This window comes from Hyunsoonleella aquatilis, from assembly GCF_014270105.1.
In the GTDB taxonomy this organism is placed as follows: Bacteria; Bacteroidota; Bacteroidia; order Flavobacteriales; family Flavobacteriaceae; genus Jejuia; species Jejuia aquatilis.
Window position 1 is genome coordinate 689,542 of sequence record NZ_JACNMF010000002.1, and the last position, 57,671, is coordinate 747,212.

General features: G+C 37.9%; 58 protein-coding genes (2 of these 58 only partly in view). 13 read left to right on the plus strand and 45 right to left on the minus strand.

All coding sequences use genetic code 11. The features are described from left to right. Positions 1 to 27, minus strand: the 5' portion of a protein-coding gene (locus H7U19_RS16980) for a hypothetical protein (protein WP_281386160.1). The gene continues 96 nt to the left of window position 1, outside the view; 27 of the gene's 123 nt are visible here — the first part of the coding sequence; it begins with the start codon at positions 25 to 27; its stop codon lies beyond the left edge, outside the window. A gap of 244 nt (positions 28 to 271) precedes the next feature. On the opposite strand from H7U19_RS16980, the gene H7U19_RS08460 reads away from it, so the two are divergent. Continuing rightward, positions 272 to 2,236: an acetoacetate--CoA ligase gene (locus H7U19_RS08460; RefSeq protein ID WP_186561295.1), complete on the plus strand. Its 1,965-nt coding sequence runs from the start codon at positions 272 to 274 to the stop codon at positions 2,234 to 2,236. Here H7U19_RS08460 and H7U19_RS08465 read toward each other — a convergent pair. The 4 genes from H7U19_RS08465 to trhO all read right to left on the minus strand — a co-directional run bounded on the left by H7U19_RS08465 (position 2,233) and on the right by trhO (position 7,619). Beyond that, positions 2,233 to 4,584: a penicillin-binding protein 1A gene (locus H7U19_RS08465; protein ID WP_186561297.1), complete on the minus strand. Its 2,352-nt coding sequence runs from the start codon at positions 4,582 to 4,584 to the stop codon at positions 2,233 to 2,235. The genes H7U19_RS08460 and H7U19_RS08465 overlap by 4 nt on opposite strands. Before the next feature lie 42 nt (positions 4,585 to 4,626). After that, complete coding sequence (locus H7U19_RS08470) at positions 4,627 to 5,127, minus strand: gliding motility lipoprotein GldH (protein WP_186561299.1); 501 nt, start codon at positions 5,125 to 5,127, stop codon at positions 4,627 to 4,629. After that, on the minus strand, positions 5,105 to 6,349 hold the full coding sequence (locus H7U19_RS08475) for a PSP1 domain-containing protein (protein WP_186561301.1): 1,245 nt from the start codon (positions 6,347 to 6,349) through the stop codon (positions 5,105 to 5,107). The genes H7U19_RS08470 and H7U19_RS08475 overlap by 23 nt, the downstream gene beginning before the upstream one ends. 187 nt (positions 6,350 to 6,536) lie before the next feature. Beyond that, the gene (gene trhO / locus H7U19_RS08480; protein ID WP_186561303.1) at positions 6,537 to 7,619 is read right to left on the minus strand and encodes an oxygen-dependent tRNA uridine(34) hydroxylase TrhO; all 1,083 of its coding nucleotides are present in this window, start codon (positions 7,617 to 7,619) and stop codon (positions 6,537 to 6,539) included. Between the two features lie 612 nt (positions 7,620 to 8,231). On the opposite strand from trhO, the gene recA reads away from it, so the two are divergent. The 4 genes from recA (at position 8,232) to H7U19_RS08500 (ending at position 11,998) form a co-directional block, all read left to right on the plus strand. After that, on the plus strand, positions 8,232 to 9,233 hold the full coding sequence (gene recA, locus H7U19_RS08485; RefSeq protein WP_186561305.1) for a recombinase RecA: 1,002 nt from the start codon (positions 8,232 to 8,234) through the stop codon (positions 9,231 to 9,233). A gap of 107 nt (positions 9,234 to 9,340) precedes the next feature. Further along, complete coding sequence (locus H7U19_RS08490) at positions 9,341 to 9,757, plus strand: hypothetical protein (RefSeq protein ID WP_186561307.1); 417 nt, start codon at positions 9,341 to 9,343, stop codon at positions 9,755 to 9,757. Positions 9,758 to 9,860: 103 nt separating this feature from the next. Beyond that, positions 9,861 to 10,403, plus strand: coding sequence for an RNA polymerase sigma factor (locus tag H7U19_RS08495; RefSeq protein ID WP_186561309.1), 543 nt, complete (start codon positions 9,861 to 9,863; stop codon positions 10,401 to 10,403). Further along, on the plus strand, positions 10,403 to 11,998 hold the full coding sequence (locus H7U19_RS08500; protein WP_186561311.1) for a hypothetical protein: 1,596 nt from the start codon (positions 10,403 to 10,405) through the stop codon (positions 11,996 to 11,998). Before H7U19_RS08495 ends, H7U19_RS08500 begins: the two co-directional genes overlap by 1 nt. A gap of 323 nt (positions 11,999 to 12,321) precedes the next feature. On the opposite strand, the gene H7U19_RS08505 is transcribed toward H7U19_RS08500, so the two are convergent. Together H7U19_RS08505 and H7U19_RS08510 are read right to left on the minus strand one after the other, a co-directional pair. Further along, positions 12,322 to 13,236 carry a hypothetical protein gene (locus tag H7U19_RS08505; RefSeq protein WP_186561313.1) on the minus strand — a complete coding sequence of 305 codons (915 nt, stop codon included), beginning with the start codon at positions 13,234 to 13,236 and terminating at the stop codon, positions 12,322 to 12,324. Between the two features lie 331 nt (positions 13,237 to 13,567). After that, the gene (locus H7U19_RS08510) at positions 13,568 to 14,308 is read right to left on the minus strand and encodes a lysophospholipid acyltransferase family protein (protein WP_186561315.1); all 741 of its coding nucleotides are present in this window, start codon (positions 14,306 to 14,308) and stop codon (positions 13,568 to 13,570) included. Positions 14,309 to 14,413: 105 nt separating this feature from the next. Between H7U19_RS08510 and trpS the strand changes: the two genes are divergently transcribed. Beyond that, entirely contained in the window at positions 14,414 to 15,382 is a 969-nt protein-coding gene (gene trpS / locus H7U19_RS08515) for a tryptophan--tRNA ligase (RefSeq protein WP_186561317.1), read from the plus strand. Here the strand turns inward: trpS and dprA are convergent. Then, the gene (dprA, locus tag H7U19_RS08520) at positions 15,379 to 16,482 is read right to left on the minus strand and encodes a DNA-processing protein DprA (RefSeq protein WP_186561326.1); all 1,104 of its coding nucleotides are present in this window, start codon (positions 16,480 to 16,482) and stop codon (positions 15,379 to 15,381) included. The genes trpS and dprA overlap by 4 nt on opposite strands. Before the next feature lie 97 nt (positions 16,483 to 16,579). Between dprA and H7U19_RS08525 the strand changes: the two genes are divergently transcribed. The 3 genes from H7U19_RS08525 (at position 16,580) to H7U19_RS08535 (ending at position 18,353) form a co-directional block, all read left to right on the plus strand. Beyond that, positions 16,580 to 17,515, plus strand: a complete 936-nt coding sequence (locus tag H7U19_RS08525; protein WP_186561328.1) for an HU domain-containing protein — start codon at positions 16,580 to 16,582, stop codon at positions 17,513 to 17,515. Between the two features lie 66 nt (positions 17,516 to 17,581). Continuing rightward, positions 17,582 to 18,091: an acyl-CoA thioesterase gene (locus H7U19_RS08530; RefSeq protein WP_186561330.1), complete on the plus strand. Its 510-nt coding sequence runs from the start codon at positions 17,582 to 17,584 to the stop codon at positions 18,089 to 18,091. A gap of 49 nt (positions 18,092 to 18,140) precedes the next feature. After that, on the plus strand, positions 18,141 to 18,353 hold the full coding sequence (locus H7U19_RS08535) for a DUF6515 family protein (RefSeq protein ID WP_186561558.1): 213 nt from the start codon (positions 18,141 to 18,143) through the stop codon (positions 18,351 to 18,353). 99 nt (positions 18,354 to 18,452) lie between these two features. Here H7U19_RS08535 and H7U19_RS08540 read toward each other — a convergent pair whose 3' ends face one another. The 24 genes from H7U19_RS08540 to H7U19_RS08655 form a co-directional block, all read right to left on the minus strand. Then, positions 18,453 to 19,685 carry a murein hydrolase activator EnvC family protein gene (locus H7U19_RS08540; protein ID WP_186561544.1) on the minus strand — a complete coding sequence of 411 codons (1,233 nt, stop codon included), beginning with the start codon at positions 19,683 to 19,685 and terminating at the stop codon, positions 18,453 to 18,455. Further along, positions 19,685 to 20,455 carry a lipoprotein insertase outer membrane protein LolB1 gene (gene lolB1 / locus H7U19_RS08545; RefSeq protein WP_186561332.1) on the minus strand — a complete coding sequence of 257 codons (771 nt, stop codon included), beginning with the start codon at positions 20,453 to 20,455 and terminating at the stop codon, positions 19,685 to 19,687. The genes H7U19_RS08540 and lolB1 overlap by 1 nt, the downstream gene beginning before the upstream one ends. Before the next feature lie 14 nt (positions 20,456 to 20,469). Beyond that, positions 20,470 to 21,840, minus strand: a complete 1,371-nt coding sequence (locus H7U19_RS08550; RefSeq protein ID WP_186561335.1) for a tetratricopeptide repeat protein — start codon at positions 21,838 to 21,840, stop codon at positions 20,470 to 20,472. Continuing rightward, entirely contained in the window at positions 21,833 to 22,147 is a 315-nt protein-coding gene (locus H7U19_RS08555) for an antibiotic biosynthesis monooxygenase family protein (protein ID WP_186561337.1), read from the minus strand. Before H7U19_RS08555 ends, H7U19_RS08550 begins: the two co-directional genes overlap by 8 nt. Before the next feature lie 20 nt (positions 22,148 to 22,167). Beyond that, the gene (locus tag H7U19_RS08560; protein ID WP_186561339.1) at positions 22,168 to 23,187 is read right to left on the minus strand and encodes a sugar phosphate nucleotidyltransferase; all 1,020 of its coding nucleotides are present in this window, start codon (positions 23,185 to 23,187) and stop codon (positions 22,168 to 22,170) included. Between the two features lie 67 nt (positions 23,188 to 23,254). Then, on the minus strand, positions 23,255 to 23,575 hold the full coding sequence (locus H7U19_RS08565) for a GIY-YIG nuclease family protein (RefSeq protein ID WP_281386165.1): 321 nt from the start codon (positions 23,573 to 23,575) through the stop codon (positions 23,255 to 23,257). A 39-nt stretch (positions 23,576 to 23,614) separates the two neighbouring features. Beyond that, the gene (dut, locus tag H7U19_RS08570) at positions 23,615 to 24,049 is read right to left on the minus strand and encodes a dUTP diphosphatase (protein WP_186561340.1); all 435 of its coding nucleotides are present in this window, start codon (positions 24,047 to 24,049) and stop codon (positions 23,615 to 23,617) included. Next, complete coding sequence (locus tag H7U19_RS08575; protein ID WP_186561348.1) at positions 24,050 to 25,504, minus strand: oligosaccharide flippase family protein; 1,455 nt, start codon at positions 25,502 to 25,504, stop codon at positions 24,050 to 24,052. Positions 25,505 to 25,587: 83 nt separating this feature from the next. Further along, positions 25,588 to 26,022: a hypothetical protein gene (locus H7U19_RS08580; protein WP_186561350.1), complete on the minus strand. Its 435-nt coding sequence runs from the start codon at positions 26,020 to 26,022 to the stop codon at positions 25,588 to 25,590. Between the two features lie 136 nt (positions 26,023 to 26,158). After that, positions 26,159 to 27,019: an ATP synthase F1 subunit gamma gene (gene atpG, locus H7U19_RS08585; RefSeq protein WP_186561352.1), complete on the minus strand. Its 861-nt coding sequence runs from the start codon at positions 27,017 to 27,019 to the stop codon at positions 26,159 to 26,161. Positions 27,020 to 27,109: 90 nt separating this feature from the next. Then, positions 27,110 to 28,687 (minus strand): F0F1 ATP synthase subunit alpha, encoded by a 1,578-nt coding sequence (atpA, locus tag H7U19_RS08590; protein ID WP_186561354.1) that lies wholly within the window; start codon positions 28,685 to 28,687, stop codon positions 27,110 to 27,112. Between the two features lie 6 nt (positions 28,688 to 28,693). After that, a complete protein-coding gene (gene atpH, locus H7U19_RS08595) occupies positions 28,694 to 29,230 on the minus strand; it encodes an ATP synthase F1 subunit delta (RefSeq protein WP_186561355.1) in 537 nt (178 codons plus the stop codon). Positions 29,231 to 29,237: 7 nt separating this feature from the next. Beyond that, the gene (locus H7U19_RS08600) at positions 29,238 to 29,738 is read right to left on the minus strand and encodes a F0F1 ATP synthase subunit B (RefSeq protein WP_186561357.1); all 501 of its coding nucleotides are present in this window, start codon (positions 29,736 to 29,738) and stop codon (positions 29,238 to 29,240) included. Between the two features lie 81 nt (positions 29,739 to 29,819). Further along, positions 29,820 to 30,011 (minus strand): ATP synthase F0 subunit C, encoded by a 192-nt coding sequence (atpE, locus tag H7U19_RS08605; protein ID WP_102756010.1) that lies wholly within the window; start codon positions 30,009 to 30,011, stop codon positions 29,820 to 29,822. A 50-nt stretch (positions 30,012 to 30,061) separates the two neighbouring features. Beyond that, entirely contained in the window at positions 30,062 to 31,144 is a 1,083-nt protein-coding gene (atpB, locus tag H7U19_RS08610) for a F0F1 ATP synthase subunit A (RefSeq protein WP_186561359.1), read from the minus strand. A gap of 104 nt (positions 31,145 to 31,248) precedes the next feature. Beyond that, positions 31,249 to 31,650 carry a hypothetical protein gene (locus H7U19_RS08615; protein WP_246454705.1) on the minus strand — a complete coding sequence of 134 codons (402 nt, stop codon included), beginning with the start codon at positions 31,648 to 31,650 and terminating at the stop codon, positions 31,249 to 31,251. Next, positions 31,640 to 31,876: an AtpZ/AtpI family protein gene (locus tag H7U19_RS08620; protein WP_343069087.1), complete on the minus strand. Its 237-nt coding sequence runs from the start codon at positions 31,874 to 31,876 to the stop codon at positions 31,640 to 31,642. The genes H7U19_RS08615 and H7U19_RS08620 overlap by 11 nt, the downstream gene beginning before the upstream one ends. Beyond that, the gene (locus H7U19_RS08625) at positions 31,836 to 32,258 is read right to left on the minus strand and encodes a bactofilin family protein (protein WP_186561361.1); all 423 of its coding nucleotides are present in this window, start codon (positions 32,256 to 32,258) and stop codon (positions 31,836 to 31,838) included. Before H7U19_RS08625 ends, H7U19_RS08620 begins: the two co-directional genes overlap by 41 nt. Positions 32,259 to 32,270: 12 nt before the next feature. Next, positions 32,271 to 34,841: a type IX secretion system periplasmic lipoprotein PorW/SprE gene (gene porW, locus H7U19_RS08630; protein ID WP_186561363.1), complete on the minus strand. Its 2,571-nt coding sequence runs from the start codon at positions 34,839 to 34,841 to the stop codon at positions 32,271 to 32,273. 293 nt (positions 34,842 to 35,134) lie between these two features. After that, on the minus strand, positions 35,135 to 35,644 hold the full coding sequence (locus H7U19_RS08635) for a hypothetical protein (RefSeq protein WP_186561365.1): 510 nt from the start codon (positions 35,642 to 35,644) through the stop codon (positions 35,135 to 35,137). 48 nt (positions 35,645 to 35,692) lie between these two features. Next, complete coding sequence (locus H7U19_RS08640) at positions 35,693 to 36,388, minus strand: ABC transporter ATP-binding protein (protein ID WP_186561367.1); 696 nt, start codon at positions 36,386 to 36,388, stop codon at positions 35,693 to 35,695. A 5-nt stretch (positions 36,389 to 36,393) separates the two neighbouring features. Continuing rightward, entirely contained in the window at positions 36,394 to 37,872 is a 1,479-nt protein-coding gene (locus H7U19_RS08645; protein WP_186561369.1) for a DUF5687 family protein, read from the minus strand. 9 nt (positions 37,873 to 37,881) lie between these two features. Further along, entirely contained in the window at positions 37,882 to 38,283 is a 402-nt protein-coding gene (locus H7U19_RS08650) for a DUF2059 domain-containing protein (protein ID WP_186561371.1), read from the minus strand. Positions 38,284 to 38,410: 127 nt separating this feature from the next. Continuing rightward, on the minus strand, positions 38,411 to 38,749 hold the full coding sequence (locus tag H7U19_RS08655) for a PadR family transcriptional regulator (protein WP_186561373.1): 339 nt from the start codon (positions 38,747 to 38,749) through the stop codon (positions 38,411 to 38,413). 114 nt (positions 38,750 to 38,863) lie between these two features. Here H7U19_RS08655 and H7U19_RS08660 point away from each other — a divergent pair, with 114 nt between their 5' ends. Further along, positions 38,864 to 39,922 carry a ferredoxin--NADP reductase gene (locus H7U19_RS08660; RefSeq protein ID WP_186561375.1) on the plus strand — a complete coding sequence of 353 codons (1,059 nt, stop codon included), beginning with the start codon at positions 38,864 to 38,866 and terminating at the stop codon, positions 39,920 to 39,922. 45 nt (positions 39,923 to 39,967) lie between these two features. Here H7U19_RS08660 and H7U19_RS08665 read toward each other — a convergent pair whose 3' ends face one another. Continuing rightward, the gene (locus H7U19_RS08665) at positions 39,968 to 40,990 is read right to left on the minus strand and encodes a glycosyltransferase family 9 protein (protein ID WP_246454714.1); all 1,023 of its coding nucleotides are present in this window, start codon (positions 40,988 to 40,990) and stop codon (positions 39,968 to 39,970) included. Positions 40,991 to 41,025: 35 nt separating this feature from the next. After that, positions 41,026 to 41,631 carry a DUF4254 domain-containing protein gene (locus H7U19_RS08670; protein ID WP_186561377.1) on the minus strand — a complete coding sequence of 202 codons (606 nt, stop codon included), beginning with the start codon at positions 41,629 to 41,631 and terminating at the stop codon, positions 41,026 to 41,028. 155 nt (positions 41,632 to 41,786) lie between these two features. On the opposite strand from H7U19_RS08670, the gene upp reads away from it, so the two are divergent. Then, positions 41,787 to 42,446 carry a uracil phosphoribosyltransferase gene (upp, locus tag H7U19_RS08675; protein WP_186561379.1) on the plus strand — a complete coding sequence of 220 codons (660 nt, stop codon included), beginning with the start codon at positions 41,787 to 41,789 and terminating at the stop codon, positions 42,444 to 42,446. Here the strand turns inward: upp and H7U19_RS08680 are convergent. Then, a complete protein-coding gene (locus H7U19_RS08680; RefSeq protein WP_186561381.1) occupies positions 42,435 to 43,358 on the minus strand; it encodes a DUF6427 family protein in 924 nt (307 codons plus the stop codon). The genes upp and H7U19_RS08680 overlap by 12 nt on opposite strands. A 39-nt stretch (positions 43,359 to 43,397) precedes the next feature. Here H7U19_RS08680 and H7U19_RS08685 point away from each other — a divergent pair, with 39 nt between their 5' ends. Further along, positions 43,398 to 43,625 (plus strand): DUF6341 family protein, encoded by a 228-nt coding sequence (locus H7U19_RS08685; RefSeq protein ID WP_186561382.1) that lies wholly within the window; start codon positions 43,398 to 43,400, stop codon positions 43,623 to 43,625. Here H7U19_RS08685 and purD read toward each other — a convergent pair. Next, complete coding sequence (purD, locus tag H7U19_RS08690; protein ID WP_186561384.1) at positions 43,620 to 44,891, minus strand: phosphoribosylamine--glycine ligase; 1,272 nt, start codon at positions 44,889 to 44,891, stop codon at positions 43,620 to 43,622. The two genes, H7U19_RS08685 and purD, sit on opposite strands and share 6 nt — an antisense overlap. 155 nt (positions 44,892 to 45,046) lie before the next feature. Between purD and H7U19_RS08695 the strand changes: the two genes are divergently transcribed. Continuing rightward, positions 45,047 to 46,357, plus strand: a complete 1,311-nt coding sequence (locus H7U19_RS08695) for a phenylacetate--CoA ligase family protein (protein WP_186561386.1) — start codon at positions 45,047 to 45,049, stop codon at positions 46,355 to 46,357. On the opposite strand, the gene H7U19_RS08700 is transcribed toward H7U19_RS08695, so the two are convergent. The 9 genes from H7U19_RS08700 to H7U19_RS08740 form a co-directional block, all read right to left on the minus strand. Beyond that, positions 46,338 to 47,123 carry a glycosyltransferase family 2 protein gene (locus H7U19_RS08700; RefSeq protein ID WP_186561388.1) on the minus strand — a complete coding sequence of 262 codons (786 nt, stop codon included), beginning with the start codon at positions 47,121 to 47,123 and terminating at the stop codon, positions 46,338 to 46,340. The two genes, H7U19_RS08695 and H7U19_RS08700, sit on opposite strands and share 20 nt — an antisense overlap. Before the next feature lies 1 nt (position 47,124). Then, positions 47,125 to 48,537: an exopolysaccharide biosynthesis polyprenyl glycosylphosphotransferase gene (locus tag H7U19_RS08705; RefSeq protein WP_186561397.1), complete on the minus strand. Its 1,413-nt coding sequence runs from the start codon at positions 48,535 to 48,537 to the stop codon at positions 47,125 to 47,127. Between the two features lie 3 nt (positions 48,538 to 48,540). After that, complete coding sequence (locus H7U19_RS08710; RefSeq protein ID WP_186561399.1) at positions 48,541 to 49,527, minus strand: UDP-glucuronic acid decarboxylase family protein; 987 nt, start codon at positions 49,525 to 49,527, stop codon at positions 48,541 to 48,543. A gap of 29 nt (positions 49,528 to 49,556) precedes the next feature. Continuing rightward, positions 49,557 to 50,714 (minus strand): glycosyltransferase family 4 protein, encoded by a 1,158-nt coding sequence (locus H7U19_RS08715; RefSeq protein ID WP_343069088.1) that lies wholly within the window; start codon positions 50,712 to 50,714, stop codon positions 49,557 to 49,559. A gap of 73 nt (positions 50,715 to 50,787) precedes the next feature. Continuing rightward, on the minus strand, positions 50,788 to 51,984 hold the full coding sequence (locus H7U19_RS08720; protein WP_186561400.1) for a glycosyltransferase family 4 protein: 1,197 nt from the start codon (positions 51,982 to 51,984) through the stop codon (positions 50,788 to 50,790). Further along, positions 51,981 to 53,279: an alginate lyase family protein gene (locus H7U19_RS08725; protein ID WP_186561402.1), complete on the minus strand. Its 1,299-nt coding sequence runs from the start codon at positions 53,277 to 53,279 to the stop codon at positions 51,981 to 51,983. Before H7U19_RS08725 ends, H7U19_RS08720 begins: the two co-directional genes overlap by 4 nt. Positions 53,280 to 53,538: 259 nt before the next feature. Continuing rightward, positions 53,539 to 54,363: an O-antigen ligase family protein gene (locus H7U19_RS08730; protein WP_186561404.1), complete on the minus strand. Its 825-nt coding sequence runs from the start codon at positions 54,361 to 54,363 to the stop codon at positions 53,539 to 53,541. Between the two features lie 445 nt (positions 54,364 to 54,808). Further along, positions 54,809 to 56,929 (minus strand): bi-domain-containing oxidoreductase, encoded by a 2,121-nt coding sequence (locus H7U19_RS08735; protein WP_186561406.1) that lies wholly within the window; start codon positions 56,927 to 56,929, stop codon positions 54,809 to 54,811. A gap of 117 nt (positions 56,930 to 57,046) precedes the next feature. Next, on the minus strand, positions 57,047 to 57,671 hold the 3' portion of the coding sequence (locus H7U19_RS08740; RefSeq protein ID WP_186561408.1) for a glycosyltransferase family protein. The gene runs 491 nt beyond the window's last position; 625 of the gene's 1,116 nt are visible here — the last part of the coding sequence; its start codon lies beyond the right edge, outside the window — the gene reads right to left on this strand; the stop codon is at positions 57,047 to 57,049.

A 57,671-nucleotide genomic window follows, 5' to 3' on the forward strand; every position in this document is an offset into this window, starting at 1 on the left:
AGGTTGTTCAGGTAGATTTGTTGCCATATCTAAAAATTTTTAAGATTATGATAGATTTGGGGGAAATCTATTTTCAATTCGGTTGATTTGGGATTGCTAATATCTACTTTTTTTTCAAAATATCCGTTTAAAAACATAATAAATCGATGAAGTGTAAAATTTTTTAACATTTTACCTCAATCACGTCACTTTTGTAAAAAAGAAAATGATATAGTTTGTCATTTTGGCTTCCTATATAATCTTTATCTTTGAGAAAGAAAGCTATCCTTATATGAACGCAAAAAAACTTTGGGAAGGTTCCCAGCAGTTTAAACAAAACAGCCATTTAAGTCATTATTGCAATTGGCTGAAAAAAAACTACGAGCTGACTTTCGAGGACTATCACAGCCTTTGGCAATGGTCCGTGGCCAATATCGAAGATTTTTGGGAAAGCCTTTGGCATTATTTCGATATTAAATATCATTCACCTTATTCCAACGTACTACCCTCCAACGACATGCCCGGCTGCAAATGGTTTGAAGGAGCTACTTTAAATTATGCGGAACATATTTTTAGGCATTCCCATCCTGAAAAAACAGCCATTTATTTTAGCAATGAAGCTGGACGACGTGAGGAAATTACTTGGGCGACATTGGAAACCAAAGTGGCTTCTATGATATCCTATTTAAAATCCCTTGGGGTTAAAAAAGATGACCGTGTAGTGGCATTTATTCCAAATGTTCCAGAAGCTACTATCGTTTTTTTGGCGGTTAATGCTCTTGGGGCCATTTGGTCTTGTACCTCTCCTGATTTTGGAACTGAAAGCGTGGTCAATCGTTTTGAACAGATTCAGCCCAAAGTTCTAATTGCCGTTGATGGGTATTTTTACAATGGAAAACCCTATGATAAAACCAATACTGTTAAAGATATTGCTTCGGCGCTCCCTACTTTGGAAAAGGTGATTATTCTACCCTACCTCAACGCAAGTGCTTTGGAAAATTTTTCGGATGAATTCGTGGATATCCATTCTATTTTTGAAATAGATGGAGGTACATTAGAATTCGTACCGGTAGATTTCAATCATCCCATTTGGGTATTATACTCTTCAGGAACTACCGGATTGCCAAAAGCCATTGTGCAATCGCATGGTGGGATTTTATTGGAGCATTTGAAATACATGGCCTTTCATAATGATGTGAAAGAAGACGAGCGATATTTCTGGTTCACCACCACGGGGTGGATGATGTGGAACTTTTTGCAATCGCCTCTACTTATGGGTGCTTCTATTGTACTTTACGATGGCTCGCCAACATATCCAAACTTTGACTCCCTTTGGAGATTTTCCGACCAAATTGGCATTCACCATTTTGGAACGAGCGCACCGTTTTTGGTAGCCAATATGAAAAAGCAAATGGACATCAAATCCAATCATGATTTATCCTCCATCCGCTCAATAAGCTCGACTGGCGCACCTTTGCCTGCCGAAGCCTTTCAGTATGTTTACGATTTTATAAAGAAAGATGTGTGGCTATGCTCGATGGCCGGTGGTACTGATGTATGTACTGCTTTTGTGGGTGGCACGCCCTTTAACGGGGTTTATAAAGGTGAGATTCAATGTCGCGCTTTAGGCGTTTCTCTGTATGCTTTGGATCATAAAGGTGAGCCCATTGAGGATGGTTTAGGCGAAATGGTGATTGATAAACCCATGCCCTCAATGCCGATTTACTTTTGGAACGACACGGACGATGCCAGGTATAAATCAAGTTATTTTGAAGATTATCCTGGCAAATGGCGTCATGGTGATTTTATAAAAATCAATTCGAAAACGAAAGGCTTGGTGATTTATGGTCGTTCTGATGCTACATTAAACCGACATGGGATTAGAATTGGCACTAGTGAAATTTACAGTGCCGTCAATAAAATAGAAGGTATTGCCGATTCCTTAATTATCAATTTAGAATTGGAAGAAGGCAAACATTATATGCCCTTGTTTGTAAAACTAAAACCGGGCATTGAATTAAACGACGATATCAAATCCAACATCAATCAGCAACTAAAAACGGATTATTCCCCTAGGCACGTACCCGATGAAATTATTGAGGTAGCTGATATCCCATATACCTTAAGTGGCAAAAAAATGGAAGCCCCGATTAAAAAAATTCTTCTGAAAATGCCTTTGGAAACCTCCATCAATATGGATGCCATGCGGAACCCGGAGTCGATTCAATTTTTTATTGAATTTGCAGAAGGTATTTAAAACGCCAAGTCGTCTGGAAGTTCGTCTTCCTGGGCATCATCGTCATCAATTACTGTTTTACCAGTAGCCTTGGAACAATCCACTATGATCGATAAATCTTTGGGTTCTTCAAATTCTTCTTTGGATACATTTAAGGTCTCATCGGCATAACAACTTTTCATATAGAGCGCCCAAATAGGTAATGCCATTACACCACCTTGTCCATACGTAATGCTTCTAAAATGTACTGCTCTATCATCACCGCCTACCCAAACGCCAGTAACCAAATTAGGGACCATTCCCATAAACCAACCATCACTTTGGTTTTGTGTGGTACCCGTTTTTCCAGCAATGGGATTAGTGAATTCATAAGGATAACCCGTTACCACTTTTTTGTATTCAGCTTTGTTCTTTTTATAGCTATGGCGCAAACTACCTCCAGAGCCATATTGAGTTACCCCCTCCATCAATTTAGTTGCCACATAAGCAGTTTCCTCACTCAATACATCCCGGGTTTCAGGAGTAAACTGGTACAATAATGTTCCATTTTTGTCCTCAATACTTGTTACCATGACAGGCTTGGTGTATACGCCTTTGTTAGCAAAAGTTGCATAGGCTCCAACCATTTCATAGACGCTTAAATCGGGAGTTCCCAATGCAATAGCAGGCGTAGGCAACATATCCGATTCAATGCCCAAATTCTTAGCTAAATCCACAACAGTTTGCGGGCCTACTTTGTCAATTAAACGCGCTGTTACCGTATTTATAGAGTTTGCCAAGGCATTTTTTAATGTTCGATTACCTCCGTAATTGTTGGTCGCATTTTTCGGACACCATTCTTCTGGATTTCCGAATTTATTTGCCTCAATACAGAAAGGCGTGTCGGGGAATTCATCACAAGGCGAAAAGTGCAACTGGTCAATAGCAGTGGTGTATACAAAGGGTTTAAAGGTGGAGCCTATTTGACGTTTACCCTGCTTCACCATATCATATTGAAAATGCCTATAGTCCATACCACCTACCCAGGCTTTTACATGTCCAGTATGCGGATCCATGGACATCATTCCTGTTCGTAAGAATGACTTGTAATAGCGCATAGAATCCATGGGTTTCATGATAGTATCAATTTCGGAAGGTTTACCATCTTTCCAAACAAAAACCGACATCGGAACAGGTTTATCAAAGGAGGCGATAATTTCCTTATTAGATTTTTTCAGGTCATATTTCATATGTCTCCAACGTTCCGATTGGCGCATGGAATTCTCCATTAGGGTATCAATCGCACCTCGCGTCAATTCCAGAAATGGCGCTGTAGGATTTCGCTTTGGCGTATTCTGATTAAAAAACTCAGCTTGAAGTCTTGGCATATGTTGTTGTACGGCGTCCTCAGCATATTGTTGCATTCGGGAATCGATGGTGGTATAAATCGTTAAACCGTCATTATATAAACTCCATTTGCTACCATCAGGTTTTGGATTCTTTTTAATCCAGTCTTTCATAAAGCCAGACAAATAGCCTCTAAAGTAAGTAGCGATGCCATCACGGTGGGATTGTGGCGTGTATTTAATATCCAGCTCCGTGGCTTGCAATGAATCCTTGAGCTTATCATCGATGTATTCGTATTTATACATTTGAGCCAATACAACATTCCGTCGATTTTTCACCCCAACAGGATTACGGCGTGGGTTGTATAAGGAAGAATTCTTAAACATCCCTACCAACATAGCGCATTCCTTTAAATCCAGTTCTTTTGGTTCTTTGTCAAAATAAATCGCGGCTGCACTTCTTATGCCATCTGCGTTGTTTCCGAAATCATAGATATTAAAATATTGGGCAATGATTTCTTCTTTGGTATACTGGCGTTCCAGTCGCGTAGCGATAATCCATTCCCTAAGTTTTTGAGATAACTTCTCAACAATGTTGGCCTTCTCCCTTCTATGGAATAATTGCTTTGCCAATTGCTGTGAAATGGTACTAGCACCACCTTTTTTACCCATAAAAACTGCAGCTCTTAAAGTTCCTCTGGCATCAATACCTGCATGTTCATGAAACCTGGCATCCTCTGTAGCTATCAAGGCATCCACCAAATTCTGGGGCAACTCTTCATAACCAACCGGGGTACGGTTATCGTTAAAATAGAATTTCCCTAAGGTTTTACCATCTGAAGATATAATTTCTGTGGCCAAGTTAGTTTTTGGGTTTTCTAAAACGGTATGGTCGGGCATTTCACCAAAGGCTCCCCACGAGGCCAATAAAAATAATAGTATCACCAGAAGAACACCTCCCAGAAATACTATCCAAAACCATCGAATGTATTTTGAAAAACCCGATGGGGTAGCGGATTCCTTTTTTAATTTAGTTTTTGCCATATTGAAAGTGCCTAAAGTATTTAAAGTTATAAGTACTTAAAGTTAGCGATTCCGGGTTGGTTTTTCTATCCGAAAACCAACATCCGTTATGCCTTCAAGGTTTACAATTCCGTTGACCCTACCGTGCTCTCGCATGGCGTGCTGGATGTTTACGCTGTATTCGCCTGCTTCATTAAACACCACATTTTCCTTGTACCACAATTTGTTTTCTTTTGTATCGGTAGTTCCTGTTCCCAAAAATTTTCCTGACGGTTCTGCCATACGATACTCTAGGGTATCCTTGATGGTTTTTCCATGGGGAAAGGTCATCTCAACGATTAAAAACAGATTGTTGTACTTATAAGCATTGGTATTTCTAAGGTTAACGAATAAGTTGTATGGGTTTATTGTATCTGGTGGGTTAATTTTAAAATTTACTATCGAATCCTTGTGCCATCCGTTGGGTACAGAGTTATAGGCATCAAACACACGGTTTTCATCGCAGGAGACGACACAGAACACCAATAAAAATACCAAGAGACTATTTTTGGCTATTCTTAGCATTTTGAGGTTTTCTTTTATTATTGCGTCTTCTTTTGTTGTTCTGCTTCTGTTGGTTTTGATTCTGATTTCCAGAAGCATTTTTATTCCCTTGCTTGCCCTTCCTCCTATTATTTCTACGTTTGTTGCGGCGTTTTGGACTATCAAAGCGCGTTAAACTATCTTGTCCCACAACGTTTTCAAAGGTAGCTTTAGTATCTTCGTCCAAATCTAAAGCATATTCCTCAAGACTTGTTACCGGTTTGTTTTGCTTATTCAAATCGATAATTTCATTGGCCTGCTCAGCAGTAATTTTGTGCCAATTCATCCATTCGCCTTCATAGGCATACCACATATGTCCTTTGAAAATATCAGTTTTTTGGCATACCGCGGTACCTTTTTCCGTTTGAAGTTTGATTTCGGTTTTTGGAAAATCCTTTAGGGCATCCAAATAAGTATCCAGTTCATAATTTAAACAGCACTTCAGCTTACCGCATTGTCCCGCCAATTTTTGTGGATTTAAGGACAATTGTTGATAACGCGCAGCGGAAGTACTTACCGAACGGAAATCTGTCAACCAGGTAGAACAGCACAGTTCCCGCCCACAGGAACCAATGCCTCCCAAACGCGAAGCTTCTTGACGAAAGCCCACTTGACGCATTTCGATACGGGTTCTAAATTCGCGTGCAAAAACTTTGATGAGTTCCCTAAAATCAACACGTTCTTCAGCAGTATAATAAAATGTAGCTTTACTCGCATCCCCTTGGAATTCGATATCGGAAATTTTCATTTGCAACCGCAAATCGATAGCAAACTGGCGCGCTTTCACCTTCATAGGTTCTTCCCTATCGCGAGCCTTTTGCCAAATATCGATATCCTTTTGCGTGGCCTTTCGATAAATTTTCAAAATATCTTCGCCTTCAGGTGCAATATTTTTGCGTTTCATCTGCACACGCACCAATTCCCCCGTAAGGGTAACCATGCCTATATCATGTCCGGCCTTGGTTTGTGTTGCCACAATATCGCCAATGCTTAAAGTAAGATTCTCAGTATTTTTGTAGTAGTTTTTCCGTCCGTTTTTATAACGCACCTCAACCCAGTCAAAAGGGGTTTCGCCATTAGGAAGGGACATGTTGGCCAACCAATCGAATACGGTGAGTTTATTACAACTGTCCGTTCCACAAGTACCATTATTTTTGCAACCTTTCGGAGTGCCGTCTTTCGTCGAGCAACTAGCGCAAGCCATATTTTATATATTGAATTCGCCAATAATCTAAAATTATTGCGAATGGAAGTTCATACCTGATTTTGTTTACCGCCATCCCTGTGAACGACAGTTTAAAGGATTTTTGAATACAAGTTTCAAAAAATTCTTTTAATGTGTAAATATATGATTATTCCGAAGACTTAAAAAATATGGATGCCAAGCGATTTTAACTTTTAGGAACTTCCTTTTTCTTCAAAACCTCAAAAATATTCCTTAAGTCTTTTTTGTATGGCAAATGATCGGCTCTCCCTTTTTTAAAGATATCGTTGCTATTGCCTTGGCCTTTTCGTAGTGCTTTTTGCTCTTCATAAGGTAAGGCATTGATTTCCTTGCAGGCCTCCGAACAACAATTATCCATTTCTTCCTTACATTTATCGCACTGGATAAACAGCAGGTGGCAGGCATCATTGGCGCAATTGGTGTGTATATCGAATGGCTCACCGCATTGGTGGCACTGCGCTATCACGTCATCACTTATTTTTTCGGCTCGGCGTTCATCAAAAACGAAATTTTTTCCAATGAATTTATTTTCGAGGTTTTGTTCTTTTATCTGGCGGGTATACTCTATAATCCCCCCTTCCAACTGGAATACATTTTTAAAACCTTTGTGCTTAAAGTAGGCACTGGCCTTTTCGCATCGAATACCTCCAGTGCAGTACATTACCAGGTTTTTATCGGTTTTATGTTCTTTTAAATCATCCTCAATAATATCCAAGGATTCCCGAAAGGTATCCACATCCGGCGTAACGGCATTTTTAAAATGGCCTATTTCGCTCTCGTAATGGTTGCGCATATCCACGAGGACGGTGTTTTCGTCCTCAATCAATTTGTTGAACCTATCCGCATCCACATGGATCCCTTTGTCAGTAACATCAAAGGTGTTATCATTTAAACCATCCGCAACAATTTTATGGCGCACCTTCACCTTCAATTTTAAAAAAGACATATTATCCTGCTCCACGGCAATATTCAGACGGATATCCTTCAAAAAATCAATGGTATCCAAATGTGCTTTAAACGCGTCAAAACGATCTGCCGGAAGCGACAGTTGCCCATTGATGCCCTCAGAGGCTACGTATATTCGGCCAAGAACATCCAGTTTGTTCCAAGCGATAAATAATTGATCCCTAAATTCCTGCGGATTTGAAATGTGCGCGTATTGATAGAACGATAACGTCAATCGGTCCTTTCCGGCCTTTTCGATTAGCGCTGCTCTTTCTTTCGCACTTAAAGTATTGTACAGTTGCATGCTATACCAAGTTTAAGTTAAAGAAAATATTTTGATGCGCAAATTTACAATTTATAAGTAATTAAAACCCCTATTTATCAATAATTTGGGCGCTACCACAAGGGTCGGGCTTTTCGTTACAAGTCCTCGCGCCCTTTAAGGGGCGCTGTGGGCTTTCCTCTGCAATCCCTAGCGCACTTATCCGCCAAAGTCCGTTCAAAAAACTAGCATTAAACCATCCGTAAAATATAAGGCATAAAAAAAGCACTTTTATTGGGATTAAAGTGCTTTTCTTGACTAACTGAATTTCAAAATTCCTGCCTTTCAACAGAAGAATTAAAAAAGTTAACCGCAAAGGGCTTCACAATTCTCATAGCAATTATAATAATTGAAACACCAAATGCCTATGTATGTTGATGTGGGATTCAGGTTTTTTCTTTTTCACAGCAAAAATTTTACCCACTTTATAAGTAGATGCTGAAAATTTAAAAAGGTTGCGTCTGGCATTAAAATATCGTGCCAAGCCTCAAAAAATTGAGCTGATTTGTGCCTAGAATCCCTGTTGAAAACTATTATTGTGGCATCTCAAAAGATATAGTATTTTAGCGTGAATAATTTTACAGAAAACGAGAGATGAGTAACGAAAAAGAAGCAAAATTAAAAGCATTAAAACTAACTTTAGATAAACTAGACAAGGCCTACGGGAAAGGCACCGTGATGAAAATGAGCGATGCCGCGGTTGAGGATGTCGATGCCATTTCATCGGGATCCCTGGGGCTTGATATTGCATTGGGTGTTGGCGGTTATCCGCGCGGCCGTGTGATAGAAATTTATGGCCCGGAATCTTCAGGTAAAACTACTTTAACGTTGCATGCCATTGCCGAGGCTCAGAAAGCCGGAGGTATTGCTGCATTTATTGATGCAGAGCACGCATTTGACAGATTTTATGCCGAAAAACTGGGTGTGGATATTGACAACCTCATCATTTCGCAACCTGACAATGGGGAGCAAGCCCTTGAAATTGCAGATAATTTAATCCGCTCCGGCGCTATAGATATTGTAGTAGTGGATTCTGTAGCGGCTCTTACACCAAAAAGTGAAATTGAAGGCGAAATGGGCGACTCCAAAATGGGACTGCATGCCCGTTTGATGTCACAGGCCTTAAGAAAATTGACAGCCTCCATCAGTAAGACGAACTGTACTGTAATTTTCATCAACCAATTGCGTGAAAAAATCGGAGTAATGTTTGGCAATCCAGAAACTACTACCGGTGGTAACGCCCTCAAGTTCTATGCTTCCGTACGATTGGATATCAGACGTTCCACTCAAATTAAAGATAGCAGTGGTGGGGTACTAGGTAACAAAACCCGTGTAAAAGTGGTTAAAAACAAAGTTGCACCGCCATTCAAAATGTGCGAATTCGACATTATGTACGGTGAAGGCGTTTCAAAAGTGGGCGAAGTATTGGATATTGCCGTGGAGCATGATATCATCAAAAAAAGTGGCTCATGGTTTAGCTATGCAGACACCAAACTCGGTCAAGGTCGAGACGCCGTAAAGTCAATTATAAAGGACAACCCAGAACTTCTGGAGGAACTGGAAGAAAAAATAATGCAATCCTTAAAAACCGAATAACCTAAAAAATCCCGAATCTATCGGGATTTTTTTTGCTTAAACACGCAACCATTGGGGGAAAAACGCATCTACTAAAGAAAAGAGAAAGTAAACCCAAATTGTGCATTATGAAAAAGTTTTTAATACTTGGCTTTTTGCTAGTGTTTTTAAGTAGTTGTGATTTAGCAGATGATGATGGAAATTTGAACTTCAACTTTGAAGTATTACCTATCGAAAGCGTTGACATCCCTGATAGTTTTGAGTTAGGTGCTATTTACCCAATTACAGTGAGTTATTTAAGACCTTCAACTTGTCATCAGTTTAGGGATTTTTATTATTTGAAAGAGAACAATGAACGCACCGTAGCCGTAATCAATTATTGTTTTGAAAGGAATGATTGTGAGGAATTAACTGATGAAGTGGTAGAAGCCTCGTTTAATTTTAAAGTTACCAGTAATGGTTCGTATATATTCAAGTTTTGGCAGGGCGAAGACGAAAATGAAGTAGACCAATACTTAATCGTTGAAGTACCCGTTGAAGATTAATGCCTAATGGATTTTAAAATGATACTTTAAAATTTGATGTTTTGGTATTAATTTTAGGGTTCATTAGTTAAAAGGTTTAAGTGTTAATTAATCCCTGTATCACTTGAGTTTAAACCAACTCATAGAAAATTGTAAAATCAATGATACTAAAGCACAAGGAGAATTGTACAAACGCTTTTCAAGCAAACTGTTTTCTACCTGCTTAAAGTATTCGCGCAACTATGTAGAGGCCGAAGACAATTTGCAGGATGCTTTTTTAACCATTTTTGATAAAATTGAACAGTATAAACACAAGGGCTCTTTTGAAGGATGGCTGAAACGTATCACAGTAAATACAGTGTTACAACGGTACAGAAACGAAAAAGTCTTTGACATCGTAAATGAAAACATAGCTGAAGATGTTGAAATAGATATTGATGAGGAACAGGTTTCTTTAGATTATTTATTACAAATCATTCAGGATTTACCCGACCGTTACAGGCTGGTGTTCAACCTTTATGTACTGGATGGGTATTCACATAAAGATATAGCAGAAATGCTAAAGATTACTATAGGCACTTCAAAATCAAATTTAGCCAGAGCAAGACAGATTTTGAAGCAAACCATAGAAGACCAAAACGCAAAGCAAAACCTACAGTCCTTATAATGGGAGACAAGAAACATATTGACAGATTGTTCCAGGAACGCTTCAAGGATTTTGAAGTTACGCCCGATAATGCGGTCTGGAGCAACATAGAAGCAAAGCTGAAGGCTAAGAAGAAAAAGCGTAGGGTAATCCCTATTTGGTGGCGCTATGCTGGTGTGGCCGCTCTTTTATTGTTATTTCTAACTATAGGAGGTATCGCTTATTTTAATGATAACGAAACGGCCAAAACGCCTCAAATTGTGGGTACCGAACAAACGGATACTAATTCTGATAGCACCACTGGGGATATTAAAACACCTCAAAATAAAATTGCGGAAGACAATCTGGGCAATTCGGTGATTTCCGATGTCGATGAGCATCAAAATGCAGTTGATGAGACTAAAAGTGACAGCGGCATAAAAAATTCAGAAGAAATCTTGAAATTGAACCAGTCATCGCCTGCTTTAGCTAGTTCAAATAAAGAGCAGAAAAAAGTTCCAACGAAAAGTGAGTCGATTTCAAAGGAAAATCCCATTATCGATGAAACTTTAGCTCAAAAGAACAACAATGAAACTTTGGCCGAAAACAATGAAAATAGTACGGCTAAAACCGAGACAAGTATTCAAAATAAAATATCGCCTAAAACTAATACTGTTGATAATGGCGCCCAACAGATAGCTGAAAATACTATTAAAAATAAGCCTGACGAACAAAATCTTGAAAAGGAAGCGCCCATCTTAAATAAAGAATTGGTTGGTGAAGAAACTCAGGCCATAGCTGAAAACACTACCCAAAAGGAAACCAAAACCATTGAAGAGGCTATTGAAGAAAACCAATCCCTGCTTGAGGATGAGGAAATTAAAAAACTAAATAAATGGAGCGTTGCCCCTAATGTAGCGCCCGTTTACTTCAGCAGTTTAGGAAAAGGATCGTCTATTGATCCGCAATTTAATAATAACTCTAAAAGTGGTGAGGTAAATATGAGTTATGGTATTAATGCCAGCTATGCCCTCAGTGACAAGGTTACCATACGTTCTGGTGTGAATCGCGTTAATTTGGGGTACAATACCAATGACGTTTTGGTCTTTAGGTCTTTAAATGCCAGTGCTTCCACGAGAACCAGCAATATTGAAACCGTAAATAGCACGTCCTTTGGTGATGTGAATGACACTCCTGCTGTGGATGCCGACAATTTTACCATTGTAAGTGCAGACAATTTCAACGCCAGTAATAGCCCAGCCCTGTTAGATACGGCAAATACCACAATTAATCAGTCCTTGGGTTATATTGAAATTCCTTTGGAAATTCAGTATGCACTAACTAGTAAGCGATTTGGCTTGAATGTTATCGGCGGATTCAGTTCCCTCTTTTTGAACAACAACGACCTGTTTTCTGAAATTGAAGGGCAAAGTACGCGTTTGGGTGAAGCAAATAATATCAATAAAACCAGTTATAGTGCCAATTTTGGATTGGGCTTGAATTATAAAGTTTCTAAAAGGATTAATTTGAATTTAGAGCCGATGTTCAAATATCAAATTAATACGTTTAAAAATACATCCGGCGACTTTCAGCCCTTTTTTATTGGGGTGTACACAGGCTTCGGAATTAAATTTTAGGTTTTTGGTTAGATCTGGATATTGGTTTTCAATTAAGCTCGAAAATCGATATCTGAAAAAACTGCCCTTCCCCAGGGCAGTTTTTTATTTTTCTTTTAATGTTTTTTTGTTGAAAATGCCATTAATGATCCATAGTGCTATCAAAAAAGATACAATAATGCACAAATACATCATTGGATTGCTAATGTTAGCTCTTACAGTATCTAAAGAGCAAGGCTTATCACTAAAAAAATAGGCAATAAACATAATTACCGTAGATAAAGTAATTAGAAATATCTTGAAATAATAATAATATTTAAGGACAAATTTTCTTAGCTTCATTTTTAGTCGTTTAGCAGTAATTCAATTGCCTGTTCTTCTGGTAATTCAAATATTGATGCGTCAAATGTCAGAGTGTCTTTATCCAAATCCTCAAAGACTATAAATTCAAGCTCGACGGATTTTACAGCTGTAAGACAATCGGCGGCGGCCCAAATAGCACCCCCAACTGCTCCTCGTATCGCGCCTGAGGCTCCACCAAAAACTGCTCCACCAACTGCTCCGGTTGCAGTACCCAATCCTGGAAAAGCCACAGTGCCTCCAGCTGCACCAACAATTCCTCCTCCTATAGCACCCGTTACGGCCCCAAATACCATACCTCGGCCTATTTTCTTCCCGGCAGTTCTTTTCATGCAGTCCCAAAAACCACCACCTTTACCAGTTATACTGGTGTTTTGTATTTCACTATCCAAGTATGCTTGCTCCAAAGCTTCGATAGCATATTTCGAGGCATTTAATATAATTTGAAATTCTAGTTTTTCGTCTTCGGACATTAAAAAACTAGTATCTAATTTATGTTGATATTCACTTACAATAGCAGGTATTTCGTAATCATAGGCATTAACCATATCATTATAATATTGTAGCAACATACTATTCGTTGCTTCACCAAGTTGAGCGGGCAACTCTATAAAAACTTGTTGTGCATCCATTCCCCCTGTAGTTTTACTGGAAAAACTCTTCAAAGTATTAGTATTACTTTGTTTTACTTTAAAAGATTCATTGAAAGTACTTTTGATAGTCTGTTTAGTAAGAAACAAATCATTAATGGAATTCGAATAATTTTTAAGTTGAGTATCTATCTCTGCATAATCAAACGAATTCTTGGTGTCTTCATTTAACTCGGACTCATTTTTGGCGCAAGATGCAACTAAAACAATGATTGTTGAAAGACATAGGAACAATTTCAATTTTTTCATAATTTTTAGAATTTCATCCTTGAAAACCAAGGATGGTTAATAAACAATCTACTTTTGAAGTCCAAAAATTAAGAAGTCGATTCTAAGAAGTTTTTATACTAAATAATTTACTCAAGAAAAAAACTAGCGCTAGCTGTGTTGCAACAATTTTGTCCAATACTTCTTCTTAGGGGACTTCTTAGATAACCTAAAATTCATATTGAACACACCAAAACTAAAAAAAAAAAAAAATCAATTTTACAAACTTTTCCTGCATATTTATTAAGAAAATTACCTTTATGGTTTTGCCGTAAATAAATAAAGAATATGCGTACAAATTAGAGCTTTGTATTTACTTTGAGTTATAATTTTGCAGTTGATTTAAAACTATATCCCTTATTTTATCATTAAGTGCTCTCGTGTCATCAATTGTCATCCCTTCTGTAGTTATAAACTCATGTACCTTCGCCCGAATCTTTCCCGGACCTCCGCTAAAAAAGGTATATGAAAATCGTTTTTTATTATCGGCAAAAGTTAAAGGCACAATTGGTATTTGATGATTTATCGCCAAACGAAAGGCACCATCCTTAAATTCATCCAAAATGACATCTTCTTCCGGAACGCCACCTTCTGGGAAAATGCAAATACTCAACCCTTGTTGCAACCGTCTCTGAGCTCTTAAAAAAACGGCTTGCCTACTTTTAGGCGAACTTCTATCCACCAGAATACAGGTGCGTTTATAGAAAAACCCAAATAATGGTATCTTTGCCAGTTCCTTCTTGCCCACGAATACGAACGGGTTTTTTACTGCAGTTAGCATCAACATAATATCTACCATGGAGGTATGGTTGGCAATAAACATGTAACTTTTGCCTGGTTCCGGAACTTGATCTCGTTCAATTTTCCATCGAAACCCCATACCTATTAAAATGAATTTTGCCCATCCCCGAGCCAGCTTGAAAAAGAAAGGGTACCAAGATTCCTTAGAAATGGAAATTAAAAGAATCGGAAAAAGGATTAAAATTGGTAAAGCCACAAGAATGTAAAACCAAATACGGTATAAAAGCCAAAATATGTACTTGAAGACAATCATCACCGCCAAAAATAAGCAATAGTATTGAGGTTTTTATGAAATGGATTACCTTTGCCCTTCGGTTGAAATTAATTAAAAAGATACCTGCTGCCGCAGGTAATTGTTATGGCACGCATTCTTACAGGCATACAGAGTACAGGAACACCACATTTGGGCAATATTTTGGGCGCTATTCTACCCGCAATTAAAATGGCCGAAAACCCCGAAAACGATTCCTATTTGTTTATTGCCAACCTGCATACCTTAACGCAAATTAAGGATGCATCCGTTTTACGGGAAAATACCTATTCAACGGCCGCAACATGGCTGGCCTTTGGGTTGGATATTGATAAGACCGTGTTTTACCGACAAAGCGATGTGCCACAAGTGACGGAATTGTCGTGGTATTTAAGCTGTTTTTTTCCTTATCAACGATTGACTCTGGCCCATAGTTTTAAGGATAAAGCCGATCGATTGGAAGATGTAAATTCTGGTCTGTTTACCTACCCCATGTTGATGGCTGCGGACATTTTATTGTACGATGCCAATATCATCCCAGTGGGGAAAGATCAGTTGCAGCATATTGAAATGACTCGGGATGTGGCTTCTCGCTTCCATGCTCAAATGGGTGAAACTTTTGTGTTGCCTGAAGGTAAAATTCAGGAAAATACTATGTTGATTCCTGGTACAGATGGTGAAAAAATGAGTAAAAGCCGTAACAATACCATCAATATTTTTCTACCGGACAAAAAATTGCGCAAACAGATTATGTCCATTCAAACGGATAGCACCCCACTTGAAGACCCAAAAGACTGGAAAACCTGTAACTGTTTTGCTATTTATAGCCTCTTAGCGAATGATACTCAAATCGCTGAAATGAAAGCCAATTACGGAAAAGGTGGTTATGGCTACGGACATGCCAAGCAGGCACTTTTCGAATTAATTCTTGAAAAATTTGCAGAACCTCGGGAGCGTTACAATTACTACATGAACAACTTGGAAGAGGTGGATAAAGCTCTGGCTATTGGCGCCACAAAGGCTAAAAAAGTGGCGGATTCCGTTTTGGAGAGAGTTAGAGCCAAGGTTGGATATTAAACCAACTCAAACAACTTCCCCGGCAAAGGCCGTACTACGCCTTTCAATTCCATATTCAATAAGGTACTGGACACTTTAAAAATGGGCATATTACAATTTAAGGCGATGATATCCAACTGCTGTTTTTCGTTATCCTTCAGGTAATTATAAATAATTTTTTCAGTAGCATCCAATTCCACAAATAGCTTTTTTTGAATGGAGGGTTGCTGTTCATCCTCCAATTGCCAATTTAGGATATAAGGCACATCCAAAGGTGTCGTTAACATATGCGCCTTTTGGAATTTAATCAAATTATTGCACCCAGTACTAAGCTTGTCGGTAGTTCGTCCAGGTACTGCAAATACATCCCGGTTGTAGGAATGGGCAATATCCGCAGTTACTAAACTCCCCCCTTTTTCCGCAGATTCAACAACTATGGTAGCCTCGCTTACCCCAGCAATAATGCGGTTTCGTTTTAAAAAGTTTTTCCGGTCAAATACGGCCGTGCTCCAAAAATCAGAGAAAAACCCGCCGTTTCTTTCCATGTCCACCATATATTTTTTATGACTTTTCGGATAGATTTCATTGAGACCGTGTGCCAAACAAGCAATAGTCTGCAAATCATGCTTCATGGCATTTTTATGTGCGGTGATATCAGCACCCAAAGCAAAACCAGATACAATAATAGGGTTGTATGGTTTTAAGGCTTCTACTAGTTTTTCACAAAACGCAATGCCGTTTACGGTAATGCGTCGGGTGCCAACAATACTAATAATGTGCTTTTGATTTAGGTTAATATTCCCTGTTTGAAACAATAAAACAGGTCCATCGATACAATGCTTTAACCTTTCGGGATAATCGGTATCCTGAAAATAGCTCACCTTAATTTGATGCTCATTGATGAAGTTGATTTCTTTTTCGGCTTCAGACAAATGAATGCTATCAAAAAGCCCTTGCAACGCATGCTCACCAATGCCATCAATTTTGAGAAGTTTATGCTTCTTTTCTTTTAAAACCGCTTCAGCCGAACCACAATGTCCGATCAGTCGTTTTGCTGTGATGTCCCCAATATTTGGTACGTGATTTAAAGCTAGGGTATAAAGTAGGTCGTTTTCCGTCATGTCAATCGTTTCTAACGCAATTAAAGCAATTTTGCATTGTTAATAAATAGTTAAGTGAAAAATTTAATGAAAACCATATTTTTTTAACTTTGTTTTCATGCAACTGGAAACCTACATTAGCGATTTATTGTACCGATACGAATGTGTTGTGGTACCTAACTTCGGGGCGTTTTTAACCGAACGCCAATCGGCTACAATTAATGCTGAAAACCACACCTTTTACCCACCAAAAAAGGTAATCTCCTTTAACGAACAAATTCAAAAAAATGACGGGTTGTTGGCACGCTATATTGCTGATGTTGAAAAGATTCCTTTTGAAGTTGCAACCAAAAAAATTAAAAAGCGTGTAAAAGCCTTAAAATCATATTTGACCCAAGGCGAAACGATTACGTTTAATAATATAGGTGAAATCATTTTCAATACAGAAGGTAAAATTGTCTTTGAACCTTCATATAATTTGAATTATTTGACCGATGCGTTTGGACTGTCTCCTTTTGAATCTTCGGTAATTTCCCGTGAGGTTTATAAGGAAACTGCACAAGCTATTGAAGAAACTACGCCAATTGTTTTCACACCTGAAAAACGCAAAAATAGAGGCTATCTAAAATACGCTGCAGTGGCATTAATTGCGTTGACCCTTGGAGGTTTTGGTGCTTCAAAATATTATGTGGATCAAATCGAAACTCATAATCAACTAGCTCAGGAACAGGCTACACAACAGTTGGAAAGCAAAATTCAAGAAGCTACGTTTAGTTTAAACCCCCTACCGGCCATTACCTTAAATGTTTCCAAACAAACCGGAAGCTATCACATAGTTGCGGGGGCATTTCGCGTTGAGGAAAACTGCGATAAAAAGGTCACCCAGTTAAAATCGGAGGGTTTTAGCGCCAGAAAAATTGGTGCTAATAAATACGGATTGCACCAAGTGGTTTATGCCAGCTACGAAGGCAGATTGGACGCTTTAAAAGCGCTTAGAAACATTAAGCGAACCCATAACCGCGATGCCTGGTTGCTAGTAAAAAAACTGGACTAGTTTAACACAAAATTACAAATCACCTTACTGCTTTAATGCGTAACTTTGCGCCATCAAAATGTTACGATGAACGCAAAGACTCCCGAACAATCTAAAACCACAATGACGGATATGGTTTTACCCAGTGAAACCAATCCCTTAAACAACCTATTTGGTGGTGAATTGTTGGCCCGTATGGATCGCGCTGCCAGTATTGCTGCCCGACGCCATAGTAGACGCATTGTGGTGACGGCCTCTGTAAATCACGTGGCTTTTAACCGTGCTGTTCCCTTAGGAAGCGTAGTAACCGTTGAAGCAAAAGTATCCCGCGCATTCAATACTTCGATGGAAATTTATATTGATGTTTGGATGGAAGACCGAGAATCTGGAGAACGCACCAAAGCCAATGAAGCTATTTATACCTTTGTGGCTGTGGACTCCACCGGAAAGCCAGTAAAAGTTCCTGAAGTACTTCCCGAAACTAAAATTGAAAAGGAACGTTTTGATGCCGCTTTACGCAGAAAACAATTAAGCCTTTTGCTAGCGGGAAAGATTAAACCCAACGAAGCAAAAGAATTAAAGGCATTGTTTGATTAAACCTTTTTAAATGGCCGAAGTCTTATAGTAAACCCAAAATCTTAATGCTATGAGAACTTTTGTTATTTTATTATCGGCAATTTGTATGATGAGTGTTTCATCATGCGCCACGAGAGTAGTTACACGACCAGCTTCAGTAACTGTTGTAAAAACCCCACCAAGAAACTATAAAGTAGTCACTGTAAAAGGAAAACGCTACTACTTCTGGAACGGAAAACACTATCGCAAAACAAGACGCGGTTACGTTTTTGTAAGGGTGTAAAAACTTTATTTATCCTGCAAGGTCTAGATAGACCTTGTAGGTATGACAACCCAATTTAATTCATGATATCTAAAAGGATTTGAAAACCTTGCAGGTATGCTACATCCTATAAATCCAACTCGCAGGGTTCTGAGTTTTTAAATCCTTAAACACCACAAAGTTGAGTACGGTTTCGCCTGTAGTAGGATTGGTAAAAACCTCTCCTATTTCCTGTTTGGTTTTTACTTTATCGCCCTCTTTTACCGTTACTTTATGAAGGTTTTTATAAGCGGTAATGTAATTTCCATGTCGGACCATTACAATGGGATTGGCGTTCTTTATACGCACAATTCTGCTGACGGTTCCATCAAAAACGGCGCGGACTTTTGCTCCTTTTTCAGTGGAAATCCTTACGCCATTACTTTTGATGGTCAACGATCTGTCGATAGGGTGCGGTTGGGTGCCATAGCGCACCTTTACGAACCCTTTTTCGACTGGCCAAGGCAGTTTCCCTTTATTGGCGACAAAGCTATTGGCCAATACTTTCTCTTCCGCTGTTAATGCAAAGTTGGACTTACTGGTTTTAGTGGTTCTTGAACCCTTATTGGATTTGGCTATTTCGGCACGAATGATGCGTTCTATTTCTCTGTCAATTCTATCCGCTTCACGTTGTTTTGCTTTGATTTGAGCCGTATATCTACTTAAATTCTTTCGGATGGACGCCATCAATTCCTGATGCTGCGCTCGCTCTTTTTGTAGTGTTTTTTGAGTAGTTCGGTTCTCCGCAATTAATTTGTCCTTCTCTTTTTTTTGTCCCAGTAAGTTTTGATTGATCTGCTGTAATTCCGCAGTTTTGGCCTTGATGGTTTCCCCCTGTTCCTTCTGATGATTGGTATACTGTTTCATATACTGCAATCGCTTGTAGGCCTGTTTAAAATCGTTTGAGGACAACAAAAACATAATCCTGCTTTGCTGATTTCGGCTTTTATAGGACTTCACTATCATGGCGGCGTAATCCTCCTTCAGTAATTTTAATTCATTTCTAAGGTTTGAAATCTGTTTTTGATTATTATTGATTTCCCTGGTAAGCAAATTTGCCTGTTGATTGGTAACCTTAATCAAGTTGTTCAGCACACTTATTTTATAGTTGAAGTCCTCGATCAAAGACAGTTGTGATTTCTCTTTGGATTTGTTTTCTGCCCTTAATGCATTTATTTTTTGGATTTCTTTTCGTAATTCTTGCCGACGGTCTTCCAGCAGTTTTTGTTTACCGGATTGCCCAAGCAACGGGTAGCTACATGAAAGAAAAAGAAATATAATCAGACCCTTTAATATTTGGTTTTTTGCTACCATCAAAGCTCTATCTTCTTGAATCCAGAAGGGATTTTAAATGGAAATCGGATGTCTTCATTTAAGGACACGGATTTGAACTCCAGTTCGGCAATTAACTCCTTATCCCCTTCAACAGCAATGACTTTTACATGTTCTGGTAAAACTTCCTTTTCCACCTCCTGGTGTGCCAAGTAGTCAATCTGTAAATGCCGTTGCTCCGAAAATTGTGTCAACTGCTGTGATTGAATTTTATAATGCGAGGGATTCAAAAGAAAGAAAATTTCGAATAGTTCCCGCTGGTTTTTGGGTTGCAACACATAACTGCCTTCATGCACCGAAACCTTATAGGAATCGTCTTTTAAATTGTATAAGGCCTCACCCAAAATGATATTTTGGATCTTTTGAAAATCCAATTCGGTCCCCAAAAGTTTACTGAAATATTTAAAATCGCCTTCAAAATACGTGTTGTCCAGTTTATTGTAAAACGCAACACTGCTAGGCGTAATTTTTGCCCGAATGATCCCAAAAGTGGCACTCATCCAAAGCACTTCATCTTTTTTCATACGATAGCTCACCGTATGCGATTGCTTTTTGTCCTTTTCGGAATAGGTAATCTTTAATTTGGACTGAAGCGTATTAAATTCCGGGGATTTCTTGCCGTTTTCTTTAATCAACTGCCGTGCCGAAAGTTTTAAATTGGCATCGCCTTCAGCTACGGTTTTTGAGGATTTACACCCAAAAACACCAAAACTAAGAACTAAGATGATTATAATATTACGTGTTTGTTTCAAACTTCAATACTTTTTTAATTACCTGTGGAAAATTGTAACGCTTTCGCTTTTTTCATAAACGCACCCGATTTTTCCATATTGCCCAACATTTCGTAAGCTTTGCTTAACTGTAAATAAAAATCGGATTCCATTTTAGGATTATCAATAACCCAATCCAATCCCGATTCCAACACTGAAATGGCGTCGTTCGGTTTTTGCCGTGCATTTAAGACCACACCATTAATTAGGTAACCTAAAGGCTGTGCAGGAAATTTTTGGATAACCTCTTCACTTTTTTGAGTGGCATCATCAAACAGTTGCAAATCGATTTGAAGCAACAAGACGTTTTTTATGATATTGAAATCGTCTCCGTTTAACTTTAATGCTTCCTGAAAATAGTGTATCGCTTTGGCTTTGTCGTTTTTACTTAAATAATAATAGCCCAAATCCGTTAAGGTTTTGGCATTGGTTTTACCATCTAAAAGAGTAGTAGTCTCTACTAAATCCGCCTCGTACTGTGGATATTCTTTCACAAAGCCTACAAAATCTGAAAGCACTTTTAACTTGGCTTCTGGTTTTATTTCATTGCTTTTCACAACAATTTTCATTGATTTAATGGCCTCTTCGGTATTATCATCGTCCAAATAAAATTTGTATAGCGCCAAATGTACTACCTGCGAATTGGGGTTGACCTTTAGCAATTCCTTAGCCGTTTCAAAAGCTTTTTCCTTTTCATTGTTTTCGCTATATCTGTAAATCAAAGCCAAGTAATTGGACTCTTTTTCAGGATTATCTTCAATGCGAGATTCCAGATTTTCAATTTGGTCTTTAGTACGACCGGTAATCTGGTATATTTTATTGCGCATGATATCCCTTGAAATGGAAATACCGTAGGCTTTATCAAGTTCATCCAATACCCCTAAAGCGTCGTCAAACTTTTCCATTTTAAGATATAGCGTAGCTAAATCTTCTTTGTAATCTGGGTGGTACTCTACCAATTGCTGAACGGTTTTTAGGGCTTTTTTTAATTCGTTTTGAGACACATAGTACCCATAAAGCTCATCGAGATACCACTCGTTATCAGGATCTTTATCAACAGCTTCCTTTAGGGCATCTTCGGCCTCACCGAAGTTTTTCAGCTTCATGTAGTTTTTGCCTAACTCGAAATATAACACGGCAGGGCTTTTATCCAAAGCGATACATTGTTGCAAGGCCTCAACAGACTTTTCATAATTTTCGATACCTTTCTGCTTTAAGGCTTCAAAGAAAAACTCTTGAAATTTGTCTTCAACAACTCCTAAATCATCATCTGGAGTTTTGTTGAAATCTACTTGGGCAAAGCTTACCTGTGGAAAAACAAAAATTCCAACAAGTAAAAGTAATATGTTGCAACCCTTTTTAATCATATGGTTTTGTTGAAAGCAAGTCCTCAATAACTTCAAATTTGTCTGCAATTTTAATGGCCTCACAGGATGTTTTCATTAAACTTCTAAACCTGTTTGCTTCTTCTGGTAAATTACTTCCTGAACTTTCAAACTTTTCTTTAGAAGGCCACTGCGCGTAAGCCACATATTCTTCATCAGCCTTTTTATGCAATCTTGAGCCCAAACTTCCTTCGTATTGATAAATCAGTTGTGTCAATCCCTTCCAGCCTTCAATAAATACATGCTCTTGGCCAGGTTTGACTTTAAATGAATATAATACGATATACATGCCTAATTTCCTTATAATAGCTATTCCAAAACTGAATAATCCCCAATACTTATACTAGTGAAATCACCATTATATTTCACATGATTCCCGATCATCGCATTGTTCAACTTGGCATTTTTTATTTCAGAATCGGTCTGAATCAAGCTGTTTTCAATAGTTGAGTTTTCAATAACCGTACCATTTCCGATGGAAACAAAGGGGCCGATAGTGGCGTTTTTCAACACCACATTTTCACCCACGAAACAAGGCTCAATAATATTGGAATTTTCGAGTTTAGCAGAAGATGCTACTAATTGCTCTTCACCATCCGACTTCAAAAAGCCCAACATGCGCTGATTGGTTTCTATGGTGATGGCCTTATTCCCGCAATCCATCCATTCATCCACAGTTCCTGTTTTAAATACCTTCCCATCTACCATCATACGCTTGATGCCATCGTTAATTTGGTATTCACCACCATTCATAACGTTCTCATCCAGAATTTCTTGCAGCTTATCCTTTAAAACTGCAACATCCTTGAAATAGTAAATCCCAATCACGGCTTGGTCTGATACGAAATTCTCTGGTTTTTCAACAAGTTCGATAATTTCATTATTTTCATTCAATTTTACAACACCGTATGCTTCAGGATTATCCACTTGTTTTGTCCAAATCACACTATCAGCATTTGGGTCTAAATCGAACTCAGCCCGTATTAGCGTATCAGCATAAGCAATTACAGCCGCCCCAGACAATGAAGGTTTGGCACACATAATGGCATGTCCCGTTCCTAAAGGTTTATCTTGGCGGTAAATGGAGGCCTTGGCTCCTAAACTTTTGGCCAAATCTTCCAAACTTGATACCACATCATCCCCAAACCATGCCGGGTCGCCTAAAACAAAGGCTATCTCATCAATTGGTTGCTTCAACACTTTAGCAATATCTTTTACCAAACGGTGTACAATAGGTTGTCCGGCAACCGGGATTAATGGCTTTGGTACAGTTAAACTGTGTGGGCGCAATCGAGAACCTCGACCGGCCATTGGGACTATTATTTTCATATTAATGCCCGCGGAAGCGGGTATCTCTTTTTAGGTTAAACACTATTCCAGCCAAAGCAGGAATCTCTTATTTATATCGTTTTAATTTATTAAAATCTAAATTCCAATTCATACTTAAATCCATCCAACTCGGATTCATATCCTCAATCAACTCAATTTTCCAATCCCTTTTCCATTTTTTGAACTGCCGTTCTCGCTTTGCTGACTCTTCTCCAGATTCAAATCCTTCAAAATAAATCAGCTTATCACAATTATATCTCGCAGTGAACGATTTGGGAAAAACTTTTAATTTATGCTCTTTTACTCTTTCTTCGATATTATCAGTTACACCTATATACAAAACTCCATTTTTCCTATTTGCCATTATGTAGACATACCAAAGTTTCATTTCAACCGATTCTGAGATTCCTGCTTTCACAGGAATTTGTTACTTGGTTCCTGTGCTACCAAATCCTCCTTCACCTCTATCAGTTGACGACAATTCTTCTACCTGAACCCATTCAGCACGTTCGTGCTTGGCAATAATCAGTTGCGCAATACGCTCACCATTGTGGATGGTAAATTCTTCATTGGAAAGGTTGACTAAAATAACGCCTATTTCACCTCTGTAATCTGCATCTATCGTGCCAGGGGCGTTCAGTACTGTAATTCCCTTCTTAGCGGCTAACCCGCTTCTAGGGCGCACTTGGGCTTCTAATCCCACTGGGAGTTCAATAAACAGTCCGGTTCCCACAATACTGCGCTCTAAAGGTTTTAACACTCTTGATGCTGAAATGTTAGCCCTTAAATCCATTCCCGCGGAAGCGATGGTTTCATAATGGGGTAAATCATGGGTAGATTTATTGATGATTTTTATTTTCATTTATCTATTTAGTAAGGTTTTAATCAGTTTTCTTTCAGAAAAATATACGATGCCCAAAAATACAACTAACAACGAAATTCCAATAATATATTGACCTCTAAATTGATAGAAAGACAGGATCGAAAATCCAATTGAAAGCAACAAATAGGCTCCCATTTTTTTTAAATTGTAGGGTATTGGGTAATACTTCCTTCCGAAATAATAAGACAACAATACCATAGTGCCGTAAGCCGCTAAAGTAGCAATTGCTGAACCTTTATAACTTATAATGGGTATCAGCCAAATGTTTAGAGCTAAAGTAATTATGGCCCCAACTACGGAAATATATGCTCCAAACTTTGTGCGGTCCGTTATTTTATACCAAACTGAAAGGTTATGATAAATGCCCAAACAAAAACTAGCCACCAAGATGATGGGTACAATCCACATGGCTTCCCAGTAGGATTCATCCCTGATAATTATGACTTTCAAAATATCTGAAAATACTACGACAACCAATAGAATCACAGCTCCGAAAGCGACGAAAGACTCCAAAATTCTGGCGTAATTCTTCTGCGGATTTTCACTTTTGGCATGGCTAAAAAAATAGGGTTCGATGCCCAATCTAAATGCTGTGGCAAAAAGGGTCATAAACAAAGCTAATTTGTAGCATGCCGAAAACATCCCAACTTCCTCCTCAGGATTCTCAGCTGTGGATAAACTGCTCTCCAATAAAATGCGGTTAAAAGTTTCAATGGTAGTATATGCCAGTCCTGCAACAAGCACCGGAAGCGCATATTTCATCATTTGGTTCCATAACTGAGCGTCGAAAATATATTTGATCTTACCATAAAATGGCAGCATCAATGCCAATGTGAATGCACTTGCAATCAAATTGGCAATTAATACATAACTGATTTCGAAATCGAGTTTGTAAATAGAACTAAAAAGGTCATTATTGTTGGCCAAATCAGCCAAAAGCAAAAAGAAGAATAAGTTAAAGCCAATATTGATGGCCACGTTAACAATTTTTATAATTGCATATTTAACAGGTTTTGCGTTGGCTCGTAACCAGGAAAAAGGGATAATTACCAGCGCATCAAGCAATAGAATCCAAATGACGAAGCTAATATGTTGTACTTTAATATCCGTTATCTCGGCAATTTGATGCTTAAACAAAAATGCCAAAAGGAATATCGCTAAAGATGTGAAAACTATGGACAATGTTGCCGTCCCAACTACTTTTTCCTGCTGCTCTTCCTTGTTAAAAAAACGAAAAAAGGCCGTTTCCATGCCGTAGGCCAAAATCACATTAAAAATGGCAAACCAGGAAAAAATGATGGATACTTTGCCATAAATGCCTACGGCCATCACATGTGTATAAAGTGGTGTGAGCAAAAAACTCAACATTCTGGGAAGCACAGTAGCTAAACCATAAATAAAAGTTTGTTTGAATAATGTTTTGAGTCCGCCCAAAGGATAGGTTTTATGCCACTAAAAATACACTATTAGAACCTGTTAAGCAAAGATTATAATTTGCGCCAATTTATTGTGAAAAACTATTGCTTTGCGACTCCAGAAACTTTGAAATAATGCGTTTTATTGTTTAATTCATAAAAAATCACGGCCTCACCCGCCTTCAATTTAGAAAACTGTTTTGGTGGTAATTCTGGTAATTCGTTAGCATGCTCCGCATAGGGTTCATCGCTCATGATAAAATCTATTTTTGGAAAAGAGCCTGAGTACAAGTTTTTCTTTGAAAGATTCAATTTTGTAATTTTTCCTCGGAATAGAATACTATCTAGTTGCAAATTATTTGGATTCGATTCTATAGGAATAAAGATGCTACCCACAGCAGAATTGGTATTCTGCTCTGTATATGAAATTTGACCTATTCCCAATGGAGGATTATCTTCAAGTTTTTGGGTACTGGCACATTGAAGACATCCGACACAAACGGAAAATGCAAGCAATAGGTGTTTTAATAATTTCATAATCCTTTGTTCTAAAAGTACGAGTTCAAAAGTTATACCAAATAAACCATAGAGAAAAAAGACCTGTCAGGTTTTGGAAACCTGACAGGTCTAATAAGCTTGTCATTAATGAGGTTCCTGCGTTCGCAGGAATTTGTTAATTATTCAACGCTTCCGCACCACCAACAATTTCTAAAATTTCGTTGGTAATGGCCGCTTGACGGGCCTTATTGTAAGTTAATTTCAACTGATCTCTTAACTCAGTAGCATTATCCGTTGCTTTATGCATGGCTGTCATACGTGCACCGTGCTCTGAGGCAAAAGAATCTCTAATGCCTTTATACAATTGTGTTTTTAAAGATTTTGGAATCAATTGCTCAACGATTTCAACTTTTGATGGCTCAAAAATATAATCAGCGTTGGCATTTGCTTCACCTTCAACGGGAACAATCGGTAAAAACTGTTCTGTCATCACGATTTGAGTCGCCGCATTTTTGAATTTGTTGTACACGATTTCAATCTTATCAAAATCGCCAACAACAAATTTATCCATAAGTTCTTGTGCAATGGCAGCAACATTTTCAAACGTTAAATCATCAAAAACCGCACTATGGTTTGCAACGACCTTTTTTGATTTTTTAAACGCATCATTCGCCTTTTTACCTATGGCCACATAAGACACTTCCTGATTTGCATAGGTTTCAGAAGTTAATCTATTTACTTCTTTAATGATGTTTGAGTTAAACGCACCTGCCAAACCTCTGTTAGATGTGATAGCGACAATAAGTACTTTATTAACTTCACGTTGGGTTGAAAACTTACTTCCAGAATCAGCATCCAAAGTCGCGCTTAAACTTTGTAAAAGTTCGGTCAACTTATCCGCATAAGGGCGCATTGCCGTAATAGCATCTTGTGCCTTCTTTAACTTTGCAGCCGATACCATTTTCATGGCACTGGTAATCTGCATCGTTGAAGATACCGATGATATTCTGTTACGTATTTCTTTAAGGTTCGCCATTCTTTTGTATTATTCGAATGTTATTTTATAAAGACTCTTCGACTGCGCTCAGAGTGACAATTAAAAATTAGAGTTTTAAAAACTCTGAACTTATTTATACCTTCCTGATAAATCCTTAGCAACAGCTGTTAATGTATCTGTAGCCTCATCAGTTAATTTTCCAGCTTTTAGGGTATCCAAAACACCTCTATGTTTAGCGTTTAGGAACTCAATAAAATCTCTTTCAAATTCTTTTACTTTTTCTACCGGTACATCTCTCAACAAGTTTTTAGAACCGGCATAGATAATTGCAATTTGGTCTTCAACAGTAAAAGGATCGTTTTGTGCTTGCTTTAAGATTTCAACGTTACGCTTACCTTTTTCAATTACATTTAAAGTAACGGCATCCAAATCAGAACCAAACTTCGCAAACGCTTCCAATTCACGGAACTGCGCTTGGTCTAATTTTAATGTACCTGATACTTTCTTCATCGATTTCACCTGAGCGTTACCACCCACACGAGATACCGAAATACCCACGTTAATTGCTGGACGTACACCAGAGTTAAACAAATCACCGTCCAAGAATATCTGTCCGTCAGTAATCGAAATTACGTTTGTTGGGATATATGCCGATACGTCACCTGCTTGTGTTTCAATGATTGGCAAGGCCGTTAATGAACCACCACCTTTCACTAAAGGTTTCAATGAATCTGGTAAATCGTTCATGTCCTTAGCGATACTATCATCGTTAATCACCTTAGCTGAACGCTCTAATAAACGAGAGTGTAAGTAGAAAACGTCTCCAGGATATGCTTCACGTCCCGGGGGTCTTCTTAATAACAAAGATACCTCACGGTATGCAACTGCTTGCTTAGACAAATCATCATAAATAATTAATGCTGGACGACCAGTATCTCTGAAATACTCACCGATTGCAGCTCCTGCCATTGGTGCATATACCTGCATTGGTGCAGGATCTGATGCGTTTGCCGCAACTATAGTTGTATAAGCTAAAGCACCTCTATCTTCTAAAGTTTTAGCGATGTTTGCCACAGTAGATGCTTTTTGACCTACGGCAACATATATACAATATACAGGCTCACCTGCATCGTAAAATTCTTTTTGATTTAAGATGGTATCAATACAAACTGTTGTTTTACCAGTTTGACGGTCGCCAATTACCAACTCACGTTGACCACGACCAACAGGAATCATCGCATCGATAGACTTGATACCCGTTTGTAATGGCTCAGTTACCGGTTCACGGAAAATTACCCCAGGTGCTTTACGCTCTAAAGGCATTTCGTACGTTTTACCAGAAATTGGACCTTTACCGTCGATTGGGTTACCTAATGTATCAACAACACGACCAACAATACCTTCACCAACATTGATAGAAGCAATACGTCCTGTACGCTTTACAGTTGAGCCTTCACTAACTCCTACCGAAGCACCCAAAAGTACGATACCAACGTTGTCTTCCTCAAGGTTAAGTACAATACCTTCCAGGCCACCATCGAATTCTACCAACTCACCATATTGTGCGTTAGACAATCCGTATGCACGTACAATACCATCTCCAACGGTAAGCACTGTTCCTACTTCATTTAACGAAGCTGAGGCTTCAAAACCTTTAAGTTGTTTTTTTAAGATTGCTGATACTTCAGCTGGTTTTACTTCTGCCATCTTATTTTAATTTAATGTAAATTCTCTTTTTAGTTTGTTTAGGTTGTTAGAGATACTTGCATCGTACTGCTTGTCTCCAACTCTTAAGATGAAACCTCCAATGATGCTTTCATCTACTATATTTTCTAACTCAACTTTTTTATTGGTTAACTCCTTTACCTTAGCCAAAACCTTTGATTCCAAAGCTGCCGTTAATGGCACTGCTGTAGTTACTTGAGCAGTCTCCTTCCCATTATGCGCATCAAATAAAGTGCTATAGTTTACAGCAACGTCATTTAAAATATCAATACGTTTATTGGAAATCAATACGTCAAATAAACCAGTAGTAATGCTATTTAATTTTGGGAAAATAGCGAGTAATGCCGTTTTCTTGGTGTCAGATTTAACTACGGCGTTGTTTAGCATACTGCTCAACTCATCGCTTTTGGCAATAGTACTGGCAATAGCTTTCATGTCTTTGTCAACCGCTTCAGCCCTTTTTTCTGAAAGGGCTAAACTCAAAACTGCTTTTGCGTAACGTATAGCTGCTCTTGTTCCTGCCATAATTCTATTAGTTTAAAGTAGCATCGTCCAACATAGACTCTACTAACTTTTCTTGCTTACCTTTATTTGATAATTCTCCACGAACCACCTTTTCAGCAATATCAATAGATAAATTAGCTACTTGCGATTTTAAATCGGCAATAGCTGCTTTCTTTTCACTTTCTATGCTTGCCTGTGCTTGAGTGATTAACTTCGCTGCTTCAGCTTGTGCCTCACCTTTAGCATCCTCAATCATTTTATTTTTGATATCCCTTGCTTCTTTCAACATGGTTTCACGTTCAGCTCTGGCCTCCTTTAACAACTTTTGGTTATCAGCCTGAAGGTTTTGCATTTCCAACTTTGCTTTTTCAGCAGCATCCAAAGCGTCTTTAATACCTTCTTCTCTACTGTTAACTGAATCCAATATTGGTTTCCAAGCAAATTTCTTCAATAGAAAAACTAAAGCAATAAACAAAACTGCTTGCCAAACAAATAACCCTAATGAAAAGTCTTCAAATAATTTTCCCATAATAATCTATATTATAAAATACCTGATGTTTAATTAAAAGAACAGCTATAACCAACCGTTATAGCTGTTTCTTTGTTTGTTTTATACTGCGAATAATGCAGCAAATCCAATACCTTCAATCAAAGCTGCTGCAATAAGCATAGCTGTTTGAATTTTTCCTGTAGCTTCAGGTTGACGTGCAATTGCTTCCATGGCAGAACCACCGATTCTACCAATACCGATACCGGCTCCAATTACTACTAAACCTGCTCCTACGATAGCTGGAATTTCCATAAATATGTATTTAATTAATTAAACATTCAAAAAATTAAAAAACACCTGTATTAGTGGTGCTCATCGTGTTCCTCCACGGCCATACCAAAGTAAAGCGCTGAAAGTACCGTAAAAATATATGCTTGTAAAGCTGCAACTAACAGCTCTAGAATAGCTAAAACAAATGCCAACAGGAATGACAATGAACTACCAATCCAATTTTGGAACAAGAATATCATTCCAATAATACTCATCAATACGACGTGACCCGCAGTAATATTCGCGTACAAACGAATCATTAAAGCGAAAGGTTTGATGAATGTTCCTAACAATTCAATAGGAGCCAAAACGATTTTCATCGGCCATGGCACTCCTGGCATCCAAAATATGTGCTTCCAATAGTTGGCGTTTCCTGAAAAGGTGGTGATAAAATATGTAATCAACGCCAAACATAAGGTTACCGCAATATTGTTTGTGACGTTCATCCCTATTGGCGTCAAACCAAATAGGTTGATAATCCACACAAAGAAAAATACGGTCAATAAATAACTCATGTAACGCTTATAATGCTTTTCACCAATGTTCGGAATGGCAATTTCATCCCGCACATACAATACAATCGGCTCTAAAAAACGACCCAATCCCTTTGGCATGCCATTGTTTTTTGCATAGGCCTTCGCCATTCTGCTGAACATAAAGAACATCAATGCAAACACCATCATAATCATCAACACATTTTTAGTCAATGAAAAATCCAATGGCTTTTCGTTTAAGGCATGATGATGATCGTCCTCAATGATTTCGCCATTGGGGCCATCTACCTTGTATATTTTACTGTGGTGCAATTTGTAATAGCTTCCATCCACTTCGGCCACGGTTTCGCCATGGTGGAATTTTGAAGATGAAAAGACTTTTAAACCGTCATCCCATAAAATTACTGGAAGCGGGAAGCCTACGTGCTTTTCCTCACCAGAATCAGCCGTGTATGAAAAGAGGTTAAAATCGTAGGAGTCTTTTAAGTGATGCTGAATGTATTCTTTAACATATTCCTCGGTATCTTTTCCTTCGGAATGCCCTTTGTCTTTTCCATAAGAAACAAAGGTTAACAAAAACAGTAAAAATGTAATTGGCTTTAAAGCTAGTTTTTTTCGCATATCACTCTAAATAATAGTGGCTTAAAAATCGGTGCAAAGGTATGTTTTTATCTCAAAAACAAAAACAATTTTTCTTTTTATTTGAGGATATGTTTGTTTATTGATTACGAGGAGGTTTCATCGAGTTTGTTAAGCCATTTGCTTAGGCTTACCGTTTCTAAAATTAATCCGACTAAATATGGAACGAAAAAAGAGGCGAACTCCAGCTTGGTGATAACCCCGTCTGCCTTGAACCTTGGATGGAATACAATAAAAAATACGGCGAATTTGATGATGCTCCCGGCCAAAAATAGAAAACCGAGTTGTCCTTTATATTTATAACGCAATAAATAAAGGATGCCAAAAACCTTTAAAACAAGAATAAGGTTGATGACATACGACAGCACAATATGATCTTCAAAAAGGTGACAGTTTAAGGCGCAAAGCACCCCCAAGTGTAAAAAAAAGGCAAGTAACAATGCGCCACTTGCTTTCAATGCGAAATTGATGAAAGGGTTACTCATCATTATTGATTCGATTGACTTGTTTTAAAACGGCATAAAGGGATACAGCCACGCCAAGAAGGGTCATGATGATAATATAAAGTTTATCGCCATTATTGAATTTGCCATCCAACCATTTGCCTAAAAGGACAAAAAGATAAATGGTTACTCCCATTTGAATGGCAATCCCCGAAAGAATGGCAACATTTTTAAGCGGTCTTTTCGGTTTGTTGTTTTTTGGCTGGCTCACCTCCGTTGGTCATTGGTTTTACGGTGCCTTTCATCACACAGGTCACATTAAAAGTAGCTCCTGGCTCCACTGCAAGCTTACCAACAGTAACCTCGCCTTCAATAAAAGCCGAAGATTTTAAGGTCAATGTTCCTGACAACGATAGCTTCCCAGAAAATTTACCTTCAAAATGGGCGTCAGTGCCTTGGAGGGTACCTTTGATATAACCTTCTTTTCCAACTACAAGTTTACCTGTAGTTTTGATATTGCCTTCAATGGTACCATCCACTCTAAAATCGCCTTCACTGTTGAAGTCTCCAACAATTTTAGTGCCTTGGGCTATAATGTTTTGGTTTGATGTTGATTCGGTCATGTGCTTATCTTTTTTGTTTTCAGAGAACATAACATCTTGTTTTTAATTGGTGTTCAAGTTTAAGTAGGTGTCCAAATTCTTATGAATTTGTAGAATTTGGTAGTTTGTAGATGAAACTACAAAGTAGGGCTCTTTAATTTTCTTTTGATCTTTGTCCAATAATATTTGGTGAAAGGTCTTTGCCACACCGGCCGTTCTTAGTCCGTGGGCCACTACAAAGGTAGTATTTGTATCGTAAACATCAACGGAAGAGTCTAATTTATAATATCTTACGTTTTTTAAAACCGTATCCAAAACGGTTTTAAACTTCTCAATTTTTTCAGGTTTATCCCTTTTGAATTTAAACACCACCTTGAAATTATCGGCAATGCTGTCGTTCACAAATTCCTTGCTTTCTATCTTAGGAATCATTTCGTCCACCAAACGTTGTGCGCCCTGACCCTCTGGTGTATTGGCATAGGTTACTGCAATATAATTCAACGCTTTTTTATAGGCATCAAAACCGTACAAGCGTCCCGTAGCCGTGGCTTTCAGTAGCTCAAATTTTGGCACTACCGGCTCACCATCAAAAGTTTTAATATGCTCCTCACATTTATCAATTACCATTTGATAATCCTGTTTCTGATGGACGGCATAAAGATTTTCATAAAGCACGATAGGGCTGTTTTCATCTTTATCAGATACATCTTCGGGGTTGTTCAAAATGGCTGCATATCGGCTATCTGGATATTTTGAAATGATATCCTCCTTGGCAATTGAAGCTTCGTCATTTTGGCCCAAAAACTCATAGATTTTGTACAAATTATATTTTGAGGGCAATATCAAACGTTCTTCGGGATTGCTTTCCAATAATTCCTGAAATTTATCCTTTGCCAAATTATACTCCTTAAACTTTTCTTTGTAAATCAGGCCCAGTTGGTAATAGGCGTAATTGCGTTCTTTTGAAATACTATCGATTTCTTTTTCTTCTGACGGAATTTTGGAGATATAAAACTGGGGGTCAAAACGTTCTTCTTCCGAGGCACTTGCAACAATATCAGTTCCAGAAATTCCTCCGGTCGAACCACTGGAAATTCCTTTATTGGCCCATCGCCAATTATCTTCTAAAGTTCTATCGCCCCAAACTTTTCTAAATTCATTTTTACCGTAAGCCACTGTGGTGGGGTTGTAAAAATAAAAGGTGTTGGCCTGTCCTTGATTTGCAAGTGCGGCCCGCTGACCAATATTGGCCCTCGATAATTGATTGTTTACAGTGGCCAATCCTGAACTGTTGCGTTCCAGGGCCTCCTGCTTCTCCTTTTCTTCTTCAGCCTCTTCTTTAAGTTTATCCACCAAACCTTGGAAATAATCCAATTTTTCAGCATCGGAAAGATTGACAAGTCTCAAAATACTATCATCCACTTTGGCGATGCCTTCATAATAAATCACATCCTCCAAATTGTCTCGCTTGCGTTTGATAACGCGATATGGTTTGGAATTGAGTTTTAGGTTGCCCAAAGTACTATCATAATAAGCTCCAGCATCGGCATACAACCTCTTGTCAAAATTCATATCCCCTAAAATCTCGTAGTTCTTGGATTTCAAAATCTTATCAGGTGTATTGGTGCGCAAGGATTTATTGAAATAACTGACCGCCAGAGAATCTGAACCGTTCGTTAAATGATGTGAACCAATACGGTGATAAATCTTATCCAAAAACGGCCTGTTTTCTCGGTTTTCCTCCAATTCGTCCAGCAACTCTATTAATGCCAATTTATCCCCATTCTCGTAATCAAAGTTTTTGATTTTCTCTAAATGAGCGGTAATCATATAGATTCTTGGGGTTTTCCTGTTTAGCTCAATCACCTTATCAAAAGCGATATTGGCGCTGTCTTTGTAACCCAATTGATTATACAATTGCCCTTGAATAAATCGGTAACGCCCACGCTCATCATTACTTTTTGTAGCGTTGGACGCTATTTCAAGCATAGTGATGGCCGTGTCAACCACCTTAGTATTCAAATAGGCCTGGGCCAACATTGAGGTAGCATCGGCCAAATCCTGACCTTCCAAATCTTCCTGACGCAACAGGCGTTTAAGATTTTTAATAGCCAACTCACTATTATCCAAACGAATGTTGGTCTTTTCGCGCCATACCTTGGCCTGATTGATTTTATCACTCGCTGGGTATTTATACAAAATGTAGTTGAAAGCCTGCAAGGCCGGCACAAAACGCTGGTCAAAATACCGGGCTTTACCCAAAAGCAAATAGGCCTCATCCATTTGAGGATTATACTCTTTGCCCTCAACATTGATGCTGTGTTTCTGAATGGCTTTGGCCGCCTTTTCCTCAGCCCTAGTGAAGTTTTCATTTTTGGACTGCCCCGGCAAAATAATTTCCTCCGAAATCTGCATCCGCTCAATAGGCAGCACCTCCCAATAATTGTCCTGATAGCCATCGTTAAGGCTTGTGGTGCCCAGCTCCAATGCGTTATGGCCGTTGTACAGCGCGTTGTATTCCGCAGTAACGGCATGGTAATTTCTACTTAAAAATGTGCTTTTTTTACGGGAACACCCCGTAATGGCAAGACTGGCAAGAATTACAAATAGTATAGGTTTCGTATATGGCTTCAACACCGTTTTGTTTGGTTTATAGATAACTACAAAGTCTTATATATATTATGCAAGTGGGTAAAAATAAGCATCTTTTTTGATTATGCTAAGAAGTAAAAGGATTTTTGATTTGATTTGGGCGTTACCCTCGATGACATATTCGTTGTTTGAAGAAACCAGCGTCCTCGGGTCGGGCCTGCCTGCCGGCAGGCAGGCTTTCACTACTCAATCCCTCTCCCGATAGCTATCGGGATCGGGGATTTCAAACAGGCCGTTCAATCCCTAACGCGGTACTATCCGCCAATTACAAAATGTTATGTCGTCTTTTCTATTTTTTCCGCAATCATTTTTTTTAACCCATCTTTTAAATCCTCATAAACAATTCCATTTTTAGGATTATTCGATTGATAGATTATAAAATCTGATTTAACATTTCGACTTTTGTTTTTAAATATTACTTCAAACTTTTCATTATCCACTTTATATTCAAAAAGATGAACATAGAATGATGACTCATAGTTCGGTTTAATCTTTTCACTGTATTTAAGATTTCCACGAATTATTGTTCCATTCGAAAGAATTTTAATAATTCGTTGCTTTTTAAATTTCCATTGTATTAATGTTCCAATAAATACTATTTGAAATACAATTGCAATTCCCTTCCAAAAGAAACCCTCAGTAATCAGAAACTTAGGCTCAGAGCTGAATAAATCATAATCAATTATTAAAAAAATAAGTCCGACTATTATAATTAAATAGTTACTTCTATTGAGAATTTTTGAAATTTGAGTTTTGTCAGATAATTGGATTTTTCCTGTCTCCAATATTTCGTATTTAGTAGTTTTTATAGTTTGCTAACATAAGAAATTAAACTAATTCGCAAAATGCGCCTCCAATTCCTTCAAAGTGGCCTCAGTAGTTATCAAATCCTTTACAATTTCGCCCTTTTCCAAAACCACGATACGCTCGCATACATCGGTCACATGTAATAAATCATGACTTGAAATCAACACGGTAACTCCTTGTTGTTCTGCAAGATGCTTTACAATTTCTTTCAGTCGAATTTGAGTGGTGGGGTCCAGATTGGCAAAAGGCTCATCCAAAATCACCACCTCCGGGTTTCCGATAAGGGTCGCTACAATGCCCGCCTTCTTTTGGTTACCCTTGCTTAAATCACGCAAGTATTTCTTTTTACCCAAAATTTCACCATGGAAAAAATCCTCAAACTGAGACACAAATGCATCCACGGTCGCCTTATTTTGTCCGCGAAGCTCACCTACAAAATAGAAATATTCCTCGGGCGTTAAATAGCCAATCAAAAAACTTTCGTCGATAAATGCCGATGTGAAAGGTTTCCAATCTTCACTTTTATTCACCTGAATGTCATGCGAAACGATATGCCCCGTAGTAGGTTGGATCAAATCCAATAATAAGCTGAAATAGGTGGTTTTCCCTGCTCCGTTATTCCCAACCAAACCGAAACTTTGTCCCTTCGGAATTTCCAAGTCCTCAATATGCAATACTTGATTGCCACTATATGATTTTGATAAATTTGTTGTAGTAATCATAGCTTTTAATTTTCCTGATCGAACGCATCGATCATTTTATATTTTGATCCTAAATATTTTTTGGTGATAAAACTCATAATCCTATGATGCAAAATGATGCCCATAATGCCCATTATAACTAGTATCAAGCATGCCAGTTCAAAATTTAGCAACCAACTAAGTAACCAAAACAAGGCCATGGGAAACAATAATAATGGAATCCCGATGAGCCACTGCATCGCTCCTGTACCTTGATAATTAAAGGTCGCTTTTTGGTCCAGATTAATTCGTTTACGATTGTACGAACCACCCAAAAGGATGACGTGGGTATTCACTCCAATATTATAAATAGCCGCCACTAAATGGGCAATCAATATTTTCCACCCGAAATACACATAAGGGATTCCCAAAACAAAAAGTATCACAACACTAATTGCCATTAAGGTGAACTTAGATTTCAGATATTGCTCATACTTGATGTTTTGGCTCATCAGCAATTTGTAGTAAGCGCTGTCCCATGCCGGCACAAACTGGCCGAAGTTCATGAGGAAAATACCTGTTGAAAATATCCCGACAAAAATGAAAAACACCTCTTTGTCTTGAAATTTTGGGTTAACATAAATGAACAGTCCATATAAAATACCCATCGCCAACATCCAAAGGGAGGATTTTGTGCGCTTATTGCGCAAAATCAATTTTAAGTCCAATTGCATAAACGGTGCGATGTCCCCAAAACTTTTGGTCCATTCCATGTTGGAGGCGTTGACTTCCTTTACAGCAGTTTTCAAACCACTGTCCAAAAACAGTTTCTTTTGCAGTAGTTTAAAATTGACCCAATACAGTAAACTCAAAATAAGGATGGGCACCAAGATAAGTAATGGGGAAGTGTAAACGGCATTGTATGCCTCTCCGAAAATAGCAGAAAGAGATATCACATTGAAATGGTTCAATGCATACAAGCCCCCAGCCAGTAAGATGATTGGTAAAAACGATAATTCAGTTTCGGCCGAAAAATTTTCGATAATAAAATTCAGGAAATTAATTATTAGAGCCGTGAGCATCAATGCCAACATCCAAACAAGAACATTTCCAGCGGGATAATCCGCTATCAACAACCTAATTCCAAATGGGACAATAGCAAAAAGAGGCAGGAAGTTGAAAAAGGACAATGCCGATTTTCCAAGAACATAGTTTACTATTTTGCTTCGTTTTATGGGCAAGGTTAATAAAGGTTTAACGCTCATCACCGGTAATTTCTGAAAGAAAAACCGAAATACTAAATCCGCTAAAATCCAATAGAATAGGATTTGATTAAAGGCCATAAGCAAATCCATATCAGGAAAAACCTTTCCCAAAATTTTGTGCATATTAAAGCCAACAAACAAAAATGACACGACCATGTACAAGGCCATAAACCCCATAAAAAGCTTTATTCCCAAGCTTTTCCCAAAGCTGGCCGATCTAAAAAATGATTTCCATTCTAATCCTAAAAAACGTTTTATCATGGTAATAATTTACTGATACTTTTGAGCTACCCCTTGAACTTCCATGCCCCAGGTTTGCCCCAACAGCATGCCTTTTTGTGCTAGCATCACTTGCTTGCTTGCCAATTTTTTTCCCAATTCCGTTTTGTAAAACTTCACCAATTCTTTGATTTCCTCTTGATTGAATTCCGCCATATATAGGTCAGCCAATTTATCATATAGGCCCCCTAAAGTTCCCTTGGCCTCCTTGGTATAAGCCTCCTTTTTTTCTTCAGGAACCATAGCTCCCAGTTGGCTAATGGCAGTCTCAAATGCCTGAGTTGCTCCGGTGATTTTTATAAATTCAATGGTTTCGGATTTGAAGTCGGTACTCTCCTGTGCCGTTATAGATAATGTAAAAATAAAGACAAGCGCAAGTAAACTATTTTTCATTTTGAAAAGAAATTATGGTTAATGTTAATTCGTGTTATCGGTATACAAATTTGAGGAAACGTTACATCTCAAAATGCATTTTTACATAAAAAAGTGAAATTAGAAGATTTCAACCAAACCCCATCCTTTATTCCTCCCGAAATCTTGGGTTCACCAAAGCGCGCATATTTCTGATATAGGATTCCAACTCGGCAAGCCTCTCAACAGTTTCCTTAGTGCCCAATTCGGTGAGGGTGTAATATTTCCGCATTCGGTTTGCCACTTTTTTAAATTCGACATCGACCAAACCCTGTGCCTCCAACTTGTGTAGAGCTGGATAAAGTGAACCCTCGGTTATTTTCAGTTCCCCCTTAGTTATTTCCTTAATTCTTTGGGCGATTTCATAGCCATACATCCTATCATGCTCGTTTAATAACTTCAAAATGATAATAGACATACTCCCTTTGTAAAGATTGCTGTTTTTCATGGATATGAATATACATATTATTCTTATGCATAGAAATATAATGTATTTATTTTTTAATGAAAATCTGCATTAAATGATGAGGCTTCATTATTTTTGCGAAAACTATATTTGAGCATGTCCGGATTTCACAAACTTTCAGTAAAAAGCATCAAACGGGAGACTGATAAATCTGTAAGTATTTCATTTAATGTACCCGAAAACCTAAAAGAAACCTTTCAATTTGAAGCAGGGCAATACATTACCTTAAAATCTGAAATCAATGGTAATGAAGTCCGCAGGGACTACTCCTTGTGCGTTTCTCCTAAAAGCGGTGATTTAAAAGTAGCTGTTAAAGAGGTTAAAGATGGGACGTTTTCGGCCTATGCCAATAATGAATTAAAAGTGGGCGACACTCTTGAAGTAGCGCCCCCAAAAGGACGCTTCACATTTGAGCCCAATGACAAAAAAACAAAAAACATTGCCGCCTTTGCTGCCGGGAGTGGTATTACTCCTGTTTTGAGCATAATTAAATGTGCTTTGGAAGAAGAAGTTCATAGCAAAGTGATTTTAGTCTATGGCAATAAATCCACCAAGGATACCATGTTCTTGGACGAGCTACTTGAACTGCAGCATACCCATAAAGACCGATTTTCCATTCAATTTGTATTCAGCCAATCGGATGAAGAAAACTCTATTTTCGGGCGAATTGAAAAGAGTACTGTTAATTATGTGATGAAAAATAAGCACAAACATGTTGAAGTGGATGCCTTTTATCTCTGTGGTCCAGAGGCTATGATACGCGTTGTAAAAGACGTTTTAACAGGCCATGGCATTGATGAGGATCGCATACATTTTGAATTGTTTAAAGCCGCCAAGACCAGTGAAATTGAAGGAGATCGTACTGCCGCCGTGGGCAATACAAAAATAACCGTCGTAGTGGATGACGAGGAAACCACCTTTGAAATGTCCCAAAAGCAAACCATCCTAGAGGCGGCTTTAGATGAAGATTTGGATGCCCCTTATTCGTGCCAGGGAGGCATCTGCAGTAGCTGTATGGCTAGGGTAACCGAAGGTGAAGCCAAAATGCGTCAAAACAACATTCTTACCGAAAACGAAGTGGCCGAAGGCTTAATTTTAACTTGTCAAGCGCATCCCACCACGCAAACCATTGTCGTGGATTATGATGATGTGTAGAAATACGTTCCAACTAACACTCTGGCCGGCATTAATAGGGTAAAATTAGACGATAGATTTTATTTTCCCAACTACAGTTTCTGGTAAAATACTGGCCGAGGCTTCTTCATAGCCATTTGGGCATTTATTTCCGTAAACCGAGGTTGGTATCAACGGAAATTGCTCCCTATCGGCCAAAAGAGCGTAATCTTCGGGCTGATTAAATGGTGCGAATCCCGCGTACGGATGGGTCACTCCCCAAACGCTCACCACTTTAATACCCAGCATGGCCGCAACATGAGCATTTCCCGAATCCATGGATAACATGACATCTAAATTTGAAATGATGTCCATCTCTTCATTCAAAGTCAACTTACCTGCAACACTTGAGACGTTGCTGAAATCTGCTTGAATATCGTTTAGCAATTGAATTTCCTTTTCCCCACCACCAAACAGAATGATGCTATAATCCTTCTGAAGTTGCGCAATGACTTTCTTCATCAAATCCAAAGGGTACATTTTTCCTTGATGCGCCGCAAAAGGCGCGATGCCGATACACTTTTTGAAATTCTTGCCAAAATAGGCTCTTGTTTTTACATCCAGATTCCCCTTTTTTGGAAATTTGGGGTTTGACAGATCCAACTCGTAACCCAAAGCCCTAAATACATCAGCATAACGCTGATGTGTGGTTTTCAATTGTTTGAATGTTTTTCCTTCTATTAGTGCCTTTTTTTCTTTACGCCCTTTATCTATGGAAATGAACCTTCTGCAACGAATAAACTTCTTTAAAACCTTACTGCGAAGGACACTGTGCAAATCCGCTATCGCATAAATCTGATGTTCACTATTGAGTTGTTTTGCCAATTTATAAAGGCCAAAAACACCCTTATGTTCGCCTTTAACATCTGCCGAAAAGACATCGACATTTTGAATATCCCTGAAAAAAGGTTTGAAAAATCCTTTGGTTAAAACAGTAATTTTTAATTCTGGGTGTTGAGTTGTTAATGCCCTTAAAACTGGGACGGTCATAGCCACATCTCCCATGGCGGAAAGGCGTATGACGAGGATGTGTTTTGAAGCTTTGGGCATCTCAATTTATTGAGATTCCTGTTTTCACAGGAATTCTATTTTTGGGAGCGCAATACAGGGTTCAGCTGGTCGTCATTATACATCTTCATTTGCTTGTACACCTTCATGTATTTATCGCCCTTTTCAATATCGCTCAATAAGGTGTCAATTGCGGTGGATAAATCTACGCGTTGTTCCAATAGTACTTCCAACTTCTTCTGGCAAGCTTCCCTATGCGCCTCAGAAGCATCTGTTCTTGTGGCTTCTTCATTCATATGGTAAATCTTAAGGGCCAAAATCGAGAGTCTGTCAATTCCCCAAGCTGGGCTCTCAGTATTTATAGTAGCGTCAGACTTTGGAGTGACATCCTTATATTTTTCCAAAAAATAACTGTCAATATATTCTACCATATCCGTTCTATCTTGATTGGAAGCATCAATCAGGCGCTTCAATTTCAGAGCGGCTACTGGGTCGATATTTGGGTCTCGGATAATGTCTTCATAATGCCACTGTACAGTATCAATCCAACACTTTCTGTACAGCAAATGTTCGATTAGATTTTCCTTTGAATAGGGGTTATCAAACGATTGGTCAACGGTGTTAATCACGTGGTATTTTTCAATGACATCTTGAAATATTTTATTGGCTTTGGTAGTGAACATATGGCGTGGTGTTTAAAGCACAAAACTACATAAATTAAATAAGATTCTTTGGCTGATTGAGGTGTAGTTTATGATCTCAGACCTTTTATGGCGCTATTTCAAGTTGGGCTTATATTTCTTTATTTGGTTAACTTTACTTTCTCAAAAAAACTGTCATGCATATTCATCATCTATCCAAAGAAAACTCCATTTTAAATCAATTTATTTCTGAAATACGGAATATAAAAGTGCAAAAGGACAGTATGCGTTTCCGAAGAAATATCGAAAGGATAGGTGAAATTTTAGGGTACGAAATGAGCAAAACCCTAAATTACAAACCAAAAACCGTAACTACTCCTTTGGGTAAAACCGCGATAGATGTCATTGACGACCAAATTGTACTTTGCTCTGTTTTAAGAGCAGGTGTACCGTTACATACGGGTTTATTAAATTATTTTGATACTGCTGAAAATGCCTTTATTTCAGCCTACCGCCACCACAAGGGCCACCCCGAAAGTTTTGAAATCGTAGTAGAATACCTAGCTTGCCCAGATCTTGAAAACAAAACGCTTGTTTTGGCTGATCCCATGTTGGCAACCGGCCAATCTTTTGCGTCTACTTTTAATGCCTTAAAATCCTTTGGCACACCTAAAGATATACATTTAATCTCGGTAATTGGCGCGCAAAAAGGGGTTGAATATGTCGCTGAACACTTTCCGGAACAAACGCATTTATGGGTTGCATCCATCGATTCAGAATTAAATGACAAGGGTTATATCATACCAGGACTAGGAGACGCAGGTGATTTGGCCTTTGGCCCAAAACTACAGTATTAACAGGACAAACGGCATCAAAACAAGAATAGACAGAAATACTTCGCGAAACCATTTCTCATTGATCACCTCAATATAATTAGAGACAATAATTGCCAAAGGCGCATACATAAACAGAAACTCGCTACCCTGTTTATTTGGAGATAATATCACGATTAGGAATGAAATCACCACGGTTATCATCACCAAATTAAAGGCTGGGCGCAAGGATTTTTTCTTTTCCCGGATACTTCGGATGTAAAATAAGGAGGACCAAAGTCCGAATGAAAATAACAGCGTGGTAGCAATTAAAAATGGTGTAGTGTTATAATTAGTGAAATCAAAACTTACTAGAAATCCATTGAAATAATAACCCATCAAATCAAAGTCTATAAAAAAACATACGCAGTAAGCAATGAGCAAAACTGCTATGATTGCCGTTAACGGCACGAGCCAATTTCTCAGCTTATTCTCTGTATAAAGCAAAATAGCAATGGGTAGGAGAATAAAAAAAAGAATAGCCCAAGGATGAAACAGCGTTGCAATGGCTATCCAAAATGAAGTATCAAACAGTTTTTTCAACACGCTTTTTTGAGAGCGTAAACTAATCATTCTTCTTAAGCTAAACAGCAAAAACACGTTGGAGAGCATAACACTTATACTTCCAGTGGTTTGGGGTATCAGCAATAAAAAAAAGCCGTAAAGTACAATTTCAAAGCTATTGTGTTTGGTTAAGTTGTTTTTGCTCGAGACAAAATTGAGTATCAAAACAGAAAAAAAGCTAATTCCTAAACATAGCAACATATGCACCACTTTTGCGGATGAAAAACTATGTTTGGCCGAATTGAATGTAAATATAGAACAGGCCAAACCGATAAGAAAAAAAACGATTATGAGATTTACAGGTTTAGATTTTCTAAAAATACTTGTTATCATTAACGGTTTTTGTATTTTTGTTCCGTAAATATACTAATCATGAAAGACTTCTTTTACGCGATACAGGATTTATTTGTAAATGTGCTTTTTGCGCCTTATGATGCTTTAAGAGCCTTAGAATTAGATAATTGGTGGTTGGCCAATATCGTATCTTGGATTTTCCTAATTATCGGTTTTGTTGCTGCTATTTACTGGATGAAGCAACTGAAAATTTTTAATGATAACAACGAAGAGGACAAAACGGTTACCGCACACCAATATTTATAGGTCGAAACCGATATCCTTACGATAATACATCTTATCAAAATGTAGCTTTTCTATACTTTGGTAAGATTTTTTTATGGCCTCTTGGTACGTATTCCCGTAGGATGTAATAGCAATAACGCGCCCCCCAGAAGTGACTACCTTCCCATCTTTTAATTGAGCTCCTGCATGAAACGGGATAGAATCCTCAATGGTCTCAAGACCATCTATTTCCTTTCCTTTTTCATAGGCTTCCGGATAGCCCCCAGAGACCATCATAATCGTAGTGGCCGCACGATCGTCGATTTCAATATCGATTTTATCCAAAGTGCCGTTGGCCATAGCTTGGAGGATTTCAACCAAATCGTTCTTTAGCCTTGGGAATACTACTTCCGTTTCAGGGTCTCCCATGCGGACGTTGTATTCAATAACTTTTGGATCCTCGTCCACTTTAATCAAACCTATAAAAATGAAGCCAACGTAAGGCAGGTTATCTTTTTTTAGACCTTCCACCGTTGGTTTAACTATACGCTCTTCAATCTTGTTTAAAAATTCGTCCGTTGCAAAAGGCACCGGGGAAACAGCACCCATGCCTCCCGTATTCAATCCGGTATCACCTTCACCGATGCGCTTATAATCCTTTGCCGTTGGCAGGATTTTATAATTATCACCGTCGGTTAAAACAAAACAGCTGAGTTCAATACCATCTAAAAATTCCTCAATTACTACTTTGTTGCTCGCCTCCCCAAATTTGGCATCCACCAACATACGTTTCAATTCAGTTTTGGCTTCATTTAAATCACGTAAAATCACAACGCCTTTTCCTGCAGCCAAACCGTCTGCTTTTAATACGTAAGGCGAGTTGAGTGTTTCCAAAAAGGCATAGCCCTGCTCTACGGTATCTTTGGTAAAACTTTCATAAGCTGCAGTTGGAATATTATGCCGATACAAAAACTCCTTTGCAAATTCCTTGCTTCCTTCAAGTTCGGCCGCTATTTTTTGGGGGCCAATCACCGAGACATGACTGATTTCCTCATCATTAAGAAAAAAATCATGTACCCCTTTTACCAAAGGATCTTCTGGACCAACTACCACCAGGTCAATTTTCTTTTCAATGACTAGATTTCTGATGGCTTCAAAATCCGTAACGCCAATATTAACGTTGGTTGCAACCTCAGCAGTTCCTGAATTTCCTGGAGCAACGTAGAGGTTTTCACATCTTTCACTTTGCGCTATTTTCCAAGCAAATGTATGTTCTCTGCCACCAGAGCCTAGTACTAAAATATTCATTAGTATTGTTTTTAGATTCCCACCGTGGCAGGAATGACAAATTATCGGTTTTAATACTGCGTATTAAAGACGTTTCTATAGTTTGCGCAAAAATAAAACTAATGCGACTAAATCACGAATAATTTTTATTTACTTTACGGCTAATCTGTATTTCCGTGAATTTTTTTAATCTTTCGTTGCAACTCAAGGGGTTCCCTATAAAGAAGGCCAAACAAGATTTTGCCGAGATCCAAAGCCAATCGGAAGATGAATTTATAGCGTATATTCAGAATAAAAAACGGCAGATTCTTGAGTACCATTTAAACAACAACCCTTTTTACAAAAATTTTGTGAAAGGAGCCGATTTGAGCGATTGGAATTCCATCCCAATCATTCATAAAAGTGATTTACAGATTCCCTTGGCCCAAAGATTATCAACCGGGTTTACGACAAAAAACTGCCATTTACACAAAACTTCCGGTTCCTCAGGGACACCATTAATTTTTGCAAAGGATAAATATTGCCACGCCCTAACTTGGGCCAATTTTATGGACCGCTATGCTTTGTTCGGGATTGATGTAGAAACATCAAAGCAGGCACGTTTTTACGGTATGCCTTTATCGGGAAATGGGCATTATAAAGAACGTTTAAAGGATAAATTGGGCAACCGTCATCGGTTTTCAGTTTTTGACTTGAGCGACGATACGTTTGAAAGGAATATTCATCAATTTGAAAAAACAGCTTTTGATTATATAAATGGTTACACAAGCACTATTGTGCTATTTGCCAAATATTTAGAGAAAAAGGAAGTTGTTTTAAAAACAATCTGCCCCAGCCTAAAAGTCTGTATTGTCACTGCAGAAATGCTTTTTGAAGCCGATAAAGTTCTATTAGAAAAGCAATTGGGCGTTCCAATTATCAATGAATATGGCTCAGCGGAATTGGGGCTGATCGCCTTCAACAACCCCCAAGGCGAATGGCAGGTAAATACACAAGACCTCTTCGTGGAAATTCTTGATGAAAATGATTTACCAGTTCCAATTGGAAAGGAAGGACGTGTAGTTATTACTTCACTCTACAATTTGGCGCATCCTTTTATTCGTTACGATATTGGGGATATTGGGTCTATTGCGCCTTCTTCCTCAATTCAAAAACCAATTTTACAAAGTTTGATGGGTAGGACAAGTGATGTGGTTAAACTTCCCAGCGGTAAAACCGCGGCGGGCCTCACTTTTTATTATGTTACCAAAACCATAATTGAAGACGATGCCGATGTCAAAGAGTTTGTTATTGACCAATTAACGCTGGACACTTTTAAAATCACTTATGTGAGCTCCGATAATCTTTCCACGGAAAAAACAAAAGCTATTCACCAGGCTGTAGAAAACTATCTTGAACCGGGTTTGACCATTCACCTCAATAGAACCAACAAATTGGAGCGAACCAGTTACGGAAAACTAAAGCAGTTTACATCCCACTTGACCTAACGGTTTGCTTGGATTTCACAAAAAAATACTCGAAAAAAAACAAGGCCAAATAGTAGAGCGACTTTGCAGTTGAAAAGCTCAAACCCTTTTTGTACACCAAATAATTATATTTTAATAAATTAAATTTATTGGATGAAATGGAGTTCTTTCTAATTCTGTAAACTCCTAAAGGCTCTTGTATGCCCAAAGCTGGTTTTTTACTTTTTTTGACGGCTTTAAGCCATAGCAACCAATCCTGCCGTTTTCTTAAATTTGGGGTGTATATTTTGCCTAAAACTTTGGTATTATAGATTCCTGTTAAGTTGCCGATGTAATTGCATCTTAAAAATTTTTGATACGAAAGTTCTGGAAGTGCCACGACAGTTTTGTGTAAAAGTGCTCCTGATTCATCCATTAAATCATAGCTGGAAAAGCATATATCGCAGTTGTTTTTACTCATAAAGTTAATCTGCTTTTCTAATTTTCGGGGCTTCCAAAGGTCGTCTGCATCTAAAAAAGCAATATAGTCGCCTTTTGCGTGTTCAATGCCTTTATTTCGTGAAATGGCGGTACCGTGGTTTTTTTCGTTTTGAATCAGTTTTATATTGGAGTGCTTCTTTAGGTAGTTTTTAATTGTCTCAACAGTACTATCTGTTGAGGCATCATCAATTAGCAACAATTCCCAATTGGATTGAGACTGATTTAAAACACTTTGGATAGTTTGATCAATATATGCATCGGAATTAAAGGTGGGCGTTATAATTGAAACCAAAGGAGCTGTTTCCATCTTAATACGCCTTCTTTTCACCCTTGAAGATATTGATAATCGTTTGAAAAATAATTTTCAAATCAAGTAGGAGCGACCAGTTTTCTATATAAAAAATATCCATTTTAACACGGTTGATGATGTCGCTATCAGATTCTATTTCCCCTCTAAAACCACTTACCTGCGCCAACCCTGTGATTCCGGGCTTTACGTTGTGGCGGTACATGAAATTGTATTTATCAATGATTTTGGCATACTCATCTGTATAGGAAAGCATGTGAGGCCTTGGGCCTACAACGCTCATTTCTCCCCGTAAAACGTTAATAAACTGGGGCATTTCGTCAATACTTGTTTTTCGTAAAAATTTTCCAATCTTGGTAATGCGTTGATCACCTTGTGTAACGTAAGTGCCCCTTAATTCCTGCGTAGTCCTTAATGAGCGGTACTTGTAACAATTGAATTCCTGATAATTAATGCCGTTTCTTTTATGCCTATAGAATAGCGGGCCCTTAGATTCAAGCTTAATCAATATGAATAAAATAATGGAAAGCCAAGACATGATAAAAATAATAACCAATAGGGAAAATACAACGTCAAAACTTCGTTTGACAAACTTATTCAAATCATCGTTTAGGGAAACCTCTGGCAGGGAAAGTACCGGCAGGTAACTGTAATAATCCGTTTTTAACCTCTTTGTCAAAATTTTGTCTGTACTTGGTATAAACTTTATGTTGCATTTGTTTTTCTCTGCGTATTGCATAAACTTCTTTACCTGTTTATCGTTAAGCTCATCTATGGCACAGTAAATCTCGTCTATTTCATGGTTTCTCTCTAAAAATTTATAACTCTCATTTATGGTCCCCGATACGTTTTCTGCTTCTTTAGAATTAGTAAAAAACCCTTTTAGGTTGTATCCTAATTCCTCTTTTTCAGTAAAAAGCTGACGGAGTTCTTTTGCGTTATCGCAATCCCCAATTATCAACACGTTCCTCAGATTTCCTTTTAAATACGCCCGAAACCCTTTAAGGGTATAGTAGCTTAAAAATTTGACAAAGGCTATAGCCAAAAAGGAATAGATCAGATAATTAAAGGTGACAAAGGCATCCAACTCCACACTCCTAAATATCCCAACAAATGCGAAAGTTATGATGGCGTAGGCACCAAACTGCTTGAGTAATAAAGAAACAATATTAAAAGGTGAAGTGTATCTATAAACGCGATAAAACTTCAGAAAATAAGCGGCCAAAGACCAAAAAGTGATAGAATAAAAGGCATAGAGCAGGTATTTATTGTTCAGCGGTTCAAATGAGAAAAAGTATAAATCCTCCTCATTCAATCCCAACATATATGCTGCCATAAGATTTAAGACGAATAAATCATATATCAGCAATAATGGTTTCAACAACCAGGAATACCTGCCTCTTGCATACTCCATCCACTATTTATTAATATATCCTGAAAAATCTTTATGCTCCCTTTTATGAAGCTCTTCTTGGCTAAGGCCTTTAAAATATTCGAAGGTAATGGCCATCCCCTCTTTTCTGTCTACCTTGGGTTCCCAGCCCAAAACTTTTTTCGCCAATGAAATATCCGGTTGCCTTTGCAAAGGATCGTTTATAGGTAGATCTTTATAAATTACTTTGTTTGCAGCCCCTGTAAGCCTTATAATCTCCTCTGCAAAATCCTTTATAGAAATTTCGTTCGGGTTGCCAATATTCACGGGATATTGATAATCACTTAACAATAATCTGTAAATACCCTCAACCTGATCATCCACAAAACAAAAGGAACGTGTTTGCGAACCATCACCAAAAATTGTCAAATCCTCGCCCCGCAATGCTTGCCCCATAAAAGCAGGTATAACACGACCATCGTTCAATCTCATCCGTGGGCCATAAGTATTAAAAATTCGAACAATACGGGTTTCCAGGCCATGAAACCTGTGGTAAGCCATAGTTATGGACTCCTGAAAACGTTTTGCCTCGTCATATACCCCTCTTGGACCAATTGTATTTACATTTCCATAGTAGTCCTCGGTTTGCGGATGCACCAAGGGGTCTCCGTAAACCTCTGAAGTTGAAGCTATAAGTATTCTTGCTTTTTTTGCCAAGGCCAAGCCTAGCAGGTTATGCGTGCCCAGAGAACCTACCTTTAAGGTTTGGATTGGAATCTTCAAATAGTCTATTGGGCTCGCCGGAGACGCAAAATGTAAAATATAATCTAGGTCTCCGTTCACACTTACAAACTTTGTGACATCATGTTCAACAAATTCAAAATTAGGATGGCCCTTAAGGTGTTTGATATTCTTTTGGTCGCCAGTAATAAAGTTGTCCATTCCTATGACCTGATATCCTTCATTTATAAATCTATCACACAGATGAGACCCTAAAAACCCCGCGGCACCTGTAACCAATATTCTTTTCATATTATAATCTACATTTTACTTGTGGCTCCCTATTCATCCTTGTTATTTACATTATGTAAGACCTCTTTGCCCTTGTTTTTTACATTATTCACTTTATTCCTAAAACGTATTCTCCTTTTTATATTGGAAAAGCTATAGTTGTACCTGTAAAAAAAATATCCTAGCCCTATCACAGTAACTACCAGTACAGCTACCATCCAAAAGTTATAAGATGTGCTTCCCAAAATGATAAATAAATAAACGAATACCAAGTTAAACGCCCCAATAATTAGACTCGCTTTTTTATGAGACAGATTAAAGTAATCAATTAAGATATGATGCGTATGGTTTCTGTCAGCCGAAAACGGACTTTTTCTATTGGCTAATCGAATTGTAAAAACCCTGGCCGTATCAAATAGAGGCACAATAAGTATTCCTATGGCAATTAACGGTATGTTCTCAATTAAAAATGGAAGGTGTTCTAACTTATCGGAAGGAAGTGCCAAAAACTTTAAGGTAAGGATGCTTATGATGAACCCAACTATAAGAGAACCGGTATCCCCCATAAAAATCTTTTCATGAGAAGCGGATAAGTTGTATTTTAAAAATGCAATTAAACAACCATTTAGAGTTAAACTCAATAAAAGATAAAAATAGTCCTTTGTCATATAAAAAATGGTGGAATAAATAATCAGTATTACTATACCCACTATGGCAGCCAAACCGTCAATGCCATCAATAAGATTATAGGCATTAACAATAGTCATCATAATAAATCCGCCAATCAAATAAGATATATACAATGGAATATCATAAACACCAAAAAACCCGTGGAGCGAACTAATGACGAACGCTTCGTTACTTAAAACAAAAGCTATTGATATAAACTGTGCGGCCAATTTGGTATATGGAGATAACACAACCAAATCGTCCTTGAGGCCAATAATAAAAAGAATGGTCAACCCAGGAATAAAAAACATGGCCTCACTATTATCGCTCCATTCCCTTAAAAAAAATAGAGCGAAAATTAATGTGTAAAAAAATGAAACCCCCCCCAAAGTTGGAGTCCTTTTTAAATGAGAACTCCTGCTATTGGGCTTGTCCATAAGGTTTTTGTATTCCACAAGTCCAATAATTTTTGGGATAGTAAAATAGGTTAACACATAAGCTCCAAGGAAGAAAAGAATACATTGGTAATAGACAGGCACAGCTAACTTTTATTTTCCAAAAGTAAGCATTTTATTTTTTTGAAACGTTTTATAACACTTAAATGCATTACTATCATGCCTTTAAGAAGTCCAGCATTTTGAAAGCTAATTTTTTACGGTCAAAATCTTCTTTGAGTCTATGAAAGCCTTCTCTATAATCTTTTGGTTGATTCAACATCAAATGGACCTTATCCAAAAAGTCGGACTCATTTTCCGGCTCGAATACCTCGCCAATTTTGTATTCCAGAACCAACTTTTTGGATTCACCTTCAACGCCTAATAAAATAGGTTTGTGCATTGCCACACTTTCAAAAATCTTAGACGGTATTACGGATTTAAAAGTGTCGCTTTTTTTTAAGTTTACCAAACTTACATCCAATATTGAAATATAATCCTTAATCTCATTCTTGGGCACGAGACCAATCATCGAAACATTGTTAAGTTTTAGTTCGCTTTTCAGCAACTCAAGTTCTTCTTTTTTTGCACCTGATCCAATAAAAAGGAAATGTATTTGTTGATTTGATATTTTGCTCGCGCTTTTTAAAATAAAGTCCAATGCATGAGCCATACCATGGGTGCCTATATAACCTATTACAAACTTGCCATCAAGGTTCAGTCTTTCTAGCAGTTCTTTGGGTTTTTCCTGTGGTTTGAATAGTTGCAAATTCATTCCATTTTTTACAACCATGACCTTTGACGTTTCAATATTATGCCTTTGTGTTAGCTGCACCTTAAAAGTATCCGTAACAACAACAATTTTATGAGCAGACTTGTACATCCTCCTTTCCAAATATTCAAAGAACTTGATTGCTGGGGTGTCTTTCATGGCTCCAACGGCTTTGATAGACTCTGGCCAAAGATCTCGTACTTCCATTATCCAATATTTTCTTTTCCAAAAAGACAACCATCTCCCAGAAATGGCGGTGAAAAACTGTGGAGAGGTTGCTACTATTAAATCGGATTTGATGAATAGGCCTGCTATAAAGGATGAAACCATGAAGCTTACATAATCCAAAATTCGTTTTACAAAACCTTTGTTTGCGCTGATATACGACCAAACCCTAACCACATTTATACCATCAATTTCTTCTTTTTGGAACAATTTGTTCTTGTAGCCGCCAAAAACTTTTCCTTCCGGAAAGTTAGGGGCGCATGTGATTATAGTAACCTCAACACCCTCCTTCACCCATTCCTTACAATGTTCATATGTCCTCGTTGCAGGAGCGTTAACCTCGGGAGGAAAGTTGTCGGTTAAGAAAAGTATTTTCATAAACTAATTTTAGTGTCAAGTGATTGATTAAACCTAATTATGGCCTTTTTAGCTTTTTGCGTTCTATTAAAGCCCATTGCATAATCAAAATTGGCCACTTCAATATTTGAAGCCCCAACAAATTCAATAATTAAACCACTGTCAAGTTTTATGCTTCTGGATGTAATTTCCTCAAATTCAACACTGGGGTGAAAGTGTATGTATGCCCTTTGAGTGTGCATGGTATCAGTTACTCTATCAGAAATCAAAATTTTATTGTTTGCGGTACTAAATTCTCGGGAATGTAAAACGCCTAAACTTTTGTATCCATCGTGTGTAGCCTTCACACTTTTTTCTGTCTCCTCAAGGGCAATTATTCTAGCTCTTTTTCCAACCCTAAAACCCCCCCATATTTCGGACTGTTCAAAACCGTCCATTTGAACAGTATTGTGGGCGCAGGTTGCACGCTCCAATTGTCGCCTTTCATTTTTTTCATAAGTTGATATTCCCGTTTCAACAATTACAGGTCTCATTTTAACATACAGCTCAAAACTGAAGGTATCGGAGTGGGCATGCCCTGGTTGATATGTAGGTCCAATATCACCAACATCAAGGAAGAGCTCATAACTGTCGTTTGTAAACTTTCTATAGCCACTATCACTTAGCTTTAATTTTGAACCATCCCATTTGATATCTAGTGTCCTTGCATATTTAAAAAGCTCCTCTGAACTTGGCGCTATTGCGTATGCGCTATCATTAACCATTGGAATATTACCATTTTTATAGGTTACCGCGTACAACCAAGATAACATTCTTGAAGCACAATCGGTTAAAAAAGACAACAAACCATCATGTTTCCATATATTGGACCTAACGAGATGAATACTATCCATCAAACGACACAGGATTATTTGATGATACATTGGAGACAGTTCAAAGTGAGCTCCGTCATCCAGTGTTTGTTCCATTAGCTCATTAAATAGAATCTTCTTTGCCTTTTTATAAAATCTTTCGTCCTTAAAGTAATACGCTCCAAAGAGCAGCGCAAAACCATTCTCCAATAAATGATTGCCCAACAAATGATATTCTAAATTCCTCGAAAGAATTTGATAATGATTAAACAAAGTCTTATCAATGGAATCGTCTGAAATATTATGCTTTGATAAAAACTTAATCCAATTAATTCCTCTTAAGGATATTGGATAGGGCTCTTTACCATCTTTTAAAATTGCATCCTTTTTGATATAGCCCCTTATTAATTCCAAAGCTTCGTCTGGCTGAATGTCTTCTTGATTTATAAAATCAAAATAGTTCAAATTATAGGTCCAAAGTTTACCATATATATTTAGATTCCAATTTATCTCTTTTTCAAAGACATGCTCAATATTTAGAAAAATAAACTTGTTTGAAGAAAAAAAACAATGGGAACAGTGTTGTATGTCCTTCCAATTAAGGTTAGAAACATTTTTTTTTAACTCTCTGTAAAACAATTTATTCGAAAAACTATTCCGAATAACATAAAACAGCCTATAATAAATTTGTTTAAGCTTAAGGAACCTTAAAGTGTTATATAGCCTAAGAATACCCCTCATTTCCAATAAGTTTAGAGTTTTCGCTAAGAAACAACCCTGTAAAGAAAAATGTTTGTAAAATACCCGATTGCCTACTAAGAAAAGGTTCTACAAAACAAATTATAAAGACAAAACTTATGTAAAAGAGAATCAAACGATCCTTGTAAAAATTAAGGTGATAATAAAAAGAGGCGAAAATACCCATAAAAAGCATAAATCCAATAATTCCCATACCTATGTATGCCTTTAGAAATTCATTATGTGGATCAAACACACCTCGTTCTAATAAATAGGTGAATTTATACTTTGCTAGCTTAGCCTTCATAACCACACCAATATCTCCTACACCATAGCCAAATAGTGGCGATTCTTTAATTAACTCAAAAGCACACTTATTATACTGAAAACGCTCCGACAGGCTACCTTCTTTGCTCTCGTTGAAAGAATGTATCTGCTGATAGGACTGGTTCAATCTATACCTTAAAAGATAAATTGCGCCACAAAAGACCAATATTAGCATCAATACTGCAATTACTCTTTCCTTTACACCACCTGATTTGAATACCTGAACACTTCGATACAGCAAAATAGTACCTAAGAGAATTATGGCGATTTTAGACTTTAAAAGAAGTATCACCGAAGTAAAAACTATGGCCAAAAAGTATTTCAAAACCCTATTGCCAAAAAGATTTTTGTAAAATGTGAGAAACAAAAGACTGGATAGAAGTGAAAAGGAAAAGTACAACCTGTGGACCCCAAATGTTATAAAATTTGCACCTCCATGATAAGTAATATATCTAAAGGTATGAAATGTAATTCCCTCATTCATTGTTTTATTAATGAAATGCATTTTTTCATTAATGAAAAAAGGAATCAAGTTGGCAGTACAAAAAAGACAGATTACAAAATTGGTAATTATAAAAAGACGCAAAAGAAGGTTTACTGGCCATTTCTTGCAAATAACAAAGAGTATTGGGGCAACAATGTAAAACGCCTTGTGCTCCGCCGCCTTTAGTCCCATTCCTAGTTCATTAGACCAAAAAAATGAAACCAACAACCATAAATAGAATAGTACAAAAAAAGCATAATACTTTTTATATCGATTAATATTGGCTAAAACTAAGGGTCTATCGAACTGCACTAGACCTATTAAAACCAACAATCCGATTAAAGGAGGAAGAAGTTTAGAATCAAGAGGTAGCAGACATACAAATACACTTGACAGCACCAACTGCGCTTTATCTAAAATTTGGTTTTGTATCATTTGCTTACCATTAATCTACAAAGATCCATTGTTGTTTTTTCAATGAATCAATTGCTGCGAATGAGGATTTAGTTGTATTTACAATTTCTTCAAATGGTATAATAGGCAAGCCCCCGGTTTTCTGACCCTTGATAAGTTCAAAAAACTGATTGTAATGGCCTTTATCTTGTTTAGAGGAAACATTGCTTTTTCCTTTAAAACCATAGGTTCTTAATTTGCGCCAATTGTCCATTACCATGGTGCGTTCCTGCGAATAGATTTCCACACGCTCTTTGGAATACGCTTTACTCCCGTTTGCAAAATAATTGATTACGGCATTGGATCCGTTTTCATATTTTAATAAGATACTGGCATTGTCCGTATTCTCCTCGGGAGTTACACCCATGGCATTCATACAAACAGCCTTTACCTTGCTTCCGGTAAAATAAGTGCATAGGTCAATATAGTGACATGCTTCGCCAATTATACGTCCTCCTCCAACTTCCATATCGTGAACCCAAACATCACTTGGAATAAAACCGGCATTCATCGTTGCCAAAATGTTAATGGGCGAGCGATCCTTTCCTAATAAGCGCTTCATTTTTTTTGCCAAAGGCGCAAACCTTCGGTTAAATCCAACTGAAATATTTAAGTCATTCGCATTGTAGGCTTTTATAATTTCGTCCAAATCAGCCCGGTTCAATGCAAGCGGTTTTTCAACGAAAACACTCTTATTAGATTTTATTGCCTCCAACACCATTGGTGCATGCATATTATGCTTTGTGGTAATGAACACTAAATCTACCTCATGGTCTTCAAGAATTTCCTTATAATTGGAAGTTGAATTGGCAATGTCGTGCCGTTTGGCCATGATTGTGGAAGACAACCCGCCAGAACTGGCGATGTATTTTATATCGGCATTTAGTTTTTTTAAGTTTGGCAAAATAGTAGAACTTGTAAAGTTGCCCGAACCAATAATACCAATAACTCCATTTTTACCCTGAAACGATTTTTCCTTTATTACAACAGTTGATTGGGGTTTATCGGTACTGGTATATTCAATAATTGAAGCAATGGATTTGGAGTTTTTCATATCTCCATAAATCTGCTTATAATCGTTTAAAGCAACGCGCTCTGTAATTAGAGGCTTTACATCGAGATTTCCTTTTGAAATTGCGTTTAAGATGGCTTCAAAATTGCGTTTTTCCGTCCATCTCACATAGCCTATGGGGTAATCATGCCCTTTGGTTTCATAGGCATCATCATATCTGCCCGCCCCATAAGAACAGGATACTTGGAACGAAATCTCTTTTTCATAAAAATCAGCCCTGCTGATGTCCAGTCCAATAACGCCTACCAAAATAATCCGACCACGCTTTCTGCACATGTTTGCAGATTGGGAGATGATTTCATTGCTTTTATTTGAGGCAGTAATAATAACACCGTCTGCACCAACGCCATTTGTAAAGGATTCGACAAACTTGACTTGATCGGTACCTTCTCCGGGGTTGATGGCAGTAATGCCTTTGGTTTTGGCGATTTTTATTTTTGCAGGATCAAAATCAAATCCTATAACGTTACACCCATTAGCAAGAAGCAATTCAGCCGTAACCAAACCAATAAGCCCAAGCCCTACCACCACAATAGTCTCTCCAAAAGTGGGGTTGAGCAACCTGATGCCCTGCAAACCAATTGAGCCGATTACGGTAAAGGCCGCCTCATCATCCGTTACATTATCGGGTATTTTTGCCACCAGGTTTTTGGGAACATTCACGTATTCGGCATGATTCCCATTGGAAGCCACCCTGTCGCCCACTTTAAGCTCCAATACACCCTTACCAACTGCCACCACCTCTCCAACGTTACAGTACCCCAATGGCAAAGGTTGATTAAGTTTATTAAAAACTGCGTCCATCGTTGGTTTTAAACCATCGGTTTTTACTTTATCCAAAACCATTTTTACCTTATCGGGCTGCTGGCGCGCCTTTTGTATAAAATTGGCCTTCCCAAACTCAACCAGCATTCGTTCTGTTCCTAAAGAAACCAACGACCTAGTAGTTTTTATAAGTACATGGCCTGATTTTACCATCGGCACCGGCACCTCTTCTAAAATAGTTTCACCGTTTTTAAGGTCTTGTATGATTTGTTTCATTTATTGAATCTGTATTCCAATTTACTATAAAATTTAACTCAAATATAGTCCTGGGAAAAATAAAATTATTCGCAGTTAAACTTGAGCTCACAGCAATATTGGATAGCTGTTATAAAATTATTGGTTTAAAATTTCAATTATACTGTTCTTTAAGTTATGTCGCTCATTCGTATAGATATAATATTCTTCAGGAAGGTTTATAACATTTTCGGTCCATTGATTAATATTCTCCAAAGATAAATTCTTTAAACAAAGGATTGCATTTTCTAAACTATCCAATGGAATAGTCAATCCTATTTTGTAATCTTCAACATAAGAAGAATCACCACTATTTTCTAAACTTATCATCGGTTTCTTGTAGCATAAACTTTCATAATACCTGTTTGTTCTGGCCCATTTCCAATTCATTTCTGTAGGCTTAGGGAAGGGGTAACATGCCCAAACTATATTAACCCTTCCATAAAGGCTAGGGAGGTCATCAGGAGATTTATACTCCCCAAGGTAAGTTATGTTTTCAATATCCTTGGCTTCAAACGCTATGGATTCTGGCTTAATGGGGTAGCCCGCAACAACTATCCGATATTTATTGGGGCTCTCTAAAGCTAATCTTTTTAGGACACCCCATGACCATTCGCATCTAAGTAATCCGAAGTAACCAATTGTAATTTTGTTATCCTCCAATTTTAGAGGCCTAACGGAATAATTTTCTTCTTGCTTGTTCTCTAAAACCAGCGACTTAATA

Coding starts and splice junctions, on each gene's coding strand:
- H7U19_RS08680 (WP_186561381.1), bottom strand. CDS start 43,358: ATGATAACAAGTATTTTTAGAAAATCTAAACCTGTAAATCTCATAATC.
- H7U19_RS08625 (WP_186561361.1), bottom strand. CDS start 32,258: ATGTTCTCTGAAAACAAAAAAGATAAGCACATGACCGAATCAACATCA.
- H7U19_RS08685 (WP_186561382.1), top strand. CDS start 43,398: ATGAAAGACTTCTTTTACGCGATACAGGATTTATTTGTAAATGTGCTT.
- H7U19_RS08460 (WP_186561295.1), top strand. CDS start 272: ATGAACGCAAAAAAACTTTGGGAAGGTTCCCAGCAGTTTAAACAAAAC.
- atpE (WP_102756010.1), bottom strand. CDS start 30,011: ATGGAAATTCCAGCTATCGTAGGAGCAGGTTTAGTAGTAATTGGAGCC.
- H7U19_RS08560 (WP_186561339.1), bottom strand. CDS start 23,187: ATGAAAATAATAGTCCCAATGGCCGGTCGAGGTTCTCGATTGCGCCCA.
- H7U19_RS08530 (WP_186561330.1), top strand. CDS start 17,582: ATGAACGCAAAGACTCCCGAACAATCTAAAACCACAATGACGGATATG.
- H7U19_RS08615 (WP_246454705.1), bottom strand. CDS start 31,650: ATGATGAGTAACCCTTTCATCAATTTCGCATTGAAAGCAAGTGGCGCA.
- H7U19_RS08550 (WP_186561335.1), bottom strand. CDS start 21,840: ATGATTAAAAAGGGTTGCAACATATTACTTTTACTTGTTGGAATTTTT.
- H7U19_RS08580 (WP_186561350.1), bottom strand. CDS start 26,022: ATGAAATTATTAAAACACCTATTGCTTGCATTTTCCGTTTGTGTCGGA.
- recA (WP_186561305.1), top strand. CDS start 8,232: ATGAGTAACGAAAAAGAAGCAAAATTAAAAGCATTAAAACTAACTTTA.
- H7U19_RS08730 (WP_186561404.1), bottom strand. CDS start 54,363: ATGAATGAGGGAATTACATTTCATACCTTTAGATATATTACTTATCAT.
- H7U19_RS08665 (WP_246454714.1), bottom strand. CDS start 40,990: ATGCCCAAAGCTTCAAAACACATCCTCGTCATACGCCTTTCCGCCATG.
- dut (WP_186561340.1), bottom strand. CDS start 24,049: ATGAAAATAAAAATCATCAATAAATCTACCCATGATTTACCCCATTAT.
- H7U19_RS08720 (WP_186561400.1), bottom strand. CDS start 51,984: ATGAAAATACTTTTCTTAACCGACAACTTTCCTCCCGAGGTTAACGCT.
- H7U19_RS08535 (WP_186561558.1), top strand. CDS start 18,141: ATGAGAACTTTTGTTATTTTATTATCGGCAATTTGTATGATGAGTGTT.
- H7U19_RS08475 (WP_186561301.1), bottom strand. CDS start 6,349: ATGGCTTGCGCTAGTTGCTCGACGAAAGACGGCACTCCGAAAGGTTGC.
- H7U19_RS08660 (WP_186561375.1), top strand. CDS start 38,864: ATGTCCGGATTTCACAAACTTTCAGTAAAAAGCATCAAACGGGAGACT.
- H7U19_RS08470 (WP_186561299.1), bottom strand. CDS start 5,127: ATGCTAAGAATAGCCAAAAATAGTCTCTTGGTATTTTTATTGGTGTTC.
- H7U19_RS08525 (WP_186561328.1), top strand. CDS start 16,580: ATGCAACTGGAAACCTACATTAGCGATTTATTGTACCGATACGAATGT.
- H7U19_RS08700 (WP_186561388.1), bottom strand. CDS start 47,123: ATGGAAACAGCTCCTTTGGTTTCAATTATAACGCCCACCTTTAATTCC.
- H7U19_RS08650 (WP_186561371.1), bottom strand. CDS start 38,283: ATGAAAAATAGTTTACTTGCGCTTGTCTTTATTTTTACATTATCTATA.
- H7U19_RS08465 (WP_186561297.1), bottom strand. CDS start 4,584: ATGGCAAAAACTAAATTAAAAAAGGAATCCGCTACCCCATCGGGTTTT.
- trhO (WP_186561303.1), bottom strand. CDS start 7,619: ATGCAACTGTACAATACTTTAAGTGCGAAAGAAAGAGCAGCGCTAATC.
- H7U19_RS08565 (WP_281386165.1), bottom strand. CDS start 23,575: ATGAAACTTTGGTATGTCTACATAATGGCAAATAGGAAAAATGGAGTT.
- trpS (WP_186561317.1), top strand. CDS start 14,414: ATGGCACGCATTCTTACAGGCATACAGAGTACAGGAACACCACATTTG.
- H7U19_RS08640 (WP_186561367.1), bottom strand. CDS start 36,388: ATGATTACTACAACAAATTTATCAAAATCATATAGTGGCAATCAAGTA.
- atpA (WP_186561354.1), bottom strand. CDS start 28,687: ATGGCAGAAGTAAAACCAGCTGAAGTATCAGCAATCTTAAAAAAACAA.
- upp (WP_186561379.1), top strand. CDS start 41,787: ATGCATATTCATCATCTATCCAAAGAAAACTCCATTTTAAATCAATTT.
- atpG (WP_186561352.1), bottom strand. CDS start 27,019: ATGGCGAACCTTAAAGAAATACGTAACAGAATATCATCGGTATCTTCA.
- H7U19_RS08500 (WP_186561311.1), top strand. CDS start 10,403: ATGGGAGACAAGAAACATATTGACAGATTGTTCCAGGAACGCTTCAAG.
- H7U19_RS08655 (WP_186561373.1), bottom strand. CDS start 38,749: ATGAAAAACAGCAATCTTTACAAAGGGAGTATGTCTATTATCATTTTG.
- H7U19_RS08490 (WP_186561307.1), top strand. CDS start 9,341: ATGAAAAAGTTTTTAATACTTGGCTTTTTGCTAGTGTTTTTAAGTAGT.
- H7U19_RS08505 (WP_186561313.1), bottom strand. CDS start 13,236: ATGAAAAAATTGAAATTGTTCCTATGTCTTTCAACAATCATTGTTTTA.
- H7U19_RS08710 (WP_186561399.1), bottom strand. CDS start 49,527: ATGAAAAGAATATTGGTTACAGGTGCCGCGGGGTTTTTAGGGTCTCAT.
- H7U19_RS08645 (WP_186561369.1), bottom strand. CDS start 37,872: ATGATAAAACGTTTTTTAGGATTAGAATGGAAATCATTTTTTAGATCG.
- atpH (WP_186561355.1), bottom strand. CDS start 29,230: ATGGCAGGAACAAGAGCAGCTATACGTTACGCAAAAGCAGTTTTGAGT.
- purD (WP_186561384.1), bottom strand. CDS start 44,891: ATGAATATTTTAGTACTAGGCTCTGGTGGCAGAGAACATACATTTGCT.
- atpB (WP_186561359.1), bottom strand. CDS start 31,144: ATGCGAAAAAAACTAGCTTTAAAGCCAATTACATTTTTACTGTTTTTG.
- H7U19_RS08600 (WP_186561357.1), bottom strand. CDS start 29,738: ATGGGAAAATTATTTGAAGACTTTTCATTAGGGTTATTTGTTTGGCAA.
- dprA (WP_186561326.1), bottom strand. CDS start 16,482: ATGACGGAAAACGACCTACTTTATACCCTAGCTTTAAATCACGTACCA.
- H7U19_RS08705 (WP_186561397.1), bottom strand. CDS start 48,537: ATGGAGTATGCAAGAGGCAGGTATTCCTGGTTGTTGAAACCATTATTG.
- H7U19_RS08540 (WP_186561544.1), bottom strand. CDS start 19,685: ATGGTAGCAAAAAACCAAATATTAAAGGGTCTGATTATATTTCTTTTT.
- H7U19_RS08670 (WP_186561377.1), bottom strand. CDS start 41,631: ATGTTCACTACCAAAGCCAATAAAATATTTCAAGATGTCATTGAAAAA.
- H7U19_RS08735 (WP_186561406.1), bottom strand. CDS start 56,929: ATGAAACAAATCATACAAGACCTTAAAAACGGTGAAACTATTTTAGAA.
- H7U19_RS08510 (WP_186561315.1), bottom strand. CDS start 14,308: ATGATTGTCTTCAAGTACATATTTTGGCTTTTATACCGTATTTGGTTT.
- H7U19_RS08555 (WP_186561337.1), bottom strand. CDS start 22,147: ATGTATATCGTATTATATTCATTTAAAGTCAAACCTGGCCAAGAGCAT.